Source organism: Aliihoeflea sp. PC F10.4, from assembly GCF_054612275.1.
Genome location: NZ_JBTSWH010000001.1, coordinates 2,932,596 through 2,990,266, shown reverse-complemented (window position 1 = coordinate 2,990,266; position 57,671 = coordinate 2,932,596). Strand labels below are relative to the sequence as shown.

At 63.5% G+C, this 57,671-nt stretch carries 50 protein-coding genes and 1 pseudogene (2 of these 51 cut by a window edge); 31 read left to right on the top strand and 20 right to left on the bottom strand.

Annotated elements, in window-relative coordinates; translation table 11 throughout:
- Positions 1-389 carry the start of an O-antigen ligase family protein gene (locus tag ACX82Z_RS15040; RefSeq protein ID WP_459589886.1) on the bottom strand. It extends 847 nt beyond the left edge of the window, so the window shows 389 of its 1,236 coding nt (coding positions 1-389); it begins with the start codon at positions 387-389; the stop codon falls past the left edge of the window.
- A 264-nt stretch (positions 390-653) separates the two neighbouring features.
- Positions 654-4,301: a hydantoinase B/oxoprolinase family protein gene (locus ACX82Z_RS15035; RefSeq protein WP_459589885.1), complete on the bottom strand. Its 3,648-nt coding sequence runs from the start codon at positions 4,299-4,301 to the stop codon at positions 654-656.
- Positions 4,302-4,467: 166 nt separating this feature from the next.
- On the opposite strand from ACX82Z_RS15035, the gene ACX82Z_RS15030 reads away from it, so the two are divergent.
- The 5 genes from ACX82Z_RS15030 to ACX82Z_RS15010 all read left to right on the top strand — a co-directional run bounded on the left by ACX82Z_RS15030 (position 4,468) and on the right by ACX82Z_RS15010 (position 8,878).
- Positions 4,468-5,448, top strand: coding sequence for a TRAP transporter substrate-binding protein (locus tag ACX82Z_RS15030; RefSeq protein WP_459589883.1), 981 nt, complete (start codon positions 4,468-4,470; stop codon positions 5,446-5,448).
- A gap of 79 nt (positions 5,449-5,527) precedes the next feature.
- Entirely contained in the window at positions 5,528-6,133 is a 606-nt protein-coding gene (locus tag ACX82Z_RS15025; protein WP_459589882.1) for a TRAP transporter small permease, read from the top strand.
- Positions 6,133-7,437, top strand: coding sequence for a TRAP transporter large permease (locus tag ACX82Z_RS15020; protein WP_459589881.1), 1,305 nt, complete (start codon positions 6,133-6,135; stop codon positions 7,435-7,437). Before ACX82Z_RS15025 ends, ACX82Z_RS15020 begins: the two co-directional genes overlap by 1 nt.
- Entirely contained in the window at positions 7,407-7,949 is a 543-nt protein-coding gene (locus ACX82Z_RS15015; RefSeq protein WP_459589879.1) for a winged helix DNA-binding protein, read from the top strand. Before ACX82Z_RS15020 ends, ACX82Z_RS15015 begins: the two co-directional genes overlap by 31 nt.
- On the top strand, positions 7,949-8,878 hold the full coding sequence (locus tag ACX82Z_RS15010; RefSeq protein WP_459589878.1) for a hypothetical protein: 930 nt from the start codon (positions 7,949-7,951) through the stop codon (positions 8,876-8,878). Before ACX82Z_RS15015 ends, ACX82Z_RS15010 begins: the two co-directional genes overlap by 1 nt.
- Before the next feature lie 4 nt (positions 8,879-8,882).
- Here the strand turns inward: ACX82Z_RS15010 and ACX82Z_RS15005 are convergent, their stop codons facing one another.
- The 7 genes from ACX82Z_RS15005 to ACX82Z_RS14975 form a co-directional block, all read right to left on the bottom strand.
- A complete protein-coding gene (locus tag ACX82Z_RS15005) occupies positions 8,883-9,824 on the bottom strand; it encodes an ABC transporter permease (protein WP_459589877.1) in 942 nt (313 codons plus the stop codon).
- Entirely contained in the window at positions 9,824-10,873 is a 1,050-nt protein-coding gene (locus ACX82Z_RS15000) for an ABC transporter permease (protein ID WP_459589876.1), read from the bottom strand. The genes ACX82Z_RS15005 and ACX82Z_RS15000 overlap by 1 nt, the downstream gene beginning before the upstream one ends.
- A complete protein-coding gene (locus ACX82Z_RS14995) occupies positions 10,870-12,405 on the bottom strand; it encodes an ABC transporter ATP-binding protein (RefSeq protein WP_459589875.1) in 1,536 nt (511 codons plus the stop codon). Before ACX82Z_RS14995 ends, ACX82Z_RS15000 begins: the two co-directional genes overlap by 4 nt.
- Position 12,406: 1 nt before the next feature.
- A complete protein-coding gene (locus tag ACX82Z_RS14990) occupies positions 12,407-13,441 on the bottom strand; it encodes a BMP family protein (RefSeq protein ID WP_459589874.1) in 1,035 nt (344 codons plus the stop codon).
- 138 nt (positions 13,442-13,579) lie between these two features.
- Complete coding sequence (locus ACX82Z_RS14985; RefSeq protein ID WP_459589873.1) at positions 13,580-14,647, bottom strand: AI-2E family transporter; 1,068 nt, start codon at positions 14,645-14,647, stop codon at positions 13,580-13,582.
- A gap of 87 nt (positions 14,648-14,734) precedes the next feature.
- Entirely contained in the window at positions 14,735-15,151 is a 417-nt protein-coding gene (locus ACX82Z_RS14980; protein ID WP_459589872.1) for a hypothetical protein, read from the bottom strand.
- Positions 15,152-15,235: 84 nt separating this feature from the next.
- Positions 15,236-16,243: a GlxA family transcriptional regulator gene (locus ACX82Z_RS14975; protein WP_459911811.1), complete on the bottom strand. Its 1,008-nt coding sequence runs from the start codon at positions 16,241-16,243 to the stop codon at positions 15,236-15,238.
- 74 nt (positions 16,244-16,317) lie between these two features.
- Here ACX82Z_RS14975 and ACX82Z_RS14970 point away from each other — a divergent pair, with 74 nt between their 5' ends.
- The 5 genes and pseudogenes from ACX82Z_RS14970 (at position 16,318) to ACX82Z_RS14950 (ending at position 22,269) form a co-directional block, all read left to right on the top strand.
- Positions 16,318-17,235, top strand: a complete 918-nt coding sequence (locus ACX82Z_RS14970; protein WP_459589871.1) for a beta-keto acid cleavage family enzyme — start codon at positions 16,318-16,320, stop codon at positions 17,233-17,235.
- 10 nt (positions 17,236-17,245) lie between these two features.
- Positions 17,246-18,259, top strand: coding sequence for a 3-hydroxyacyl-CoA dehydrogenase NAD-binding domain-containing protein (locus tag ACX82Z_RS14965; RefSeq protein ID WP_459589870.1), 1,014 nt, complete (start codon positions 17,246-17,248; stop codon positions 18,257-18,259).
- On the top strand, positions 18,256-19,419 hold the full coding sequence (locus tag ACX82Z_RS14960) for an acyl-CoA dehydrogenase family protein (protein ID WP_459589869.1): 1,164 nt from the start codon (positions 18,256-18,258) through the stop codon (positions 19,417-19,419). The genes ACX82Z_RS14965 and ACX82Z_RS14960 overlap by 4 nt, the downstream gene beginning before the upstream one ends.
- Positions 19,416-21,490: pseudogene (locus ACX82Z_RS14955) on the top strand (acetate--CoA ligase family protein). The gene ACX82Z_RS14960 and the pseudogene ACX82Z_RS14955 overlap by 4 nt, the downstream one beginning before the upstream one ends.
- On the top strand, positions 21,487-22,269 hold the full coding sequence (locus ACX82Z_RS14950; RefSeq protein WP_459589868.1) for a carnitinyl-CoA dehydratase: 783 nt from the start codon (positions 21,487-21,489) through the stop codon (positions 22,267-22,269). Before ACX82Z_RS14955 ends, ACX82Z_RS14950 begins: the two are co-directional and overlap by 4 nt.
- Positions 22,270-22,291: 22 nt before the next feature.
- Here the strand turns inward: ACX82Z_RS14950 and argE are convergent, their stop codons facing one another.
- Positions 22,292-23,446 (bottom strand): acetylornithine deacetylase, encoded by a 1,155-nt coding sequence (argE, locus tag ACX82Z_RS14945; RefSeq protein ID WP_459589867.1) that lies wholly within the window; start codon positions 23,444-23,446, stop codon positions 22,292-22,294.
- Positions 23,443-24,390 carry a LysR substrate-binding domain-containing protein gene (locus ACX82Z_RS14940; RefSeq protein WP_459589866.1) on the bottom strand — a complete coding sequence of 316 codons (948 nt, stop codon included), beginning with the start codon at positions 24,388-24,390 and terminating at the stop codon, positions 23,443-23,445. Before ACX82Z_RS14940 ends, argE begins: the two co-directional genes overlap by 4 nt.
- A 152-nt stretch (positions 24,391-24,542) precedes the next feature.
- On the opposite strand from ACX82Z_RS14940, the gene ACX82Z_RS14935 reads away from it, so the two are divergent.
- Genes ACX82Z_RS14935 through ACX82Z_RS14910 form a run of 6 tightly spaced genes read left to right on the top strand, consistent with a single transcriptional unit; the run spans position 24,543 to position 31,535 of the window.
- On the top strand, positions 24,543-26,162 hold the full coding sequence (locus tag ACX82Z_RS14935; protein WP_459589864.1) for an ABC transporter substrate-binding protein: 1,620 nt from the start codon (positions 24,543-24,545) through the stop codon (positions 26,160-26,162).
- Positions 26,163-26,216: 54 nt separating this feature from the next.
- A complete protein-coding gene (locus ACX82Z_RS14930) occupies positions 26,217-27,194 on the top strand; it encodes an ABC transporter permease (protein WP_459589863.1) in 978 nt (325 codons plus the stop codon).
- Positions 27,191-28,111 carry an ABC transporter permease gene (locus tag ACX82Z_RS14925; protein WP_459589861.1) on the top strand — a complete coding sequence of 307 codons (921 nt, stop codon included), beginning with the start codon at positions 27,191-27,193 and terminating at the stop codon, positions 28,109-28,111. Before ACX82Z_RS14930 ends, ACX82Z_RS14925 begins: the two co-directional genes overlap by 4 nt.
- Complete coding sequence (locus ACX82Z_RS14920) at positions 28,108-29,091, top strand: ABC transporter ATP-binding protein (RefSeq protein WP_459589859.1); 984 nt, start codon at positions 28,108-28,110, stop codon at positions 29,089-29,091. Before ACX82Z_RS14925 ends, ACX82Z_RS14920 begins: the two co-directional genes overlap by 4 nt.
- Positions 29,092-29,099: 8 nt before the next feature.
- Complete coding sequence (locus tag ACX82Z_RS14915; RefSeq protein ID WP_459911809.1) at positions 29,100-30,086, top strand: ABC transporter ATP-binding protein; 987 nt, start codon at positions 29,100-29,102, stop codon at positions 30,084-30,086.
- A gap of 18 nt (positions 30,087-30,104) precedes the next feature.
- Positions 30,105-31,535, top strand: a complete 1,431-nt coding sequence (locus tag ACX82Z_RS14910; RefSeq protein WP_459589857.1) for a M20 family metallopeptidase — start codon at positions 30,105-30,107, stop codon at positions 31,533-31,535.
- 18 nt (positions 31,536-31,553) lie between these two features.
- Here ACX82Z_RS14910 and tcuB read toward each other — a convergent pair whose 3' ends face one another.
- From tcuB to ACX82Z_RS14895, 3 genes are read right to left on the bottom strand one after another with little or no spacing between them, the layout of a single operon-like run.
- The gene (gene tcuB, locus ACX82Z_RS14905; protein ID WP_459589855.1) at positions 31,554-32,660 is read right to left on the bottom strand and encodes a tricarballylate utilization 4Fe-4S protein TcuB; all 1,107 of its coding nucleotides are present in this window, start codon (positions 32,658-32,660) and stop codon (positions 31,554-31,556) included.
- A complete protein-coding gene (gene tcuA / locus ACX82Z_RS14900) occupies positions 32,650-34,062 on the bottom strand; it encodes an FAD-dependent tricarballylate dehydrogenase TcuA (protein WP_459589853.1) in 1,413 nt (470 codons plus the stop codon). Before tcuA ends, tcuB begins: the two co-directional genes overlap by 11 nt.
- 2 nt (positions 34,063-34,064) lie before the next feature.
- Complete coding sequence (locus ACX82Z_RS14895) at positions 34,065-34,742, bottom strand: GntR family transcriptional regulator (RefSeq protein WP_459589851.1); 678 nt, start codon at positions 34,740-34,742, stop codon at positions 34,065-34,067.
- A 63-nt stretch (positions 34,743-34,805) separates the two neighbouring features.
- Here ACX82Z_RS14895 and ACX82Z_RS14890 point away from each other — a divergent pair, with 63 nt between their 5' ends.
- The 6 genes from ACX82Z_RS14890 (at position 34,806) to rraA (ending at position 39,815) form a co-directional block, all read left to right on the top strand.
- Positions 34,806-35,975 carry an AbrB family transcriptional regulator gene (locus ACX82Z_RS14890; RefSeq protein ID WP_459589849.1) on the top strand — a complete coding sequence of 390 codons (1,170 nt, stop codon included), beginning with the start codon at positions 34,806-34,808 and terminating at the stop codon, positions 35,973-35,975.
- 102 nt (positions 35,976-36,077) lie between these two features.
- Positions 36,078-36,224, top strand: coding sequence for a hypothetical protein (locus ACX82Z_RS14885; protein WP_459589847.1), 147 nt, complete (start codon positions 36,078-36,080; stop codon positions 36,222-36,224).
- Between the two features lie 81 nt (positions 36,225-36,305).
- Positions 36,306-37,226 carry a LysR family transcriptional regulator gene (locus ACX82Z_RS14880; RefSeq protein WP_459589845.1) on the top strand — a complete coding sequence of 307 codons (921 nt, stop codon included), beginning with the start codon at positions 36,306-36,308 and terminating at the stop codon, positions 37,224-37,226.
- A gap of 52 nt (positions 37,227-37,278) precedes the next feature.
- Entirely contained in the window at positions 37,279-38,337 is a 1,059-nt protein-coding gene (locus ACX82Z_RS14875; RefSeq protein ID WP_459589843.1) for an Ldh family oxidoreductase, read from the top strand.
- A gap of 15 nt (positions 38,338-38,352) precedes the next feature.
- Positions 38,353-39,333 carry a D-2-hydroxyacid dehydrogenase family protein gene (locus tag ACX82Z_RS14870; protein ID WP_459589842.1) on the top strand — a complete coding sequence of 327 codons (981 nt, stop codon included), beginning with the start codon at positions 38,353-38,355 and terminating at the stop codon, positions 39,331-39,333.
- Positions 39,330-39,815, top strand: coding sequence for a ribonuclease E activity regulator RraA (gene rraA, locus ACX82Z_RS14865; protein WP_459589840.1), 486 nt, complete (start codon positions 39,330-39,332; stop codon positions 39,813-39,815). Before ACX82Z_RS14870 ends, rraA begins: the two co-directional genes overlap by 4 nt.
- A gap of 50 nt (positions 39,816-39,865) precedes the next feature.
- On the opposite strand, the gene ACX82Z_RS14860 is transcribed toward rraA, so the two are convergent.
- The 6 genes from ACX82Z_RS14860 to ACX82Z_RS14835 form a co-directional block, all read right to left on the bottom strand.
- Positions 39,866-40,921 carry an isocitrate/isopropylmalate dehydrogenase family protein gene (locus ACX82Z_RS14860; RefSeq protein ID WP_459589838.1) on the bottom strand — a complete coding sequence of 352 codons (1,056 nt, stop codon included), beginning with the start codon at positions 40,919-40,921 and terminating at the stop codon, positions 39,866-39,868.
- Between the two features lies 1 nt (position 40,922).
- The gene (locus ACX82Z_RS14855) at positions 40,923-42,020 is read right to left on the bottom strand and encodes a 4-oxalomesaconate tautomerase (RefSeq protein WP_459589836.1); all 1,098 of its coding nucleotides are present in this window, start codon (positions 42,018-42,020) and stop codon (positions 40,923-40,925) included.
- 127 nt (positions 42,021-42,147) lie between these two features.
- Positions 42,148-44,145 carry a tripartite tricarboxylate transporter permease gene (locus tag ACX82Z_RS14850; RefSeq protein ID WP_459589835.1) on the bottom strand — a complete coding sequence of 666 codons (1,998 nt, stop codon included), beginning with the start codon at positions 44,143-44,145 and terminating at the stop codon, positions 42,148-42,150.
- A 106-nt stretch (positions 44,146-44,251) separates the two neighbouring features.
- Positions 44,252-45,349, bottom strand: a complete 1,098-nt coding sequence (locus tag ACX82Z_RS14845) for a Bug family tripartite tricarboxylate transporter substrate binding protein (RefSeq protein WP_459589833.1) — start codon at positions 45,347-45,349, stop codon at positions 44,252-44,254.
- Positions 45,350-45,628: 279 nt separating this feature from the next.
- Positions 45,629-47,014, bottom strand: coding sequence for a sensor histidine kinase N-terminal domain-containing protein (locus ACX82Z_RS14840; RefSeq protein ID WP_459589832.1), 1,386 nt, complete (start codon positions 47,012-47,014; stop codon positions 45,629-45,631).
- A gap of 3 nt (positions 47,015-47,017) precedes the next feature.
- On the bottom strand, positions 47,018-47,683 hold the full coding sequence (locus ACX82Z_RS14835; protein WP_459589831.1) for a response regulator transcription factor: 666 nt from the start codon (positions 47,681-47,683) through the stop codon (positions 47,018-47,020).
- Between the two features lie 220 nt (positions 47,684-47,903).
- On the opposite strand from ACX82Z_RS14835, the gene ACX82Z_RS14830 reads away from it, so the two are divergent.
- From ACX82Z_RS14830 to ACX82Z_RS14790, 9 genes are all read left to right on the top strand, one after another.
- Complete coding sequence (locus ACX82Z_RS14830; protein WP_459589829.1) at positions 47,904-48,971, top strand: Bug family tripartite tricarboxylate transporter substrate binding protein; 1,068 nt, start codon at positions 47,904-47,906, stop codon at positions 48,969-48,971.
- A 184-nt stretch (positions 48,972-49,155) separates the two neighbouring features.
- Positions 49,156-50,460, top strand: a complete 1,305-nt coding sequence (locus ACX82Z_RS14825; protein WP_459589828.1) for an ABC transporter substrate-binding protein — start codon at positions 49,156-49,158, stop codon at positions 50,458-50,460.
- Positions 50,461-50,536: 76 nt separating this feature from the next.
- On the top strand, positions 50,537-51,418 hold the full coding sequence (locus ACX82Z_RS14820) for a branched-chain amino acid ABC transporter permease (RefSeq protein WP_459589826.1): 882 nt from the start codon (positions 50,537-50,539) through the stop codon (positions 51,416-51,418).
- A 2-nt stretch (positions 51,419-51,420) separates the two neighbouring features.
- Positions 51,421-52,380 carry a branched-chain amino acid ABC transporter permease gene (locus tag ACX82Z_RS14815; protein ID WP_459911807.1) on the top strand — a complete coding sequence of 320 codons (960 nt, stop codon included), beginning with the start codon at positions 51,421-51,423 and terminating at the stop codon, positions 52,378-52,380.
- The gene (locus tag ACX82Z_RS14810) at positions 52,368-53,114 is read left to right on the top strand and encodes an ABC transporter ATP-binding protein (protein ID WP_459589824.1); all 747 of its coding nucleotides are present in this window, start codon (positions 52,368-52,370) and stop codon (positions 53,112-53,114) included. Before ACX82Z_RS14815 ends, ACX82Z_RS14810 begins: the two co-directional genes overlap by 13 nt.
- Positions 53,107-53,814: an ABC transporter ATP-binding protein gene (locus ACX82Z_RS14805; RefSeq protein ID WP_459589822.1), complete on the top strand. Its 708-nt coding sequence runs from the start codon at positions 53,107-53,109 to the stop codon at positions 53,812-53,814. The genes ACX82Z_RS14810 and ACX82Z_RS14805 overlap by 8 nt, the downstream gene beginning before the upstream one ends.
- 112 nt (positions 53,815-53,926) lie before the next feature.
- Positions 53,927-54,796 (top strand): FAD binding domain-containing protein, encoded by an 870-nt coding sequence (locus ACX82Z_RS14800; protein WP_459589821.1) that lies wholly within the window; start codon positions 53,927-53,929, stop codon positions 54,794-54,796.
- Positions 54,793-57,540 (top strand): molybdopterin-dependent oxidoreductase, encoded by a 2,748-nt coding sequence (locus ACX82Z_RS14795; RefSeq protein WP_459589819.1) that lies wholly within the window; start codon positions 54,793-54,795, stop codon positions 57,538-57,540. The genes ACX82Z_RS14800 and ACX82Z_RS14795 overlap by 4 nt, the downstream gene beginning before the upstream one ends.
- Before the next feature lie 105 nt (positions 57,541-57,645).
- On the top strand, positions 57,646-57,671 hold the beginning of the coding sequence (locus ACX82Z_RS14790; RefSeq protein ID WP_459589817.1) for a 6-hydroxynicotinate reductase. Its footprint extends 1,507 nt past the window's final position; 26 of the gene's 1,533 nt are visible here — the first part of the coding sequence; the start codon lies at positions 57,646-57,648; its stop codon lies off the right edge, out of view.

Sequence of the window (57,671 nt, the reverse complement as noted above, 5' to 3'; positions counted from 1 at the left end):
GTGACGACGACGGCGAGTACGATGCCGATACGACTTCCAAAAATGAACATGTCCCGGGGATCGCGCACCAGAACCATGCCGATGCCGATAAAGGCGAGGAGACCGATCAGAAAGCTGTATCCCAACTGCCTGTTGTCGATGAACGGATCGCCGCGAAATGCGATCAGAAAAACGGTCCATGCCAGATAGCCGACCGCAAGGAGGAAGAAGAGAGAGGGAACCGCGCGCTTTGATCGATGCCGGACTGCTGCCAGATAGGCGCCGATGATGGCGAACAGGATGGCAACGAGCGGCGAAATGCCGTTGCGAAAGGGAAGACCCGCCGCACCCCCGATCAGAACCAAACGGTCGATCCTGCGCCGAAACAGAAATGCACGTTTGAAATTCATGCGCGGGGTCGTCGGCAGATCGGAATCATCAAGATGCTTTCGACTTTGGAGACAGATGCCGCATTTTCGCTCATCAGGCTTTACAGCCTTTTAATGCGGTCCGATGGCGTGCGCGTCGCAGCCGACGAACGAAAGCCAGTGAAATGCGGCAACGATCAGGCGCGCATCCCACAATAAGCATAATGGATCAAGAAAATTACGCCTCAACGAGGTTCCCCCTGCGTCGCTTGCCATAGGGCGACGCAAGGGGAGGCGTGTGACAATTTATGCCTTACCGTAGCCGCCGGCTGTCGGCGTGATGACCGTCACCGCCTCGCCGGCCTCCAGCGTGGTCTGATCGCAGCCCTTCAACACTTCGATCGAGCCGTCGAGCCGGCGCACTTCGGTGCGGCCGAGCTGGCCTTCGCCGCCGCCCGCCACGCCTTGCGGCTTGACGCTGCGGTGCGATGACAGGATCGCGCAATCCATCTTCTGCCGGAAGCGAAGGGTGCGCGTCGTGCCGTTGCCCGCATCGACCTTGCCCTTGCCGCCCGAACCGTCGCGCAGCGCGAAGTTTTCGAGCACGATCGGAAAGCGCATTTCGAGAATTTCAGGGTCGGTCAGGCGCGAATTCGTCATGTGGACGTGGACGCCCGACGTGCCAGCAAATTGCCGCCCGTCATTCATCCGCCCGGCCGGCGAGCCGGAGCAGATCGTCTCGTAATACTGGTACTCGTTATTGCCGAAAGTCAGGTTGTTCATCGTGCCCTGACTGTTGGCGATCGCGTCCAGCGCGCCGAAAATGGCATTGGTGACATGCTGTGAGGTCTCGACATTGCCGGCCACCACCGCACGCGGGTAGGCGGGCTTGAGCATGCAGCCATCGGGGATGACGATGCGGATCGGGCGAAGGCAACCGGCATTCATCGGGATCGGTGCTTCCACCATGACGCGGAAGCAGTACAGCACCGCCGCGCGCGCGACGGGTTCGGGCGCGTTGAAATTGTTCTCGATGGCGTCCGACGTACCGGTGAAATCGACTGTTGCCGTACGTGCTTCGCGATCGACGGTGATCTTTACCTTGATCGTCTGGCCGGTATCGGTCGGGTACTCGTATTCGCAATCGTCGAGACGGCCGATCAGGCGCGCGACTTCCTCTGCGGCGTTGTCCTGCACATGGCCCATATAGGCCTGCACCACGTCCAGACTGAACTCGTCCACCATGCGGCGAAGCTCAGCCGCGCCGCGCTCGTTGGCGGCGATCTGCGCCTTGAGGTCGGCGATGTTCTGCGCCGGGTTGCGGGCAGGATAGGGGTGATCGGTCAGGAGGTCGTGAAGCTCGGCTTCGCGAAACTCGCCTTGCGCGACGAGGCAGAAATTGTCGATCAGCACGCCTTCTTCATCGACCGTGGTGGCGAGCGGCGTCATCGAGCCGGGAGCCGTTCCGCCGACATCGGCATGGTGACCGCGCGATGCGACCCAGAACAGGATGCCCTTGCCCGCATCGTCGAAGACAGGCGAGACGACCGTGATGTCCGGCAGGTGCGTACCGCCATTATAGGGCGCGTTCAGCGCGAACACGTCGCCGGGCCGCACCTTGCCTTCGTTGAGGCGGATGATCGTCTCGACGGAACGGTCCATCGAGCCGAGATGGACCGGCATGTGCGGCGCGTTGGCGACGAGCGCGCCGGTCTGGTCGAAGACGGCGCAGGAAAAGTCGAGCCGCTCCTTGATGTTGACCGAATGCGCCGTGTTCTGGAGCGCCAGCCCCATCTGCTCGGCGATGTTCATGAAGAGGTTATTGAACACTTCGAGCAGGATCGGGTCGGCCTGCTTCGTACCGATCGCGCGGGCGCGCGCCATCTTTTCGTGGCGGGAAAGCACGATGTGATCGGCGCTCGTAAGACGCGCGGTCCAGCCCGGCTCCACGACGATGGTCTGGTTCGCCTCGATGACGAGGGCCGGGCCGCGCACGCGGTCGCCTGCCGACATGCCCTCGCGGCGGAAAACGCCAGCGTCGTGCCATGTGCCACCAGAAAAGACATTGATCGACTGGTCGCTCGACGCATCGCGCCCCGCGTCATCGGCGCGCGAGCCCTTGGCGGCGGCGTCGCCGCTTTGCCAGCCTTCGATTTCGACGGCCTCGATGGTGACGGGCTTGCCCGGCGTGATGAAGCCGAACTGCGCCTTGTGCATCGCTTCGAATTCGTTGCGCACGGTGTCGAGATCGCCGTCGAAGGTGACATCGAGTGCGGTGTCGGTGCCGTCATAGCGCAGATGCAGCTTGGTGCGTGTCGTCACATCCTCACGGGCGAGGCCCTGTTCGACGAGTTCGGCGAGCACCGCTTCCGACAATTCGCCGGCAAGTGCGTCCATGGCCGCGCGACTGTCTTCCGACAGCGGTTTGACGAGGCCCTGCTGGCGGCTGGCCGTAACGGTGGCAAGCCCCATGCCATAAGCCGAAAGCAGACCCGACAGCGGGTGGATGAGAATGTCCTCCATGCCAAGCGCGTCGGCAACGAGGCACGCATGCTGACCGCCTGCGCCGCCGAAGGAGTTGAGCACGTAGCGCGTCACGTCGTAGCCGCGCTGGACGGAAATCTTTTTGATCGCGTTCGCCATGTTTTCGACGGCGATCTTCAGGAAGCCTTCCGCGATTTCTTCCGCCGAGCGGCCTTCGCCGACGGTGGACGCGATCTCTGCGAACTTCGTCGCGACCGTCTCACGGTCGAGCTTCTGGTCCTGGCCTGGGCCGAAGATCGCAGGGAAGAGGTCGGGATTGAGCTTGCCGAGCATGACGTTGGCGTCGGTCACGGTCAGCGGGCCGCCGCGACGATAGCAGGCGGGGCCCGGATCGGCACCGGCCGAATCGGGGCCGACGCGGAAACGGCCCGGATCGGCATGCAGGATCGAGCCGCCGCCGGCCGCGACGGTGTGGATGCGCATCATCGGCGCGCGGATGCGCACGCCCGCGACTTCCGTGTCGAAGGCGCGTTCGTATTCGCTGGCAGAATGCGCGACGTCGGTGGATGTGCCGCCCATGTCGAAGCCGATGACGCGCTGGAAGCCGGCCTGATCGGCGGTCCGCACCATGCCGACGACGCCGCCGGCGGGGCCGGACAGGATCGCGTCCTTGCCGCGAAAGCGGTCGGCTGCGGTGAGGCCGCCCGACGACATCATGAACTGCAGCGTCGGACCCGTCTCGCCCGCAGGCGTCGCGCCGAGAATGCGTGCGACGCGGCTGACATAGCGCGACAGGATCGGCGACAGATAGGCGTCGACGACCGTGGTGTCGCCACGTCCCACGAGCTTGACCAGCGGCGAGACCTCGTGGCTGACGGAAATCTGGCTGAAGCCCACCGATCTCACCAGTTCGGCAAGTTCGGCCTCATGCGCCGGATTGCGCCAGGAATGCATGAGCACGATGGCGACGGCGTCGATGCCGTCCGCGCGGGCGGCTTCGAGCTTGGCGCGTAGCGCGCTCGTGTCGAGCGGTGTCTCCACTTCGCCATCCGCCAGAAGCCGCTCTTCGACCTCCTCGACGCGCTCGTAAAGTTGTTCGGGCAGGATGATTTCCTTGGCGAAGATGTCCGGCCGCGCCTGATAGGCGATGCGTAGCTGGTCGCGGAACCCCTTGGTGATGAGAAGCAGCGTGCGCTCGCCCTTGCGCTCCAGAAGCGCGTTGGTGGCGACGGTCGTTCCCATACGCACCGTGCCGATCGGCGCGGAGGGCAAATCGTCCATGCTGGCTGCGCCGACGAGGCGTCGGATGCCCTCGATGGCGGCGTCCTCGTAGACGCCGGGATTTTCGGAAAGCAGCTTCATCGGATGAAGCTCGCCTTCAGGGTCGCAGCCGATCACATCAGTGAATGTGCCTCCGCGATCGATCCAGAAGTCCCACTGCCCCGCTGAGGCACCCAAGTGCTGCGACATCGATTATTTCTCCGTTCCACCTCTTTGCGAAACGGTCTTGCGCCGCTCGCTGACAAAATGTTGACAAATTGCCAATGAGCCGTCAACCTCACTTTTGACGCCATGTGAGGCGCCGAGAAACGGACCGACCAAATCAGGTTCGCAACCGACAGAGGGAAATTTGACGATGACGCATTTCGCACGCGCCGGTCTGCTTGGCTCCACGCTCGCCGCGCTGACCACCGCATCCGCCTTCGCCCAGACAAGCTGGGACATGCCGACGCCTTATGCAGACGGCATCTTCCACACGCAGAACATCATCCAGTTCGCGGACGAAGTGCGCGAGGCGACCGGTGGCAGCCTCGATATTACGGTTCATTCGGCCAATTCGCTTTTCGGCCATGCCGAGATCAAGGATTCGGTGCAGGACGGTATCGTCCCGATCGGCGAGTTCCTGTTGTCGCGCCTTGCCAACGAGGACCCGATCTTCGCGCTCGATTCGATTCCCTTCCTCGCTGCATCCTACGAGCAGTCCGAAAAGCTGTGGGAAGTCTCGCGCGAAGCCGTTTCGGCAAAGCTCGCCGAAGAGGGCATGACGGTTCTTTACGCCGTGCCGTGGCCGGGCCAGAGCCTTTACCTGCGCCAGGAAATCACCGATCCTGCGCAGTTTCAGGGGCTGAATTTCCGCGCCTATAACGTGGCGACCGAGCGCCTTGCCGCGCTTTTGGGCGCTACGCCGACGCAGGTCGAGGAAACCGACATCCCGACCGCCTTTTCGACCGGTCGCGTCGAAGCCATGATCACCTCGCCCTCGACCGGCGCGAACGCCAAGGCTTGGGACTTCACGTCCAACTACATCGACACGCAGGCCTGGCTTCCCAAAAACATCGTCGTGGTCAATACGGATGCCTTCGAAGGGCTGAGCGAAGAAGAACAGACGGCGGTTCTCGAAGCGGCTGCTGCCGCCGAAACGCGCGGCTGGCAGATGTCGCGCGAAGAAACCGACGCCAAGATTGCCGAGCTCGAGGCTGGTGGCATGCAGGTTTCGCAGCCTTCCGAAGCGCTCGCCGCAAAGCTTCAGGAAATCGGCGATACGATGACGCAGGAATGGCTCGATCAGGCCGGTCCCGAAGGCGAAGCCGTCATTGAGGCCTATCGCGCCGAGTAATCGCGAAAGCGGGTCGGACGCCGGGGTGGTTTTACGCCGGCGTCGCCCGAACGGTCCGGGCGCATGGTGACATCGAGCCATGACGGCCGGAACCAGTTTTCCGCTTTCCAAGGACAAGCACATGCGCAAGGCTCTCGACGCCCTTTACAGCGCCGCGCTTTTCGTCGCCTGCCTCTCTATGGTGCTCATCGCCAGCCTGGTCTTCATTCAGGTTTTGGCCCGCATCGTCGACAGGGTAGCCGTGACGTTAGGTATGGCGCGCTTCGGTTTCATCATTCCCTCGCTTGCCGAAATCGGCGGCTTTCTGTTCGTTGCCTCCGCGTTTCTGGCGCTGCCGGCAGCTTTGCGCGCGGCGGGCCACGTGCGCGTCACGCTGGTGTTGCGCTTCCTGAGCGAGCGCGGCGACCGCATCGCGACGGCTTTCGTGCTGCTCGTCGCCTTCGGCCTGACGCTCTTCGCCACCTGGGCGATCGGCGGGCAGACATTGGCGTCCTATCAGCGCGGCTCCGTCTCCTACGGCCTCATTGCAATCGCACTATGGATTCCGCAGGCGGTGATGACGAGCGGCCTTGCCATTCTCGCCGTCGCGCTTGCCGATGAACTCGTCACGTTGCTGCGCGGCGGAGAGGCGGCCTTCCGCCTTGCCGAGCGCAATCGCGAAATCGGCGAAGGAGGGGGGCACTGATGGATATCGCGATGATCTCCGTTCTTCTCGTCGTCGTTCTTTTCGGCTTTCTCCTGTCGGGTCTTTGGGTCGGCTTTTCGCTGATGGCCGTCGGCCTCGTTGCCATCGAGCTTGCGACCTCCGCGCCTGCCGCCTCTGTCTTTGCGCGCCGCGTCTGGGGCTCGATGAACTCGTGGGATTTGACAGCCCTGCCGATGTTCATCTGGATGGGCGAAATCCTGTTCAGGTCGAAGCTGTCGTCGAACATGTTCGAGGGCCTTGCGCCGTTCACCCGGCGGCTTCCCGGTCGGCTCCTGCATGTCAACGTGTTCGGCTGTGCACTCTTCGCCGCCGTCTCCGGTTCGTCCGCCGCCACGACGGCGACGGTTGGGCGCATGGCGCTGCCCGAACTGAAAAAGCGCGGCTACGACCCTCGCATGGCCATCGGCACGCTCGCCGGTTCGGGTACGTTCGGCTTCCTCATCCCGCCGTCGATCATCATGATCGTCTATGGCGCGGCGACCGAGCAGTCGATTGCCCGCCTGTTTCTGGCGGGCGTCGTTCCCGGCCTCATGCTGGGCGCGATGTTCTCGGCCTATGTCATGATCTGGGCGGCGATGAACCGCGAGCGCATGCCCGCGCTCGAGCCGAAATCGAGCTGGGGCGAAAAAGGCCGGGCGCTCTTGCTTTTGACGCCTACGGTGCTCCTCATCGTCGCCGTCATCGGCTCCATCTATGGCGGGTTGGCTTCGCCCACGGAGGCCGCAGTCGTCGGCGTCGCTGGCGCTCTCGCGATTGCGTGGTTCACGGGCGGACTCGACTGGCCGGGCTTCCTGACCTCCCTGCGCGGCGCGGCAATCACGTCCTGCATGATCGCCTTCATCCTCGCAGGCGCTTCGTTCCTGACGGTCGCGATGGGCTTTACCGGCATTCCGCGCGCCCTTGCATCGTGGATCGGCGACATGGGGCTTTCGCACTATGCCCTGCTTGCTGCGCTTTTGGTGTTCTTCATCGTCATCGGCTGCTTCCTCGACGGTATCTCCATCGTGGTGCTGACGACATCGGTCATCCTGCCGATGGTGATGGCGGCAGGCATCGATCCGATCTGGTTCGGCATCTTCCTCGTCCTCGTGGTCGAGATGAGCCAGATCACGCCACCGGTCGGCTTCAACCTGTTCGTCATTCAGTCGATAACGGGACGCGGCATCTTCGAGATCGCGCTCTACGCGCTGCCGTTCTTCTTCATTCTCGTGCTGGCGACGGCCATCCTGACGGTTTTCCCGGAGATTGCGCTATGGCTTCCAGGTACGATGATGAGCAACTGACGCGGGCGCTGGTCGGGCCGGTCGTCTCGTCGGCCCACCTCGCAAAATCCAGCCTTCCGGCCTTGTCGGAGCTGGAATTTGCGATGACGATGGCAAGCCATGCCTTTCAGCGCTGGATCGTCCGCTGTACCACGGCGGCGGGCGGGCCGGCGCTCTCGCCGCTCGAGGTGCTGATCGTCCATCTGGTGAACCATCGCGAACGGGCGAAGACGCTTGCCGACATCTGCCTCGTCCTCAATATCGAGGATACGCATCTGGCAAATTACGCCATCAAGAAGCTGGTCGAACACCAGCTGGTGGAAGTAGGCCGCAAGGGCAAGGAAAAGACCGTCGCCATCACCGAGGCCGGCACGAAACTGTGCCTGCGCTACCGTGAAATCCGCGAGGCGCTCGTCGTCGACGCAGCGCGCCAGCTTGGTCATGACCCCGAGGAGATTTCGCGGCTCGCGGGCCTCCTGCGCGCTTTGTCGGGCGCTTACGATCAGGCGGCGCGCGGCGCGGCGTCCCTGTAATGGCGGTTCTCGAATGGATCGCACGCAACGGCCGCGTGATGCTCATTGCGGGGCTTGTCGCCGGCATCGCGCTTCCCGGCCTCGCGGTCGTGCTGCGCCCATGGATCGCGCCGATGATCGTCGCTCTCCTGTTTCTGGCCGTCTTGCGGCTCGGGCCTGACGGGCTCGTCGCCGGATTCAAAGGCATTCATCGCGCAATCGGACTGGCGCTGCTGTTCCAGCTTGCCTTGCCGCTTGCGGCTGCGGGCATCTTCACGCTCGCCGGTATTCTGGCCCATCCGCTCGCCATGGGCGTCGTGCTGGTACTGGCGGCTGCACCCATCACCGGCAGTCCCAACATCACGGCGATGGCCGGCGGCGACCCCGCGCCTTCGCTGCGCCAACTCGTGCTCGGCACGGCGATCCTGCCACTGACGGTCGTGCCGGTCTTTCTCGTCATGCCCGCCTTCGGCAATGCGGGCGACGTCGCGGGCGCGGCGGGATTTCTTCTTTTCCTGATCACCATTGCCGGGGGCATCGCGATCGCGCTTCGCCTGTCGGGCATCGTGAAGGGGACGCAACGTTCGATCGCCGCGATGGACGGCATCGCCGCGCTGCTTCTCGGCCTCGTCGTCATCGGCATGATGTCGGCGATAGGACCGGCATTCACCGCTGATCCCGGCGGTCTTGCCGCAGCGCTCGCCGTCGTCTTCGCGCTCAATATGGGGCTGCAGCTTTCCGTTAGCGTTATTGCCGCGCGGCGCAATCCGTCGGCCGCGCCCGCTATCGGCATTGCCGCGGGAAACCGGAACGTCGCGCTTTTCCTGAGCGTCTTGCCGGTTCAGACGGCTGACATGCTCTTGTTGTTCATCGGCTGCTTCCAGATACCGATGTATCTGACGCCCATTGTCCTGGCGCGATGGTACAAGGGCTTGGCCGGCAGGGCGTGAGCCGTCAGCGTTCGCCCTTTTGATAGGGCACCATCAGCGCCTTGGGGTAGCTCGCCCGCCGCGACATGATGACGAGCGCAAGGATCGACAGAACGTAAGGCATCATCAAAAAGACCTGATAGGGCATGATGCCGCCGGCCACCTGTTGCAGCCGGATCTGGTAAGCGTCGAAGGCGGCGAAGAAGATCGCGCCCAAGAGCGCCTTGCCCGGCCGCCATGAGCCGAAGACGACGAGCGCGATGCAGATCCAGCCGCGTCCGTTGACCATCTCGAAGAAGAAGGAATTGAAGGCTGACATGGTCAAAAACGCGCCGCCGACCGCCATCAGGGCGGAGCCGACCATGACTGCACCCATGCGGATCGCGGTGACGGACATGCCTTGTGCTTCCACCGCCGCCGGGTTTTCGCCCGCCGCGCGCACGGCAAGGCCGAGCGGGGTGCGATAGAGCACCCAGGCGACGACCGCGACGGTGACGAACGCCAGATAGGTCAGCGGCGTCTGGTTGAAGAGCGCAGGACCGAGGATCGGGATATCTGACAGATACGGCACCGCGTAAGCGCGGAACGGCTCGATGCGCGGCGGCGAGGGGACCTGTGGCAGCACCACGCGATAGGTGAAATAGGTCAGGCTCGTCGCCAGAAGCGTGATGCCGATGCCGACGACGTGTTGCGACAGTCCGAGCGGCACCGTCAGCGTGCCGTGGAGGAGGCCGAACATCGCGCCAGCGAGCGCCGCGATCGCGACGCCCATCCATAGATCGCCGCCGGCATAGACCGTGACCCAGCCGGCGAACGCGCCGGCCACCATGATTCCCTCGATGCCCAGATTGAGGACGCCCGCGCGTTCGCAGATGAGTTCGCCCATCGTGGCGAAGATCAGCGGCGAGGCGATCCGGATGGCGGCGACCCAGAACGAGGCGGTGAAGAGAATTTCGAAAGCGTCCATCAGCGCCACCTCACACGATAGCGCGACAGCATGATCGCGGTCACCATTGTCAAAAGGGAGGTCGCGACCATCACGTCTGCGATGTAGCTCGGCACGCCGGCCGAGCGGCTCATCGCGTCAGCCCCGACGAAAATGCCTGCGACGAAGATCGCGGCGGCGACAACGCCGAGCGGATTGAGCATGGCGAGCATGGCGACGACGATGCCCGTGTAGCCGAAGCCCGGCGACAGATCGAGCGTCAGGTTTCCCTTGAGACCGGCGACTTCGGAAAAGCCCGCCAGTGCCGCGAGCCCTCCGGAAATCAGTGCGGTCTTCATCAGAACGCCGTTGACGGGGATGCCCGCGAAGCGCGCCGCCTGCGGATTGTGGCCGACCGCGCGCATCTCGTAGCCGAGCGTTGTCTTCTTCATGATGAACCAGATCGCGAAAGCGGCGACGAGCGCGATGACGAAGCCGTAGTGCAGGCGCCGTCCCTGAAAGATGCGCGGCAGGCGTGCGTCTGCGGCGACCATCTGCGACTGCGGCCAGCCAAGGCCCATCGGGTCTTTCAGGGCGCCTTCAAGAAGCATCGAAACGAAGAGAAGCACGATGAAGTTCAGGAGAAGCGTCGTCACCACCTCGTCGACGCCGAACCGCGTCTTGAGGATGGCGGGGCCGAGCAGCAAAAGGCCGCCCGCGATCATCACGGCGATCATGATGATCGGGATCAGGATCGGTGCGGGAAGTGGCAGCGCGCCGGTGCCTAGAACGATTGTGACCACTCCGCCGATATAAAGCTGCGCTTCCGCGCCGATGTTCCAGAGTTTGGCGCGGAACGCGACGGCGACGGCAAGACCGGTGAAGATCAAAGGCGTTGCGCGCGTCAGCGTTTCGAGGAGCGCGAATTGAGAGCCGGCGGCTCCTTTCGCCACCAGCGCGAAGACGGGCAAAGGCGATGCGCCTGCCGCCAGAACCAGAAGCGACGTGACGAGGAGCGTCACCAAAACCGCTCCGACCGGATAAAGGACGAGCGTCGCCATCGACGGCTTTGGTTTGGCTTCGAGCCTCAAGCGGCTTTCTCCAAGCCGTGACCGGCCATCAGTTCGCCGAGTTCGGCCAGGCTTCGTTCGCCGCGCGCGAAGGCCGGCGTCAGGTGGCCTTTCGAGATGACGTGGATGTTGTCGGAAAGCCGCAGCACCTCGTCGAGGTCTTCGGAGATCAGCAGTACCGCCGCGCCGCGATCGCGCGCCTCGATCAGGCGTTCATGCACGTAGGAAACCGCGCCGATATCGAGACCGCGCGTCGGCTGGTTGGCGAGGATGATGGCGGGTTCGGGATCGAGCGCGCGTCCCAGGATCAGCTTTTGCATGTTGCCGCCGGACAGGAGCCTGATCCGCGTTTCGGGCGAGGGGCATTTCACGTCGTAGTCGCGCACAAGCTTTTCGGCGAAAGCGCGCGCGGCACCCCAGTCGACGAGGCCGCGCCGGCTGAAAGCGGGATCGCGGTAACGCTCGGAAATCACGTTTTCCATGACGTTCATATCGGCGATGGAGCCGACCGCGTGGCGGTCTTCGGGAATGCGCGCGATGCCGTGCGCGAGCGCAGCACGCGGCGACCAGTCGCCGATTTCGCCGTCCGATATCCGCATCTTGCCTGCGGACGGCGCGATCATGCCGGAGAGAAGATCGGCAAGCGCGCCTTGCCCGTTGCCCGACACGCCGGCAAGCCCGGTGATGACACCGGAGCGCAGAGCCAGCGAAACATCCGCGAGCCGCGTTCCCTCGCCATTGGTGGAAACGCCGGTAAGTTCCAGAAGCACTGGGCCGGGAGTGCGTGGCTCGGCGTGCGGCAGTTCGATCTCGCGGCCCACCATCAGCGCGGCGAGTTCCTGACGTGTCGTCTCTTTCGTCACCCGCTCGCCCGCGACCTTGCCACCGCGCAGCACCACGACACGGTCGGAAGCGGCCATCACCTCGTTCAGCTTGTGCGAGATGAAGATGATCGACAGTCCCTTGGCGACGAGCAGTTTCAGCGTGGCGAAAAGCGCCTCGGTTTCGCCCGGCGTCAGAACGGCGGTCGGCTCGTCGAGGATCAGGACGCGTGCTTCACGGTAGAGCGCCTTGAGGATTTCCACACGCTGGCGCTCGCCCACAGCCAGCGCCGAAACGGGTTTGTCCGGATCGACCGCAAGGCCAAAATCGCGCGCGAGTTCGGATATGCGTGCGCGTGCGCTTTTCCTGTCGAAGCGCCACGACCACGCGCTTTGCGTGCCGAGCGCGATATTGTCGAGCACGGTCATGTTGTCGGCCAACGTGAAGTGCTGATGCACCATGCCGATGCCCGCGTCGAGCGCGGCGCGCGGATCGCCCGGCGGCAACGCCTTTCCGAACGCAACGACCTCACCCTCGTCGGCCACATAGTGACCGAACAGGATGTTCATCAGCGTTGTCTTGCCGGCACCGTTTTCGCCCAGAAGCGCGACGACTTCGCCGCGCTTCTGGGCGAGGTCGATGGCGTCGTTGGCGACGAGCGCCCCGAACCGTTTCGTGATGCCGGACAGGCGCAGCGCCAGCTGCGCCTCGTCCGATTGTGCGTCGTTCATGTCAGCTCGAGGTCGGCTCGCTGTCGTCGATCTCGACGGTGTAGGAGCCGTCCTTGATCGCCGCTTCGCGCTCGGTGACGAGCGCCTTGATCTCGGCCGGGACCTTGTCCTCGAACGTGCCGAGCGGGGCAAGCGAGCATCCGCCTTCCTTCATGAAGGAGTAGACGCCGTAATCGGCGGCCGTGAAGGTGCCGGCCCGCACTTCCTCGATGGCTTTGTCGAGCGTCGGCTCGAAGTGCCAAAGCGCCGAGGCGACGACCGTTTCGGGATAGTCTTCCTGCGTGTCGATGACGTTGCCGATGGCGAGGATACTGCGTTCCTGCGCCGCGTCGGAAACGCCGAAGCGCTCGGCATAGAGCACGTCCGCACCCGCATCGATTTGCGCGAAGGCGGTTTCCTTGGCTTTCGGCGGATCGAACCAGGAGCCGATGAAGGCGACCTGGAACTTCACATCCGGCTTGGTTTCGCGCGCGCCGGCCATGAAGGCGTGCATCAGCCGGTTGACCTCGGGGATCGGATAACCGCCAACCATGCCGATATTGCCGGTTTCACTCATCGCGCCGGCAATCAGGCCGGTGAGATAGGACGCGTCCTGAATGTAATTGTCGAACGGCGCGAAATTCGGCACCGCCGGATCTTCCTTGAGGCTCGATCCCATAAGGAACGAGACGTCGGGATAGTCCGCTGCGACCTGGCGCGCGGCCTGCTCGACGCCGAACACCTCGCCGAGGATCAGCTGGTTTCCGGTCTCGCAATATTCGCGCATGACGCGCTCATAATCCGAGTTGGAGACGTTTTCGGAATAGACATATTCGATGTCGCCGCGTTCCATTGCCGCCAGCGCGGCAAGATGGATGCGGCTGACCCATTGCTGCTCGGTCGGCACCGTATAGACGGCGGCGACTTTCAGCGGCTCTTGCGCGATGGCGCGGAGCGGCAGCCCCAGCGCGGCGGCAGCGGCGGTGAAGCCAATGCCCTGAACGATCTGGCGGCGGTTGGGACGGAAACCTTGATTGGCAGTTCTAGAGACAGTCATGTGTCGACCTCTGGCAGGCAGCGTTAATCGGCTGTATCCCGTCTTTTTAGGCGACGCTATTCCAGAAAGATGTGCTCCACAACTGGCTATGCAATCGTTATGCCGGTTACGCGGCGAAAGCTGTTGAAGCGCCGAAATTCACGATCGGATTTCGTGCCGCCGGTCGTCCGTGAAAAGCGACCATACGGCGATGAAGAGCGCCGCGATCAGCGGCCCGACGACGAACCCGTTCAATCCGAAAAGCGCGATCCCGCCGAGCGTCGATACCAGCACGACGTAATCGGGCATGCGCGTTCCCGCTCCGACGAGCGGAGGGCGCAGCAGATTGTCGATCAGGCCGATGACAAAGGTGCCTATGAGGATCAGGAGAATGCCATTCAGATAATCGCCCGAGATGATGAGGAACGCCGCGACCGGCCCCCAGACGATAAACGACCCGACAGCCGGCAACAGAGACAGGATGGCCATCAGCACACCCCATAGCAGCGCCGCCGGTATGCCCATGAACCAGAAGGTGACGCCTCCAATGGCGCCTTGAAGCGCCGCGATGATGACGTTGCCCTTGACGGTCGCTTTCACGACCGAGCTGAATTTTTCCAGGATGTAATCGGTATGATGCTGCGTGAGCGGGCTTGCTGTACGGATTTTCGCGGCGAGGGTTGCGCCGTCCCTGAACAGGAAGAACAGCACATAGAGCATGATGCCGAGGCTGATGAAGAGCTGTGCCGTTCCCTGGCCGATGGAGACCAGTCGCGCTGCGATGAACTGCGCCGTTTCGCCGAGAAACGACGTCAGGCGATCCTGTATGTCTGCAATGCTGCCGAGGTTGAACTGCGCCAGCGCGTCCAGAATGAATTGCGGCATCGCGTCGTGGACCTGCGCCATGGCCGCTTCCGCGTCGAACTCGCTCGACGTCACGCGGTCGTAAAGGCCGGTTGCCTGCTGCGCGACCGATGACAGGATCAGCACGCCGGGAATGACGACGATGCAGATGCACGAAAGCAGGCTGATGCCGGCGGCCAGTCCCTTTCGCCCGCCAAGTGCGCGCTCGAGCCGCCGCTGAAGCGGGTTGAACAGGATCGCCAGGATGACCGCCCACAGGACGGCACCGTAGAAGGGCAAAAGGAGCCAGACGAATGCTGCGGTCACCACCAAAATGACGACGATGAAGCTCAGATCTTCTATCGACGGCTTCGATATGGGCAAGGCGATGTCTCCGCTCGACTGATGGCGAGGACTGTAATGGCAAGCCATACGCCGTCAACCTGAAGTCAGGGTTTCGGGATCGAAGGCTTATGTGCCGCCGCGTTTGCGACCGCGAGGCGGCTGAAGCGGTCGAATGCCCGTATCGGTGTCGGTCGTCTGTCCAAGCCACTCCCGCATGAGACCCATGGCGCCGTCGGCATGTGCCGTCCGTTCGCCGACGATGCAGTTTTCCTGATCGAGTGCCGCCCGGACCGCATCGATCCTGTACTGCGCCGTTCCCTCTTCGATCGCCAGAAGGGCAGCTTCCGCCGCCGCGTTCGTCAGCATCCGGGCAATCATCTTCTTGACGAGGGTCGCCTGCTGGCCGGTCGATGGCCGACGCGAATGTGCGCCGGCAGGGCTTGGCCAGCGCACATACATGCCGACAACTTCTTCACCCGAAGCCGACACTGGCTTGAGAGCGTAGGTAAGTCCGGTGGGCGTGATCTGAAGCGCGATATCCATGCGCCAGAACTGGCTGTTCCGCGGCTGCGATCAACGCCCGACTTCGCAACATCGTTAATACCCACAGGTCACGATCGCCATCCGTCAAGCGGATCGGGTCGGCGGTCGCCGGGTCTGTCGCCTCACTGCGGCCGGCGACATCGCGAACGTTCGGGCAAAGGCGCGCGAGAATACGGCCGGGCTCGAAAAGCCGGTACGAGCGGCGATATCCGCCATTTTCTCGCTGGTATCGAGCACAAGGCGATGGGCGGCGTTGAGGCGCAATCTCAGATAATAGGCGCCCGGACTTTCGCCGATCGCCCGGCTGAACAGAAGCTCCAGCGTTCGCGGCGCGACGTTAACTTTACGGGCAATCTCACTGGCAGACAGCGGCCGGTCGATGTGCGATTCCATGAGTCGGATGGCCCCGACGATCCTTCGGTCGTAGACATCGAGTTGCCCGAGCGAGACGAGCGGCTGCGCATCGGTTGGCGCGCGCGCCTGATCGTAAACGAAGACACTGGCGACATCGAGCGCGACCGCCATGCCGAGCCGGGTCGCCACGAGATGCAGCATCAGATCGAAGCCGGGCGACGCACCGCCCGCTGTTACGACCTTGCCGTCGATCACGTAGCGGTCGGGGCGTACGTCGATTTCAGGAAAGGCGGTCGCGAAATCCTCAAGGTCTTCCCAGTGGGTTGTGGCCGAGCGGCAGTCGAGCAGACCGGCGCGGGCGAGTACCCAGGTGCCGGCCTCGATGCCGGCGACGGCGCGCGCCACGCCTGCGGCGCGTTTGAAAGCGGCGATATCCGTTGCGGCAAGCGCTGAGCGGGAGCCGAAGCCGCCGATGATGACGAGAAGATCGCCCGCATCCGAAGCGTCGAAACGTTCGGCGGTGAAGACCGGTAACCCGCTGGTCGTCAGGGGCGGTTTGCCGTCGAGCGATACGATCTTCCAGTCGAAGGCGACGCGCCCGCATATGCGGTTGGCCGCGCGCAGCGGATCGATCGTGGAGGCAACGCACATCAGCGAACATCCCGACAGAACGAGAAACGTCACGCGCAACGTCGCTGTCTCGGATTTAAAGATTGAAAGATTTTCGGTTTTCATCAACATGAATGCGTAAAGCGCAAAGCAATGGCTGACAAGCGGCGCATACTCTCTCCAACGAAATACGGGAGAGCTATATGCCTTTGGAAATGAACCGCGAGGTTTTTATCACCTGCGCCGTGACGGGTTCGGGCGCGACGCAGGACCGCAGCCCGCACGTTCCCCGCTCGCCCAAGCAGATCGCTGATTCCGCGATCGAGGCGGCGAAGGCGGGCGCGGCGATCGTTCACTGCCATGTGCGCGATCCCGAAACGGGCAAGCCGCGCCGCGATATCGCGCTCTACCGCGAAGTGACCGAGCGCATCCGAGATGCGGACGTCGATGTCGTCTTGAATCTGACCGCCGGCATGGGCGGCGACATGGTGTTCGGCTCGACCGAAAAGCCGCTACCTTTGAACGAGGCGGGAACGGACATGGCGGGCGCCGCCGAGCGCGTCGAGCATGTGCGCCAATGCCTGCCGGAGCTGTGCACGCTCGATTGCGGCACGATGAATTTCGCCGAGGCCGACTATGTGATGACCAACACGCCCGGCATGCTGCGCGCCATGGGCGGGATGATGACCGGGATGGGTGTGAAGCCGGAGGTCGAGGCGTTCGACACCGGCCATCTGTGGTTCGCGAAGGAACTGGTGAAGGAAGGTGTGCTCGCTCCTGACGCGCTCGTTCAGCTTTGTATGGGCGTGCCATGGGGCGCACCGGACGATCTCAATACCTTCATGGCCATGGTCAACAATGTGCCGAAGGACTGGAACTGGTCCGCCTTCGCGCTTGGCCGCAACCAGATGGCCTATGTCGCGGCGACCGTTCTGGCGGGCGGCAATGTGCGCGTCGGGCTGGAGGACAATCTGTGGCTCGGCAAGGGCGAACTCGCCACCAACGCGCAACTCGTCGAGCGCGCCGTGACGATCGTCGAGAACATGGGAGCGCGCGTCATCGGGCCGGACGAGGTACGCAAACGCCTCAATTTGACGAAACGCGCGCCGGTCGCAGCGTGAGGAGGATCGGATGAACAAAATCCAGAAAGCCGCCTGCATCGGCGGGGGCGTCATCGGCGCGGGCTGGGCAGCGCGCCTTCTTCTCAACGGCATCGACGTGGCGCTCTACGACCCTGACCCGCAGGCCAGCCGCAAGGTCGGCGAGGTGATGGATGGCGCACGCCGTGCATATGAAAGCATGTCTCCGGACGGCCTGCCGAAGGAAGGCCGGATCACCTATCCAGCGACGATTGCCGACGCGGTGGCCGATGCCGATCTCGTTCAGGAAAGCGTGCCGGAAAGGCTCGACCTGAAGCACAAGGTTCTGGCGGAAATCGACGCGCATACCGCGCCGGATATTCCGATCGGCTCGTCCACCTCCGGCATCAAGCCGACCGATATGGCGACGGCGCTGACGCGACCCGAACGCCTGATCGTCGCGCATCCCTTCAATCCAGTCTATCTCCTGCCACTGGTCGAGATCGTCGGCGGCGAACAGACCGATGCCGCCTTTATCGACAAGGCGAAGGACCTCTACGGCTCTGTCGGCATGAAGCCGGTCGTCATCCGCAAGGAGATCGAGGCGTTCGTCGGGGATCGTCTGCTCGAAGCGGTCTGGCGCGAGTCTCTGTGGCTGATCAAGGACGGCGTGACGACGGTCGAGGAACTCGACGATATCATGCGCTATTCCTTTGGCCTGCGCTGGGCGCAGATGGGCCTGTTCCAGACCTACCGCGTCGCAGGCGGCGAGGCGGGGATGCGTCATTTCATGGAGCAGTTCGGCCCATGCCTGAAATGGCCCTGGACGAAGCTGATGGACGTGCCGGAGTTCAATGACGAACTCGTGGACTTGATCGTCACGCAGTCCGACGAACAGACGGGCGATCTTTCGATCCGCGATCTGGAACGCATCCGCGACGACAATCTCGTCGCCATGATGGCGGCACTGTCGCACCAGAATGGCGGTGCGGGATGGGGCGCAGGCGCACTCCAGAAGGACTATGTCGAAAAGCTCGCGGCGCGCGCGAAGGAAAAATCGTTGTGAATTTCGGGCTGGAGGAGGAGCAAAGGCTCATCGTTGAGACGACGCGCGCCTTCGTCGAAAACGAGCTTTACCCGCACGAACTCGAAATCGAACGCACCGGCCATCTGCCGATGGAACTCGTGAAGGAATTGCAGGCGAAAGCGATGGCGGCGGGGCTTTACGCCGCCAACATGCCCGAGAACGTCGGTGGGGCAGGTCTCGATACCCTCTCGTGGCTTCTCTACGAAAAGGAGCTTGGCCGCGCCAACTACGCGTTGCACTGGACTTGCGTGGCGCGGCCGTCGAACATTCTTCTCGCTGGCACCGACGAGCAAAAAGAGCGCTACCTTTATCCCTGCATGCGCGGCGAGACATGGGACTGCCTCGCCATGACCGAGCCGGGGGCAGGCTCGGATTTGCGCGGCATGAAGGCGACGGCCCGGCAGGACGGTTCGGACTTCGTGCTGAACGGCACCAAACACTTCATCTCCCATGCCGATATTGCAGGCTTTGCCATCGTCTTCATGGCGACGGGCGAAGAAGAAACGCCACGTGGCAAACGCAAGAAGATCACGGCGTTCTTCGTTGACAAGGGAACGCCGGGGTTCACCGTGCGCGACGGATATCGCAACGTCTCGCATCGCGGCTACACAAATTCCGTCCTCGAATTCGACGATTGTCGCATTCCGGCCGAACAGGTGCTCGGCGAGGTTCACAAGGGCTTCGAGGTCGCCAATTCATGGCTCGGCGCAACGCGGCTTCAGGTCGCAGCAACGTGTCTCGGCCGCGCCGAACGCGCACTTTCCCATGCCGTCGATTATGCCGCGCAGCGCGAGCAGTTCGGCCAGCAGATCGGCAAGTTCCAAGGCGTCTCCTTCAAACTCGCCGACATGGCGACGGAACTGAAGGCGGCCGAACTTCTGACGCTGGAAGCCGCTTGGAAATACGATCAGGGCACGGTCACCGATGCCGATATGGCGATGGCCAAGTTGAAGGCCACCGAAATGCTCGCCTTCGTCGCCGATGAGGCGATCCAGATTCATGGCGGTATGGGCCTGATGGACGAATTGCCATTGGAGCGCATCTGGCGCGACGCCCGCGTCGAGCGCATCTGGGAGGGCACGTCGGAAATCCAGCGCCACATCATTTCGCGCGCCATGCTGCGCGCTGTCGGCGGATGATGCGTCTGGAGCGCCTTTTGCGACCGCATTCCATCGCCGTCATCGGCGGCGGCTTCTTCGGCACCAATGTCGTTCGACAATGCCTGAAGGCCGGCTTTGCCGGCGAGATCTGGCCGGTCCATCCGACGAAGGACGAGATCGAGGGTGTCGAGGCGTTCCGCACGGTAGCCGACCTGCCGAACGCACCCGACGCAACCTTCATCGGCGTCAATCGCGACCTGACGGTCGAAATGGTGCGCGAACTGGCCGCGATGGGCAGCGGCGGGGCGGTGTGCTTCGCCTCGGGCTTTCTGGAAGCCGATGACGGGGAGGGGGCAGACTCAACGCGGCGCTGATCGAGGCGGCGGGGTCGATGCCGATCATCGGGCCGAACTGCTATGGCCTCATCAATTATGCTGACGGCGCGCTTTTATGGCCCGATCAGCATGGCGGGCGGCGGCTGGCTGATGGCGAACGCGGCGCGGCGATCGTTACGCAATCCTCCAACATCGCCATCAACATGACGATGCAGCAGCGCGGCCTGCCGCTCGCTTATGTCATGACGGCGGGAAACCAGTCGCAGACCGGCCTGTCGGAAATCGCCCTCGGGCTGATCGAGGATGAACGCGTCAGCGTTCTCGGCTTGCATATCGAAGGCTTCGATAGCGTCGCCGGCTTCGAACGGCTTGCCGCGCGAGCGCGTGAACTCAAAAAACCGATCGTCGCGATGAAGGTCGGCCGCTCCGAACAGGCGCGCAAGGCCACGATCTCGCACACGGCCTCGCTGGCCGGTTCGGACGCGGCTTCCGACGCTTTCCTGAAGCGCCTCGGCATCGCGCGTGTCGATACGATTCCCACCTTTCTCGAAACGCTGAAACTTCTCCATGCGGTCGGGCCACTTGACGGCGCGCGCCTCTCCTCGATGAGTTGTTCGGGCGGCGAGGCGTCTGTCATCGCGGATGCCGCGGTTGGCCGGGAGATCGTCTTTCCACCGCTGACTGCGGACCATTCGGGCCAAGTCGGTGAAACGCTGGGCCCGCTGGTGGCGATATCCAATCCGCTCGACTATCACACCTTTATCTGGAACGACGGCCCGGCGATGACGGCAACGTTTTCGGCGATGGTGTCCGTCGGGTTCGATCTCAATTTGCTGGTGCTCGACTTCCCGCGCCGGGACCGGTGCTCGGATGCCGACTGGCAGCCGACCGTCGAGGCTTTCGCCACGGCGTTGTCTGGCGGCGCCAAGGGTGCCGTCGTCGCGTCGATGCCAGAAAATCTACACGAGCGGCATTGCGAAGACCTTCTCGAACGCGGAATTGCGCCCTTGTGCGGGATAGCCGAGGCGATGGACGCCATCGCGGCGGCGGCGTTCGTGGGAAGAGCCTGGGCCCGGATACCTCCCGCTGAACTCCCGACCATCGGCGTCCCAGAGGGAGGCGTGCCGCACAAAACCATCGACGAGGCCGATGCAAAATCCTTGCTGGCTTCCTTCGGCCTTTCAGTCCCCGAGGGGCATCGGGCGGCGACGGCGATCGAAGCCGTCGAGGTCGCAAGACGTATCGGCTTTCCGGTGGCACTCAAAGCGCTCGGGCTGGCGCATAAGAGCGAACAGGGTGCCGTCAGGCTGGGCCTTGATGACGCCGAAGGGGTCGAGACAGCCGCGCGTGAAATGGCGGCTCTCGGCAAGGACTTCTATGTCGAGCGTATGGTGACGGGCGGCGTCGGCGAACTGATCGTCGGCGTCACGCACGATCCGCTGTTCGGTCCCGTCATGACCATCGGTACCGGCGGCGTCCTCGTCGAGCTTCTTGCCGATACGGCGACATTGCTTTTGCCGTCAGCCCGCGCGGATGTCGAGGTGGCACTGCGAAGCCTGAAGCTGTTCCCGCTGCTCGACGGCTATCGCGGCCGCCCGCGCGGCGATATCGATGCCGCCGTGGACGCGATCGTCGCCATTGGTGATTTTGCGCTGGCGCATGCCGACCGGCTGGAAGAACTCGACATCAACCCACTGATCGTGTGCAAAAGCGGCGCTTTCGTCGCCGACGCGCTGATGGTGATGCGAACCGGAAACATGGAGGATTTACGATGAGCGAAGTGGTGAAGACGCGCCGGGATGGTGCGATTTTGGAGGTCACGCTCGACCGGCCGAAGGCGAACGCGATCGATCTCGAAACATCCCGCATTCTCGGCCAGACATTCAAATCGTTCCGTGACGATTCTGACCTGCGCGTGGCGATCGTCCGTACCGCCGGCGACAAGTTCTTTTCCGCCGGGTGGGATTTGAAGGCCGCCGCCGATGGCGACGCGGTCGATGGCGATTACGGTGTCGGCGGTTTCGGCGGGTTGCAGGAATTGCGCGATATGGACAAGCCTGTGATCGCCTGCGTCCACGGCATGGCGGTTGGTGGCGGCTTCGAACTGGCGCTGTCCTGCGACCTGATCTACGCGTCGGAAAATTCGTCTTTCGCGCTGCCGGAAATCAAGGCCGGCACGCTCGCCGATGCCGCGACGATCAAGCTTCCGCGCCGCATTCCCTATCACGTCGCGATGGACATGCTTCTAACGGGCCGCTGGATGAACGCCGACGAAGCGCATCGCTGGGGTTTGGTCAACGAAATTCACCCCGCCGACCAGCTCGAAGAGCGGGTATGGGACGTCGCGCGGCTGCTCGCTTCGGGGCCGCCGCTCGTCTTCGCGGCAATCAAGGAAGTCGCGCGCGAAGCCGAGGGCCAGACCTTCCAGTCGGCCATGAACCGGATCACCAAGCGCCAGTTCCGCACGGTAGACGAGCTTTACGATTCCGAGGACGGTCTCGAAGGCTTCAAGGCCTTTGCCGAAAAACGCGAGCCGGTCTGGAAGGGCCGCTGACCGTCCTTATTCGGACCTCGTTCTAGCGGTTCCACTCGATCAGCCGGCCAAGGAATTCGTCGCAGCGTTGGAGCTGCGCGCGCTCCACATATTCGTCGGGCCGGTGCGCGACCGCGATAGCTCCGGGGCCGCAGATGATCGTCTCGGTGCCGAGATATTGTGCGAAAAGGCCCGCCTCGGTGCCGTAGGCGACTTTCGCGTGGCCGTTCGTGCCGGCAAAGCGCTTCGCAAGGGCGGTGATTTCGGCGTCGGGTGCCGTGTCGAGGCCGGGGAACTGCGCCATCAGTTCGACTGTGATCGAAGCCTCCGGCGCGACCTTGCGCATGTCCCGTTCGAGTTCGGCGGCATGGGCGCGCAAATCGTTGACGAACACATCCGGGTCGTCGCCCGGAAGGACGCGGAACTCGCTCAGGAAGACGCATTCGTCCGGCACGATGTTGAGCGCCGTTCCGCCGGTCACGAGGCCCGTATGAGCGGTCGTGTGGGCGATGTCGAAAGCCTCGTCGCGGCGTCCGTTCGCGGTCAGATCGTCGGCGACATCGCGAATATAGGTGATCAGTTTTGCAGCATAATCGACGGCGTTGACGCCGAGCGGGGCCAGCGACGAGTGGCAGGCGCGGCCGCGAACTGTGATGCGCAGCGATCGCTTGGCCTTGTGCGCGGTCACTACTTCCATCAGCGTTGGCTCTCCGACGATGCAATAGGCTGGTCGCACGCCTTCGCCGGCCAGCGTCTCGACCATCCGTCGCGCACCGATGCAGCCGACCTCCTCGTCATAGGAAAAGGCAAGATGGAACGGCCGCGCCAGATCCGCACGGACCATGTCGGGAACGGCGGCGAGGACGCAGGCGATGAAGCCTTTCATGTCGCACGCGCCGCGTCCGTAAAGGCGTCCTTCGCGCTCGCTTAAGCTGAAAGGATCGCTCGTCCAGGGCTGCCCGTCGACGGGCACGACATCCGTATGTCCAGAAAGAACGATGCCCGGCTGGTCAGCCGGCCCGATCGTCGCCCACAGATTGGCCTTCGTGCCCGTCTCGTCGAAAATGCGGCGGCTTTCGATGCCGAACCCTAAAAGATAGTCGTCGATGAAATCGATGAGTGCCAGATTGGAATTGCGGCTCGTCGTGTCGAAGGCGACGAGGTCTGCGAGCAGTTGTTCGCTCGTTCTGGCGGTCATCGAAGGCTCCTCAGAAATTGCGTCTTGCCGGTCCCCTCGCGCACCATTTCCATGAAGTCGAGAACGACGCCCGAAGCGGGCTGGCTCATAGGCAGAAGAAACGATGCGCGATAGGTGATCGCGGGCAGAAAGGGGCGCGCGACGAGCGCACGCGTCAGGTGTTTCTGGATCGGAAACGGATTGAAGATCGAAACGCCGAGACCTTCCCCGACGAATTGCAGCGCGGCGATGGAGGTGGCGGCCTCGATCGCCACGCGCGGCTTGATGTTTGCCCGCGCGAATATGCGGTCGATAGCAGCACGGCCGGAGTGGCGATGTGTGAGCGCGACGAAAGGTTCGCCGTCGATGTCGGCCGGTGAGATCGTCTCGCGCGCGGCAAGCCGATGATGGGCCGGAACGACGCAGATCGCCTGCGTTTCGAGAAGGGGTTCCGACCGGACGCCCTGATGCGAGGTGGCATGGTCCGTCAGCGCGATATCGAAGCGCGCCTCGGCAACGCCCGTGACCAGAACGTCGCTCGACACCACCTCGAAACCGACGAAGAGGCGGGGATTGGCCTTGGCGAAACTCGCCACGAAAGGCGGGAGAAACCGGTGGGCGATGGTCGGCGGCGCGGCAATCCTCAGGCTTCCCTTGTGCCTGTTCGCATGTTTGTCGCCGCCGCCGATCCGGGCGAGAGCGGCGAAGATCGGCGCCGCGTCCTCATGGACGGCAAGCCCGTCGGGCGTGGGAATGAGGCGTCCGCCCGATCGCTCGAAGAGCGGCTTTTGCAACTGGTCCTCGAGTTGCGCAATGGCGCGGCTAACCGCCGATTGCGAGACGCCGAGGCGTGCGGCGGCATTGGTCGCGGTGCCCGTTTCGATCAGCGCGCTCAGGACTTCGAGTTCGCGAACAGTGATGGCCGTTCGTCGTTCGCGTTGCGCCCTGTTTTCTGAAATTGGCATCCGGTTCTAATCTATGAGCACAATGCATACATTTTCTGCTTTGAAATTCGGATAACGCATACTAGCCTTCATGCCAATAGCGTTGATCGCTTACCCGCAGGGAACCGGGGCGGCAGATGACAGCCAACGCTTTTTGACAGAGGGAGACTGACATGAAGTGGCAAAAGACAGGACTTGCGGCTGCCGGCGTCATGGCGCTGGCAGCACTTTCCGGAGCGGCGCAGGCCCAGCAATTGCGCGTCGGGCTGGCGTCGGAAGCGACGTCGATGGACCCGCAGTTCCACAACCTCGCGACCAATACGCAGATACGCTTCAACATCTTCGAATCGCTGATCCAGCAGGACGCGCAGCAGATGCTGGAGCCTTCGCTCGCGACCGAATGGGAAGCGCTCGACGACACGACCTGGCGCTACACGCTGCGCGACGACGTGACCTTTCACGACGGCTCGCCCTTCACCGCGCGTGACGTGATCTACAGCGTCTGCCGCATTCCGCTGGTGGAAAACTCGCCGTCCTCCTTCAGCCTCTATACGCAGTCGGTGACCGATATGCGTGCCGAAGACGATCACACGCTCATCATCGAGACCGATGGGCCGAACCCGCTCCTTCCGGTCGAAAGCTCGACATGGGCAATCCTGTCGGCAACCGCGCTTGGCGCGGACGAGGAAGTCACCTTCGGCCCCGGCAATACTTGCGAGGGGTTGGGCGAGGTGCCACAGCAGGGCGCTTTCAACGACCCGGCCGCCTCTTCAGGCACCGGGCCCTATACGCTGGGCGAATACACGCGCGGCAGCCAGATCGTGCTCAACCGCAACGACGATTATTGGGGTGACGCGCCCGAATGGGAAACCATCGTCCTGCGCCCGATCACCAGCGCCGGGCCGCGCGTCGCCGCGCTTCTGGCCGGCGATGTCGACCTGATCGAATCCCCGCCGATCCAGGACTTGCCGCGTCTTGAGGAAGCCGGTTTCAACGTGGTGGATTCGCTGTCCAACCGCGTCATCTATCTGGCCCTTTTCCAGCAGGAAGACGCGCCGGGTCTGACCGGGACGAATGGCGAGAACCCGCTGCTCGACCAGCGCGTGCGTGAAGCCATTTCGCTTGCGGTCAACCGCGAGGCAATCGTCGAACGCATCATGGGCGGTTATGCTGAACCGGCTGGCGAACTTCTTCCGCCGCCGATGTTCGGAACGTCGGGACGCGCTGTCGACGCCTTCGATCCCGATCGCGCCCGCGAACTCCTCGCTGAGGCCGGCTATGAAGACGGCTTCAGCATCGTGCTCGGCACGCCGAACGATCGCTATATCAATGACGAGCAAGTCTCGCAGGCTGTCGCGCAGATGCTGGCGCGCGTCGGAATCCAGGTCAATGTCGACGCGTCGACGGCGAGCCAGTTCTTCTCGCGCCGGAACAACTTGGAATTCCCGATGTTCCTCGCCGGCTGGGGCGCTGCCTCGGGCGAAATGTCGTCCCCGCTGCGCTCGCTGGTCGCGACCTTCGATCCGGATGCCGGTATGGGCGTGACCAATGCGGGCCGCTATTCCAACCCGCAAATGGATGAGATTATCGAACGGGCGGCGATCACGATCGACGACGACGAGCGCTCGTCTCTCCTGCAGGAAGCCGAGACGATCGTGCTGGACGATCACGGCATCATCCCGCTCCACTATGAGCGTTCCGTGTGGGCATTGGCGCCCGGCTTCACCTACGAGCCGCGTGTCGACCAGTATACGCTGGCCTACACCGTGCGCAGCGCCGAAAGCGCGGAATAACCGGCAACGCCGGCCGGGTTTGCCCGGCCGGTCGCATCTGGTGCTGGAGTTCGCATGATCGTCTTTCTGCTACGCCGCGTGGGGCAGAGCCTGATCGCCGTCGCCGTCATGGCTACACTCGTCTTTCTCGGCGTCTACGCAATAGGCAACCCGGTCGACGTGCTCGTCGCGCCGGACGCCACCCAGGCCGAGCGTGCCGCGACCATTGCGCGTCTCGGTCTGGACCAGCCGCTCTGGCAGCAATTCCTCACCTTCGTCACCAATGCGCTGCGCGGTGATCTTGGCACGTCCTTCGTCTATGGCCGGCCTGCTCTTGAGGTCATTCTGGAACGTCTGCCGGCGACCATGGAACTCGCCCTGACGGCGCTCGTCATCGCGGTCGTCTTCGGAGTGCCACTCGGCGTCTATGCCGGGCTGCGACCCGAAACGATCGGTGGACGCTCGGTGATGGCAGGGTCGATCCTCGGCTTTTCGCTGCCCAATTTCTGGCAGGGCCTGATCCTGATCCTCATCTTCGCCGTGTTCCTGGGCTGGCTGCCCGCTGGTGGGCGCGGCGAGACCGTGCAGATATTGGGCGCGCGGCTCTCCTTCTTCACATCGGATGGCCTTTCGCATCTTCTCCTCCCGGCGCTGAACCTTGCGCTTTTCAAGATGGCGCTCGTCATCCGCCTTGCCCGCGCCAATACGCGTGAGGCCGCGCTGCAGGACTATGTGAAATTTGCCCGCGCCAAGGGACTTTCTGGACGGCGCATCGTGCTCGTCCACATTCTGAAGAACATCATGATCCCGGTCGTCACCATTTTGGGGCTGGAACTGGGATCGATGCTCGCCTTCGCTGTCGTGACGGAAACCGTCTTCGCATGGCCGGGAATGGGCAAGCTCCTGATCGATTCCATCAATCTCCTCGACCGTCCGGTGATCGTCGCCTACCTCATGCTGACCGTCGTGCTGATCATCGCCATCAACCTCGTCGTCGACATCTTCTATTCGTTGCTCGACCCGCGCGTGCGACTTTCGGGGCGCGCGGCATGAGCGACCAGACGATCCAGACCCCGGCCGTCGCAAAACCGGTCAAGCCCGATACGCCGCTCGTCCGGCTCATCAAGGCATTTTTCGAGGACAAGCTGGCCGTTTTCGGCCTTCTCGTCTTCGTTGTCATCGTGGTTTTGGCCTTCGCCGCGCCGGTTTTGATGCCGCAAAATCCGTATGATCTCGCTTCGCTCGACATTCTGGACGGTGGCCTTCCGCCCGGCTCGGAAAGCTATTCGGGCATGACCTATTGGCTGGGCACGGACCCGCAGGGCCGTGATATGCTCTCCGCCATCTTCTACGGGCTGCGCATTTCGCTCATCGTCGCCTTCGTCTCGCTGGCACTGGCGATCACGATCGGCGTCGTGGCGGGCACCACGGCGGCCTATTTCGGCGGTCGGCTCGACGCCATTATCATGCGGATCGTCGATCTGCAGCTTTCCTTTCCCTCGATCCTGATCGCGCTGATCCTGCTGGCGCTGTTTGGGCGCGGCGTCGACAAGGTCATCATCGCGCTCGTTATCGTCCAGTGGGCCTATTACGCGCGCACCGTGCGCTCCTCGGCATTGGTCGAGACGCAAAAGGACTATATCGCCGCCGCTCGCTGCCTTGCCATCTCGCACCGGCGGATCATGTTCCGGCATCTTCTGCCCAATTGCGTGCCGTCGCTAATTGTGGTGGCGACGGTGCAGATCGCCAACGCGATCGCGCTGGAGGCGACGCTCTCCTTTCTGGGCGTCGGCGTACCGGTCACGCAGCCCTCGCTCGGTCTTCTGATCGCAAACGGCTACGACTATCTGCTCTCCGGTCGCTATTGGGTCAGCGTCTTTCCCGGCGTCGCGCTTCTCGTAACCATCATTGCCATCAATCTGATGGGAGACCGCCTGCGCGACATTCTCAATCCGAGGCTGCAGCGATGACCGCTCTTCTCGATGTGCGCGATCTGAAGACGCATTTCTTCACCCGCGACGGCGTGGCGAAGGCCGTCGACGGCGTCAGCTTCAATCTGCGCAAGGGCGAGATTCTCGGCCTTGTCGGCGAATCCGGATCGGGCAAGTCAGTGACGGGGTTCTCGCTGCTCGGTCTCGTCGATCCGCCGGGGCGCGTCGTCGGCGGGCAGATTGTCTTTAATGGTGACGACATCGTCGCGGCAGGCGAGCCGACCATGCGCCATTTGCGCGGCAAGCGCATCGCGATGATCTTCCAGGACCCGATGATGACGCTCAATCCGGTCCTGCGCATCGACACGCAGATGGTCGAAACGGTGCTCGCGCATGACAAGGTCAGCCGTGCAACGGCGCTGGAGCGCGCTCGCGCGGCGCTCGTGCAGGTTGGCATTTCCTCGCCCGACGAACGGCTCAAAAGCTATCCGCACCAATTTTCCGGCGGCATGCGCCAGCGCGTGGCAATTGCGATTGCGCTTTTGCACAAGCCGGACCTTATCATCGCGGACGAACCGACGACCGCTCTCGACGTGACGATCCAGGCGCAGATACTGGCCGAGGTGCAGAAACTGTGCGCCGAGACGGGAACGGCGCTGATCTGGATCACGCACGACCTCGCCGTGGTCTCCGGCCTCGCCGACCGGCTGGCGGTCATGTATGCGGGGCGGATCGTCGAGGAAGGCGCGACGGCCGACATCATCACGCGGCCGCTCCATCCCTATACGCGCGGGCTGATCGAATCCGTGCCGCACGGCAAGACGCGGGGAGCGCCGCTCGACCAGATCAAGGGCATGACGCCGTCGCTCCTCAACCTGCCGCAAGGCTGCGCCTTTCGCCCGCGCTGCCCGCGCGCTGACGATTCATGTCTTGCCGAACCGGCGTTGCACGAGCATCGACAGGGTCAGTTCGCGCGCTGTTTCCATCCTCTCTTGAACTTCGGGGAGGGCGCGTCGTGAGCGATCCGATGCTTGAGATCGAGCGCGTTTCGAAGCGCTTCACGCAGGAACTCGACATCGCGGAACGGACCGCGCGGCTTTTGGGCGCGCGCGTCGAAGCGCCCACGGTTCATGCGGTGGATGGCGTGGACCTCGCCGTCTCGAAGGGCGAGGTCGTCGGCCTCGTCGGTGAATCGGGTTGCGGCAAGTCGACGCTCGGCCGCATCGTAGCAGGTCTTTTAAAGCCCAGCGACGGGGCCGTCCGCTTTCGGGGGAAGGATGTCGCGACCCTGAAGGGGCGTGAGGCGCACGAGGCGGCGCTGAAGGTCCAGCTCATCTTTCAGGACGCGATGTCGGCGCTCAATCCGCGCCATCGCGTCTCCGAAATCATTTCCGAAGCGCCGCGCGTTCATGGGCTGGTGCCGCGTGCGAAGGCGCGGGAATTCGTCGCCGACATGCTGGAACGGGTCGGCCTCGATCCGACGATGGCGGCACGCTATCCGCACCAGTTTTCTGGCGGGCAGCGCGCCCGCATCGGCATTGCAAGGGCGCTCGCCGTCGATCCCGATTTCATCGTCTGCGATGAATCGGTGGCCGCGCTGGACGTCTCGATCCAGGCGCAGATCCTCAATCTTTTCATGCGCCTTCGCGAGGAACTCGACCTCACCTATCTGTTCATCAGCCACGATCTCGGCGTGGTCGAGCACATCTCCGACCGCATCGCCGTCATGTATCTGGGGCGGATCGTCGAAACGGGGGAGGCGGGCGATCTCTTCGCTCGACCGAACCATCCCTATACGCAGGCGTTGATCGCGGAAATTCCGCGCTTCGAGACCGGTCGCAAGACGTACCATCCGATCAGGGGCGAGATTCCTTCGCCTCTGTCTCCGCCCACCGGCTGCCACTTCCATCCGCGCTGTCCGCACGCCTTCGAGCGTTGTTCGGACGAACGGCCGGCCCTGAAACAGGTTGCGCCCGGACGTTTTTCCGCCTGCCATCTCAATGACCACGCCTGACCGAACTGGACGAGACCCATGACCACCAACACCGCCCGCATCTGGAACCTCGTGGACGAAAAGCGCGCCGACTATGTCGCTTTGTCCGACCGTGTCTGGGAGATGCCCGAACTTGCCTATACCGAGTATCGCTCGGTTGCGGAGCATCGCGCCGTGCTGGAAGCGGAAGGCTTCGCCGTCACGGACGAACCGGCAGGCATCCCGACGGCCGTCATCGGCGAGGCGGGGAGCGGCGGTCCCGTCTTCGCGTTTCTGGGCGAATACGACGCGCTTCCGGGGCTGAGCCAGGAAGCCGGAATCGCCGAGCCGAAGCCCTTGCCCGGCGCGGGCTACGGCCATGGCTGCGGCCATAACATGTTGGGTTCGGCGGCCTTGCTCGCGGCCACCGCCTTCAAGAACTATCTTGCCGAAAACAACCTGCCGGGCACTGTGCGCTATTATGGCTGTCCCGCCGAAGAAGGCGGCGCGGCCAAGGCGTTCATGGTGCGCGGCGGGCTTTTTGAAGATGTCGATGCGGCGATCACCTGGCATCCCGCCGCGATCACCCGCGTCGACGATGCGAAGAGCCTTGCGAACACGCGCATCGACTTCACGTTCGAGGGCCGCGCCTCCCATGCCGCCGCCTCGCCGCATCTCGGTCGCAGCGCGCTCGACGCCATCGAACTCATGAATGTCGGCGTCAACTATCTGCGTGAGCACGTTCCTTCGGATTCGCGCATCCACTACGCCTATATCGACGCTGGCGGCATCGCGCCGAACGTCGTGCAGGCAAAGGCGAAAATCCGCTATGCCGTGCGTGCGCGGGACATCCACGCGATGAAGGCGCTCAACGAGCGCGTCATCAACGTCGCGAAAGGCGCGGCGATGATGACCGACACGACGGTTTCCGTTCGGGTGCTGTCGGCTGTCTCGAACCTCCTTGGCAACACGCCGATGGAGGAGACGATGTTCGCCAACATGGAGCGGCTCGGCCCTGTCGACTTCGATGAGGACGATCGTTTCTATGCGCGTCAAATCCAGGGCACGCTCAGCGACGAGGACATTGCCAACGACTATGCGCGCTCGGGCGTCCGGGTGCGTCAGGACACGCCCTTGTGCGATTTCATCGTGCCGCTGGAGGCCGTCGGCGTTCCGATGATCGGCTCGACCGATGTCGGCGACGTCTCATGGGTGGTCCCGACGGTTCAGGCGCGCGTTGCGACCCACGCCATCGGCACGCCCGGCCATTCCTGGCAGATCACCGCGCAGGGCAAGTCGCCTGCCGCGCATAAGGGGCTGGCCTATGCGGCGAAGGTCATGGCCGGAACGGCGGTCGACCTCCTGCATGACCCGGCGCTTCTCGAAGCGGCCAAGGCGGATCATCACGCACGCGTGTCGATCCTCCCCTATGAAAGCCCCATTCCCGCCGATGTCTCAGCACCGATCCAGCCAAGGCCGGCGGCAAGCTGACTCTGGCTTCTCGTTCCGTTATTTCTTCGTCTGGCTGTCGCGAACGAGCGCGGCCAGACGAAAGGCGGCATGCACCATCTTGGTGAAGGGAAGCGTCAGGAACAGCACCAGAACGGCAGCCAGGTGCACCACGAGGAGCGGCTGCACCGCGCCCGTTCCGGTCGCCCAGTAGAGAGCAAGACCGGTCGCCGCCGTCGCCGTCAGCAGCAGGACGAAGGCCATCTCGCCGCCCCAGACGGCGGGGGCTGACAGATTGCGCTCGGCGCGCAGCTTCAGCGCGATGAGGCCAAGTCCGCCCAGCGTCATCAGGATGCCGCCGGGAACGCCGAGGAGTTTCGGCGGCGAGAACGGCCCATAGGGCGCTTCCATGCCGAAGAGATAATGCATGAGCGTCGCGACGCTGGTCGAGGCGAAGCAGAGAAGGAAGCCCCACATCACGCCTTGATGCGCCCAGCGACGGGTCATGGTGAAGCGGTCTTCCCTTTCGTAGTTGCAGCCATCGGCTGCGCCACCCGAAAGGTTCTTCATGCGCCCTGCGTCGAGAAAGGCTTTCGACAGGTGCGCGAGCGTCACCCGCTCCCCGCCCACCGCGCGCCAGTAGTCGCGCACGCCAAGTGCGATGATGACCATCGGCAGTAGGAACGCGGGAAGGAAGATCGAGACCATCAGCGTGTGCGACAGATACGCATAGAACCCTTCGCCGTTTTCGGGGCGCAGGGAAAGCGCGATGCCCATCATCAGCGCGACGCCGGCGATCAGCGCCGTGACCAGCGCGACACCGTTAGCCTGGAACACGCGCCCGATCCCGCTTGGACGGATGAAGCGCTCCCAGCTTTCCACGCGCACTTCGGCGAGCGTCTTCGGCAGGTTGAGCGCGAATTCGTGCGGCTCGGTATATTGGCAGGCATAGTAGCAGCCGCGGCAGTTGTGACACAGATTGGCAAGCTGGGTCACGTCGCCGTCGCTAAACGAACGGTGCTGCGTCATCGACGGAAAGACCGAGCAGAAGCCCTCGCAATAACGGCAGGCGTTGCAGATTTCGAGCTGGCGGCGCGCCTCGTCGATGGTCGTCGAGAGATCGGGCACGGCGTTCGCGCCGTCGAAAGTGAGCGTATCAGTTGACATGGGCGGCGGCCTCCCTGCCGGCAGTGCGTCCGAAAACGGTTCCGATTGTCATGCCGAAGCCGGCGAGATAGCCCTGTCCGAGGATCGACCCGGCCATGATCTCACCTGCGGCCCAGACATTGCGGTAGCGGGTTTGCGGCCCGCTGGCGCGTGCGGTGCCGTCGACCTTGAGGCCGAGATAGGTGAAGGTGACGCCGGGCCGCAGCGAATAGCCGTAATAGGGACCGGTATCGAGCGGCCGCGCCCAGTTGGTCTTGGCCGGTTCGATGCCCTTCGTCGCCACCCCGTCGAGTTCGGTCGGATGAAAATTGCCGGGCTGGCACGCGGCGTTGAAGTCCGCCACGGTCTTAGCGACGGTATCCGCCGGCAGGCCCAGCTTTTCGGCAAGTTCAGGTATGGAATTGGCCGTGACGGCAGGAAATACGGACGGCATGAACAGGTTCGCGCTCTTGGCGTCGATCAGCGCATAGGCGACCTGATCGGGCTGGGCAGCGACCAGACGACCCCAGATTGCGTAGCGCTTGGGCCAGACATCCTCGCCCTCATTGTAAAAGCGATGGCCGTCCTTGTTGACGACGACCGAGAATGGCACGCAGTCGAGACGCGTGACGATGCCGCCGTCATATTTAGGGGCGCGTCCGTCGATGGCGACGCAATGGCATTGCGTTGGGTCGCCCACCGTCTGCGCGCCGGCATCCAGCATGTCACGCAGCACTTCGCCGCGATTATAGGGCGTGCCCCGGATGAGGAAGTTGCGTGCGGCCGGACCCCAGGCGCGCGCCAGCCACTCGATATCGGCCTGGAAGCCGCCGGAAGCGAGCACGGCAGCCTTGCCTTCGATGACGAGTTCCTCGCCGTCGATTGTGACGTGAACCGCGTGGAACGAATCGTCCTCGATCTCGACATGGCTCACCTTCGCCTCGTAGACGACGGTGACACCGAGATCTTCGGCGGTGTTGTAGTAGGCGTTGACGAGCGCCTTGCCGCCGCCGAGGAAGAAGGCGTTGGTGCGCGACAGCGACAGCGTGCCCGACAGTGACGGCTGAAACCGCACGCCGTGCTTTTCCATCCACGGCAGGCAGTCCTCGGACGTGCGGATTGCCATGCGCGCCAGGTGTTCGTCCGTCTGGCCCTTGGTGACGAGCATCAGGTCGTGGAAATATTCGTCTTCCTCGTAGGCGCCGGTCAGCACCGACATGGGGCCTTGATGCATGCAGCGGAAATTGCGCGTGTGGCGCGAATTGCCACCGCGATAAGGCTTCGGCGCGCCTTCCAGCAAAAGCACGCGCGCGCCAGCTTCGCTCGCCTCGATCGCGGCGCACAAAGCGGCGTTGCCGCCACCCACCACGATCACGTCCCAGTTCGTCTTTTCCAGCGTGGCCTTCTGTGTCGCCTCGCTCATGCTCATTCCCCTTCCTCGTGGGTCGGTCTTTCCCGCAATTGACGCAGGCGCGAACGATGCGCGGCCGTCATGTGTCTGCGCATCGCGTTTTCGGCCGCTTCGCCGTCGCGCATTTTGAAGGCCTCGATCAGTTCGCCATGTTCAGCGATGGCTTCGGCGGCGCGTCCGGATTCTTCCATGGTGGACGGGCCGAGGATCAGCATCGTCTTTTGCAGCGCCCGCATCGATTGGCCGAGATAGCGGTTGCGTGACGCTTCGAAGATGACCCGGTGGAACTGGCGGTTCAGTTCGTAAAGCCGCCCCCCATCGCCCTGTGCGGTTTCCATCTCGGCATTGAGCGATGCCATCTCCTGAAGTTCGACGTCCGAGGCCGCGCGCGCTGCGAACCGCGCCGCCGTCGCCTCGAGCACCAGCCGCATTTCGTAAAGTTCGGCCACCTCGGCATAATCGAGCCTGCGGATCGCCGCACCGGCATGGGGCACATGCGTGACGATGCCGTCCGCCTCAAGCCTTCGGATCGCCTCGCGGACCGGCGTGCGCGAAATGCCGAGGCGGGCCGCGAGGTCCGTTTCCAAAAGCCGGTCGCCCGGCTTCAGCGAGCCGCCGCGTATCTGCGCGATCAGGCGCTGATAAGCATCTTGTCCCTGCGGGATTTCGCTGCGTCGGTCGGCCTTTGCCATTGGGGCTCCAATATTGTATCCAGTCGCATACAATATGCTGACTAGCGTTTGCAAGAGTGAATTATGTGGCATTCGCTTCTCGCGATGGGCGCTTCGCGGTTCGGCAATTGCCACGTCTCGCCGCGCTGCTACGCAACGACGGTTGCCGCCCACGGACTCGTTCGGGAGAACCGCTTTTCGATGCTTTCGCCGCTGCTTTACGCCCGCACCCTCCTTATCGGCGCAGCCGGCGGGCTGGTCGGTTATCTGCTGAATCTGCCCTTGGGATGGTTGGTGGGCGCGATGCTGGCGACGATCCCATGCGCGATGGCAGGCGTGCGGATGCCGACCTCGTGGCGCTGGCGCTCCAACATGAGCGGCGTGATCGGCCTGATGGCGGGCGCTGCCTTCACGCCGAGCATTCTCCAGCACATGAACGAGTGGGCATATTCGCTCGCAGGTGTCGCTCTCTACTGCCTCATCATCACCGCGATCGGTCTTTTCTTCTGCCGCAAGATCGGTGGACAGGACCGCGTGACCGCTGCCTTTTCAGCCGCACCGGGCGGATTGTCGGAAATCGTCGTGCTCGGCCCGAGCTACGGGGCGGATATGCGCACCTTGTCGCTCGTCCACAGCATGCGCCTGACCGTCATTTTGGTCATGATGCCGCTCATCCTCGTCTGGTTCGTCATCGGGCAGGACACGCCGGCGACCGCCGGACGCAGTATCGACTTCACCGTTTCGATGCCGCTTGCAGATTTCGCGATACTGGCGGCGTGTCTGGTGCTGGGCATCATGGGCGGGCGCAAGATAAGGCTTCCCGCCGCGCCGCTCACCGGCCCGCTTATCCTGTCCGCCATCGCCCATTACACCGGACTGACGGCGGTCGCACCGCCGCAGCTTCTGCTGATCGCAGCACAGATCGTCATCGGCTCGTCCGTCGCGCAGTTCTTTGCGGCAACGTCGTTGCGCACCATCGCGGGTGGGCTGGCCGTTGGTGGAGGGCTCACCGTGGTCAATCTGGCGGTGGCTGCGCTGTTCGCGTTCGGCTTCGAAACCTGGCTCGGCATTCCTTTCGCAACGGGACTGATCGCACTCGTGCCGGGCGGCCTGCCGGAAATGAGCCTGATTTCCATCGCGCTCGGCGCCCATGTTCCGTTCGTGACGGTCCACCACATGTTCCGCGTGGTGCTTGTACTGTTTCTTTTGCCGATCCTCGCGCCGATGTGGGCCGGTTCGCCCAAAAGCGCATGAGCCTTGCCGGGACGCGACCTCCCCTCTCGCCAATGGGAGATGGGCCGCAGCGGACCGAACGCCTATTTTAAGGGCAGATGAATTTCATCACGGAGATGAACGATGACTGCCTTCCCAACCTTCAGATCGGCCCTTGCTGGTCTCGATATTTCCATTGAGCGCGTTCGGCTCTACCGCTCCCTTTCGTCCTATCCGGACACGCGCAATCTTCCCGCGCATGTTCGCCGCAAGCTCGGCCTTCAGGACTGACGGACGCAACATTCGCGAGACTTGGTCACATGGAGAGCGAAGTTGCTATAAAGGCTCCCGACTTGAACCCGTGGGGAGCCCGTGAACCATTTCGATCCTGTCACCGCCCGTCTCGTTCTCGCGCTCGCCCGCGATGGCTCGATCGCGAAAACGTCCGAACGCGAGAACATAGCGCCGTCTGCGGTCAGCCGCCGCATCGCGGATATTGAGGCGCGCATGGGCATCGTGCTCTTCGACCGTTCCGCGACCGGCGTCGCGCTGACATCGGCCGGTGTCACCTATGCCGAGGGCTGCCGGCGAATTTTTCGGGAGATCGCCGATCTTCATACATCGATGGCAGGCTTTGCGGCTGGTTCCAAGGGGCAGTTGCGCATTGCATCCTCAAGCTCGGCGCTTTCGGGTCGCCTGCCGGAGCTGCTGGCGCATTACACGCGCCTCAATCCTGACGTCGAACTCGACATCCGTGAGATGCCGGGGCAGGCGACTCTCACCGCGCTCGCCGACGCGCAGGTTGATCTCGCGATCTTCGCCGACAATTACGATTTCTCCGCCTTCGATGCGGAAATTTTCGAGGATGACGACGTGTGGGTCATCACCTCGCCCGACCATCCGCTCGCAGCACGCATCATGTGCGGCGAACCCGTAACCTTCGAGGAAGCGGTGGTGCATGAGGTCGTCGGCGTACATCACACCGGCGCGCTCGACCGGCTCATCAACGATGCCGCTCGCAAGGTCGGCCAGACGCTCGGCGAACGCGTCAATGTCGAGAGCTTCCCCTCGCTGGTACGCATGGTGGAGGCCGGGTTCGGCATCGGCTTCATCCGCAACTCGTCGATCCACCTTCTGGCCGGCACCGACCTCGTTCACGCCGCGCTGACCGAGAAATGGGCCGAGCGCAAGCTTTTGATCGCGCGGCGCAAGCGCACAAGCGTCGCCGCATCGGTCACCGCCTTCATCGAACTCGCCCGCGCGACCTACCAGCCACGAAAGGAAGCCGCCTGAAGAGATCGGGCGGCTGTAACGAGACCCGGATGCATCCGGGCATGGAGGAAGAATGAACGCCCCGACCGTTTCCCGGGCCATCGACGCAACAAGGCTGGAGGCGCTCGTCTCGGCGCTATTCGCCAATCTTGGCGTTCCGCAGGCCGATGCCGGGCGCATCGCGCAATGCCTCGTTCTGGCTGATCTGCGGGGCGTCTCCTCGCACGGCATTTCGCGATTGCCGATCTATCTGAAACGCTTGCGCGAGGGGCTCGTCGAGGCTGTCCCAAAGATGACCGCCCATGAGGCAAGCCCGGTCGCCGCGCAACTCGACGGCGGCAACGGCTACGGCTTCGTGGTTGCTGCCCGTGCAATGGACATGGCCATCGAGCGCGCCGAACGTTTCGGTATCGGCATGGTCGGCGTCAAAAACTCCAATCATTTCGGCATGGCCGCCTGTTATCTGCTTCAGGCTGCCGAAGCAGGGTATGCCGCACTCGTTTTGACCAACGCCTCGCCGGCTATGCCCGTATGGGGCGGCAAGGAGCCGTTGCTCGGCACCAGCCCATTCGCATTCGGTGCGCCGGGCAATCCGCCCATCATTCTCGACATGGCGACCTCCGTGGTCGCGCGTGGCAAGATCAGGCGCGCGGCAGCCGCCAAAGAGCCGATCCCGGAAGGCTGGGCGCTCGACAAGGAAGGTCGTCCGACCACGGATGCGCAGGCCGCCTATGAAGGGCTGATCCTGCCGCTCGGCGGCCCGAAAGGCTCCGGCCTGTCGCTGATGATGGAAGTGCTCGCAGGCGTCATGACCGGGGCGGCCTTCGGCGGCGATGTCGGCAACCAGTATACGAAATTCGACGGGCCGCAGAATGTCGGCCACATGATGATCGCGTTCCGTCCCGGCGTGTTCGTTGGCGATGACTACCGGTCGCGTATGGCGGAGCTTGCCGCTCGCGCGAAAGGTTCTACGCCAGTCGATCCGGAACGGCCCGTGCTGTTGCCAGGCGAACCGGAAGCGCAGCTTGAAGCCGAGCGCCGCCGGACGGGCATTCCGGTCAATCCGGCCGATTTCGCTATGCTGGAGGCCGAGGCCGCGACGGTCGGCATCTCCATCGACGACTACATCTAGGACCGGGGAACCCATTTGACACTCAGGATCGCCTTTCTCGACGACTATCAGAACGTCGCGCTCAAGCTGGCCGACTGGAGCCAGTTAGGCAGCGAGGCCGAAATCGTCGTTTTCGACCGCAACCTTGCAAGCGAGGACGAGGCGGCCGCAGCGCTCGCCGATTTCGATGTGATCTGCATGATGCGCGAGCGCATGCCGCTGCCCGCATCGCTGATCGACCGGCTACCGCGCCTCAAACTGGTCAACGTCACCGGGGCGCGGGTGCGCGTGATCGACTTCGACCGTGCCATCGAAAAAGGCATCACCGTTTGCCACACCTATGCAGGGGATTCGAAATTCGCCACGCCGGAGATGGCCTGGGCGCTGCTCCTGTCCTGCGCACGTCATCTTCCTGTCGAACATGCCAATGTCGCCCAAGGTCGCTGGCAGGAAACCATCGGCACCGTTCTGGGCGGCAAGACGCTTGGCGTCGTCGGGCTCGGAAAGCTCGGCAGCCGCGTCGCGAAGATCGCGCAGGCCTTCGAAATGGAGGTGGTCGCCTGGAGCCAGAACCTGACGGAGGAGCGCGCGCGCGAATGCGGTGTGCGCCGCGTCGACAAGGAGACGTTGTTCAGGCAAGCCGATGCGATATCGCTCCATCTCATCTTGTCGGAGCGCTCGCGTCACATCGTCGGAGCGCAGGAGATCGGCCTGATGAAGCAAGGTGCGATCCTCGTCAACACCTCGCGCGGGCCGCTTGTCGACGAGACCGCACTGGTCGAAGCGCTCTATGAGGGGCGCATTCGTGCCGGTCTCGACGTCTTCGACATCGAACCTTTGCCGGCGGATCATCCGCTTCGCAGTGCACCGAATTGCGTTTTGAGCCCGCATCTCGGCTACGTCACGCAGGAAGCCTACGAGAACTTCTACCGCGACACGGTAGACAACATCATCGCATGGCAAAAGGGCGCGCCTCTGCGCGTCCTCGCCGCGCCGCAACAAGGGGGAAGCCGATGACCATTCGCAAGACCGCAGACCTCGTCGATCACTTCGACGACCAACTGACGTTCTGTGACCACCCGCTCAGGAAATTCGGTTCCGCAGATGGGTTCGAGGGCGAGATCGTCACGCTGAAATGTTTTGAGGACAACGCCCTGCTGCGCGAAATCCTGGAAGAGCCGGGCAAAGGGCGTGTGCTGGTGGTGGACGGCGGAGCCTCCTCGCGCTGCGCCATCGTCGGCGATCAGATCGCCGCGCTCGGTCAGAAGAACGGCTGGGCCGGGCTTGTGCTGAATGGTTCGATCCGCGACCGCGTGGACATCGATGCGATGGATTTCGCGGTTTTCGCGCTCGGAACCTCACCCAAGAAAAGCAGCAAGACGCGGGCCGGATCGCGCGACGTGCCGGTGACATTCGGCTACGTGACCTTCGTGCCGGGCCAGTATCTGTACGCCGACGCCGACGGCATTCTCATTTCGGACACGCCCGTCGCTGCATGATATGAAAAAGGGCCGGAAATCTGGCCCTTTTTATTTTCGACGACGGTTTCTTAAAGTACGCCGACGACGGCTTTCGTGAAGGCCTTCGTGCCGAGCGCGCCGCCGAGATCGGCGGTGCGGGTCGCCGGATTGTCCAGAACGGCGTCGATCGCCTTCTCGATTGCCGTCGCCGCATCCCTGAAGCGCTGATCGTCCTTGCGGCGACCGTGCCAGTCGAGCAGCATCGCGCACGACAGGATCATCGAGGTCGGGTTCGCCTTGTCCTGACCGGCGATGTCGGGTGCCGAGCCATGCTGCGCCTGCGCCGCTGCGTGGTCGTCGCCGGCATTGAGCGAGCCTGCCAATCCGAGGCTTCCCGAAAGTTCCGATGCCAGATCCGACAGCGTGTCGCCGTAGAAATTGGTGGTGCAGATCACGTCGTAGCGCGAGGCGTCGCGCACCAGAAGCGCGGCCATTGCGTCGATCAGAACGTCATCGAGCGTTACGTCCGGGAAGTCCTTCGCAACCTCGCGCACTGTCTTCAGGAACAACCCGTCGGTGAGCTGGAACGCGTTGGCCTTGTGTACGGCCGTCACCTTGCTGCCGCGTTGGCGCGCAAGTTCGAACGACCGCCGCGCGATGCGCTCGATGGCGAAGGCCGTGACCTTTCGCATCGAGATCGCAACGCCCTCGACCGGCATGAACTCGCCGGGGCCGCTGACCATGTTTCGGTCGGGATACATGCCCTCGGTGTTCTCGCGCATGATGACGAGATCCATGTCGGTGCCGCGATGAGGAATGCTGGGGCGCGTGCGCGCCGGGCGCACATTTGCGTAAAGATCGAGCCCGATGCGGAACGCGGCAGAGAAATTGATTCCGCCCTTGTCGCGCGGCGGATAGTCAAGGTTCGACATCGGCCCGAGCAGGATGCCGTCCAGCGTGCGCGCCAGCGGCAGAATGTCGTCCGGCAGGCTGGTGCCGTGCGTCTTCAGCGCCGCAAGGCCAACGTCGCGATGCGTGTAATCGAGGCCGAGGGAGAATTTCGCATCGACCGCAGCAAGCACGTCGAGGCTGGACGCCATGATTTCGGGGCCGATTCCGTCGCCGGCGAGAACCAAAAGCTTCATCTCAAGCCTCCCCGTTCCAGACGGATGCGGGGACGTGAACCTCGCCGGTCATCAGCTTGCGCGCCGTGCGGATCGCGCCGCCACTGACGACTGCCAGCTCGGGGCCGCTGCCGCTGGTCTTGAGCGCAACGTCGATCTCGCCGGTCGGATGTTCGATCAGGATCACGCGGTCGTCGCCTTCCGGGCGGTCGGCAAGACCATCCGATACGGAGCCTTCCAGCGTGGCGCAGGTGGAGACGCAAAGCGCGCCTGTCACCGCGAAGGCGGCATGCGCCTTGTGCGGCACGAAATAGCGGGCGGCGATATGGCCGCCATTCTTCGGGGCGGCCAGCATGGCCACCTTGGGAATCACCTTGCCGGTGACGTCGCCGAGACCCATGCGCTCGCCAGCGATTTTTCGCATCGCTTCCATGCGGGCGAAGAAGGCGGTGTCGGCGTCCAGTTCGGCAGGCGTCTCGTAGCCCGTCTTGCCGAGGTCGGCAGCGCGGAAGATCATCATCGGCACGGCGACATCAATCAGCGTAACGTCGATGCCGTCGATTTCCTCGCGCAACGCGCCGGTCGGCAGGAGCTTGCCGGTCTTCGAGCCGACAATGTCCATGAAGTTGAGGCGCACGGGAGCAGCCGTCCCCGGGACGCCTGCGATCTCGGTTTCGCCGGCATAGACGACGCCGTTTTCGTCGGTCCGGACGACGGCCTCGATGCGGCTGCTGGTGTTGATGTTGAAGATGGTCACGGCCGTTTCGCCATTCTTCGGCGCGACCATGCCGCGCTCGATGGCGAAGGGACCGACACCGGCCAGAATATTGCCGCAGGAGGGCGCAGTGTCGACGAGCGCGTCCGTAACCGAAACCTGTGCGAACAGATAGTCGACGTCCACGCCCTCGCGGGCCGAAGGGCTGACCATCGCGACCTTCGAGGTGAGCGTATCCGCACCGCCGAGGCCATCGATCTGGCGGCTGTCGGGCGAGCCCATGGCGGCGAGCAGAACCCTGTCGCGAGCGGCTTCATCGGCGGGCAGGTCGGTGGTGACGAAGTAGGGGCCCTTCGAGGTGCCGCCGCGCATCAGGATGCAGGGTATGGAAATCTGGTTGGTCATGTCCGTCCGGATTTTTCTGGCCCGGCTTGCGGGCGTGGGAAATCGGGCCGCAAGGGGCTGGTGAATTCAGCAGGCGACCATCGGAAAAAGGGGAACCGCGCCGGTCGGCGCGATTCCCACCAAGGTCCTAGCGCAGCGGCCAGACCAGATGCTGCCAGTAATATTGCTGCAGCAGGCCTTCGGGCATCTGCATGTTCAGCGCCGAGACGAGAACCATGATCAGCCCTGCCGCGGCCGCCGTGAGGAGGATCGTCGTCAGCCAGTTCGCTTTCGCCACCACCTTCAGGAAGATCACGAAGAAGGCGATCACCGCGAGGAAGTACCCGACGAGGCTGATCAGACCGACGAAGCCGGCGAGCCAGGCGACATATTTGAGCGGACCGACAGGACCGTCGTCACCGACCTTACGCTCGTCCTCTCCATCGAAGACCTCCGGGCTGGCCCGATTGCCGCGAAGCTGCGGCCACAGCACCCACAACGCGGCTGCCAGACCGAAGATCGCGATGCCCGCCGGAAACACCTTCGCCAGGAAGGATAGGTCGAGCGACTCGTAGCCGGTGAAGAGGAACAGCGCCAGGATCAGGCCCGTGAACGCGATCTGCGGCCACATCTGGGTGGTGTCGGCGATCTTGCCGCCGCCCTCGGTCTGGATCTGTCCGCCGCCAGCCTTGTTCGAACGCGCGCCAAGCCACACCGACAGGATGATGATCAGTGCGATCGCGATCACGATCGGGCGACCGAAGAAGCTCCAACCGGAGAACTGCACGGCCTGATAGAGGTAGCGCTCGCCCTGCGTTGCCAGCACGAAGCCGATCAGGAAGGCCGGACGTGGCCAGCCGAAGCGGCGCAGAAAGATGCCGAACACGCCGAGAACCAGAAGCGCGACCAGATCCATCAGGGAGCGGCTCGGCTGGAAGGCGGCAAAGGAGATGATCAGCAACATGAATGGTGCGATCAGCGCGTAGCGGACTGTCGTGATGCGGGCGATGCCCGGTGCCAGAACGATACACAGGATCGTGCCGACGACGTTGGCGATCGCGAGCGACCAAACGATCGTGTAGGTGATGTCGAGGTTGTCGCTGACCATTGAAGGCCCGGGTTGCAGGCCGATCAGGATCATACCCGCAAGCAGGATCGCCATCGAACCGGAGCCCGGAATGCCGAAGAGAAGGGTCGGGACGAGGCCACCGCCTTCCTTGGCGCTGGTGGTCGATTCGGGCGCGATGACGCCGCGAATGTCGCCCTTGCCGAACTGGCTCCGGTCCTTCGAGGTCTGCACGACATGGCCGTAGGCGATCCAGTCGACGACCGATCCGCCGAGGCCGGGGATCATGCCGAGGATGGCGCCGAGACCCGCGCAGCGAAGCGTCAGCCAGCGATACATCCAGCTATCCTTGATGCCCTGAAGCCAGCCGGAGCCGAGGCTCGAGGTCTTTTCCGCGATGGTGCTGTTCTTGCGCAAGAGGTCGCCGATCTCCGGTATCGCGAACAGCGCGAGGCCGACGACGACGAGCGGCACGCCATCCATCAGGTAGAGCGTGTCGAAATCCATACGGTATTCGCCGGTGGCGGGCGCGGCACCGACCGAGCCGAGCGCGAGGCCCGCGGCACACGCCGCAACGCCCTTTGCAAGGCTCTGGCCCGAAAGGACGCCGACCATCGACAGGCCGAACAGGGTCAGCATGAAGAGTTCGGCCGCGCCGAACGACAAGATGAGCGGACGGGCGATCAAAACGCAGACCGTCAGCACCAGAGCGCCGAAAAGGCCGCCGACGAGAGAGGCGGTGAAAGCGGCTGATAGCGCGCGTGCTGCCTGCCCCTTCTTGGCGAGCGGGAAGCCGTCGAGAATGGTCGCCTGCGATGCACTCGAACCGGGAATGCCCATCAGCACCGAAGCGAAGGTGTCGGATGTGGCGAGAACCGGCAGGATGCCGACCAGCATCGCGAGAGCCGCCGTCGGCTCCATCCCGTAGACGAACGGGAGCAGCAGCGACATGCCGACGATTCCGCCCAGTCCCGGCAAGACGCCGACCACGAGACCGACGAGAACGCCGATCATGAGATACATGAAGTGATTAAGCGTCAGCACATTGCCGAGCGCCTGGGTTAAGGCCTCAACGATCATGACATTGTCCTGTGAAATGGCTCAGCGGTGCCGTGGGCGATCATTCGCATCCACCCGCACGAAACGAAAAAGGCACCGCCCTTGAGGCGGTGCCTTGCTCTGCGTTCTAATCCAGCATGACCTGGAAGTTTTGCGACAGGTACTCGCGCACCCATTCGCGTGCTTCCGGATCGATCGTGGTCGCTACGGAGTAGAGACCGGCGACATCGCCACCGACGGCCTGCTCATACTCGCCGAGGATTTCGCCCTTTGCGGCCTGAAGATCAGGGTCGTTCACCGCATCGATGAAGGCCTGACGATAGGCTTCGACGATTTCCGGCGGCGTGCCGTTGGGCAGCATGGCCGGTTTTTGCGCCGCGAAGCCCGAGCCGAAGAACGCCATGTAGGCGTCGAAGGCAACGCCCGAAGGCGCTTCGCCATGCATCATCTCGTAGGCTTCGACGAAGTGCGGAACATCCGGGAAGGTCGGATCGCGCTGAACGTTGCCTTCGGCGTCGAGGACGCCCCAAGAGAACAGCGGGACCACATTGCCGGCCTCGACCATCGGCTGGACATTGGTCAGGTACGCCGACGAGGTCTGGTAGTCGATGGTGGCTTCACCGCGCTCGAAAGCAAGGCGGCCGTCGCCGCGGCCGGTCATGCCGAAGACATGGCGGACGTTGAGCCCCAGCACCTCGAAGGCCAGAAGCGGCACGAGGTCGAGCGAGGTTGCGCCCTGGCTCGCATAGACGAGTTCACGGTCGGTGATCTTGCCGAGTTCGGACGCGTCCGCGACCTCGAAGCTTGCCGGGATATAGACCACGCCGCCGGTGGGCGACACGATGACCGGTTCGAGGTCGGCATATTCGTAACGCACGCGGCGGTCGCCGAGCAGGTAGGGGAACTGGGTCGATCCGGACGTTCCGATCAGCGCAAGACCGTCGGGACGGGCACGGGCGACGAATTCATTGGTGCCGGTGATCGATCCGCCGCCGGGCACGTTGCGCACGATGACGTTCGGATTGCCGGGAAGGTGCTTGGAAAGGTAAGGCGCATAAAAGCGCGCCCAAACGTCCGAGCCGCCGCCTTCGGAGAAGGGCATCCACCATTCGATGGTGCGTCCGGAGAAATCCACATCGGCGAAAGCAGGCGCCGAAGTCACGATCGAAATCGCGGCGATTGCAGATGCGGCAAGTCCTCGCGCGAAGCGAAGTGCATTTTTCATAAGGAACCTCCCTCAGGTCTTTTTTTGGCCAAGCCAAAGGCACTGCCCGCGTCCCTTGCGCCCCGTGGCTGATCGGTTCGACGGTGGTGGAGACAGGGCGCGCAGACCTGAACAGGAAAGACGCTTGCGGCTCCTCCCCAAGCTTGGAACGCGTATCATGCATCATGAAGCTGTCGAAAAGCTGTCGGGTTTCCCGGTCAGGTTTTCCGTATGAAATACAAGGCGCTAGAATGAAGTCGCCTTGCTTTCGATGATCTTTCGCCACGCTAGGCGAGTGGATCAGGCAGCGCGCGGAAGCGTCAAGCGGATGGTGCATCCTGAAGGATTCGGCAAGATGACGGCGTCGCCGCCGGCTCCCGTTGCGATCGCGCGCACGATGGAAAGGCCAAGCCCGCAACCGTCGCCCTGAATGTCTGAAAGCCGCACGAAACGCTCGAACACCTTGTCCGATGCCTCCGGTGGTATGCCCGGCCCGTCGTCAGCGACGGTGATGGTCGCGAAATCACCGTCCAGTCGCGTCGACAGATGCAGTTTTCCGCCATTGCTACAGCCATATTTCAGCGCGTTGTCGATGAGGTTGTCGACCGCTTCCTCCAGCATGACGCGGTTTACCCGAACCGGTAAAGGCGTTTCGGTCGCGTCCAGTTCGATGTCGACGCCTGCCTTGAGGGCGCGCGGTACGTGGCGGCGAGCAACATCCGCGACCAGAGCGGAGACCTCCACCGGAGGGCCGTCCGTCTCGCCGCCCTTATGATTGGCGACGTCCAGCTTGAGCAATTGCTGGCTCATGCGCGAAAGCTGCCGCGCGGCGAGCGACAAATCTTCCAATCGTGCCAGACGGCTGATCTCGTTGCTCGAGGAGAGCGCCGCATCCGCCTGAGCCTGAATGGACGCGACCGGGTTGCGCAACTGATGAGCGGCGTTGCCGATGAAAGCGTTGCGCCGTTCAAGCTCGGCCTGAAGGCGGGCGAAAAGCGTATTAATGGTCGTGACCAGCGGTGAGACTTCGGCTGGGACGGCGCGCTTGATCGGGCTCAGATCGCTTTCGGAGCGCAGCCCCACCGCGTCGCGAAGCCCGCGCAGAGGTGCCAGACCGCGATTGATGCCGAACCATACCAGCAGCGCGGCCGACCCGATGACGAGCACGAGGTTGAGCACGGACTGTGTGAGCAAGGTCAGGCTCAGCGCCTGTCGCTGTGTGACCGTCTGCCAGACCTGCACATTAGTCCATCCGGAAAAATCGGGATCGGCTATATATTCGCGCAACATCACCGCGCGGACGGGATTTCCCTGATAGACCGCGTCGAAGAAAAACGGATCGCCATTCGCTTCATCGAAATTGCGCGGCGGCGGGGGCGCGTCCGAATGTCCGGTCACGAAACGGCCATCTGCCGCACGGACCTGATAGTAGATCGGGTCGCCCAGCGCGCCGACGAGCGAAGCGCGCAGCGAATCCGCTACCAGATCGCCTTTCGTCAGGACGACCTCGCGGGCGACCGCATGGGCGACGAGCCTCAACGTGTCGTCGTAAAGGGCGCGCGACGTCGCCTGTGAGGACACATAGGTGACGATGCTCGACACCAGTGCGACCAGAACCAGCGGCGCAATGATGAACCTGAAAAGGCGCTTTCGAAGACTTGGCGGGCGGCGGGCGGCGACGTTCAACGGTCAGGTCTTCTGCAAAACGTAGCCGAGGCCGCGGATGGAACGGATCGTCACTCCGTCGCCTTCGATCTTGCGGCGCAGCCGCGACACCAGAAGCTCGACGGCGTTCACCTCGACATCGGCACCGGTCCCGTAGATCGTGTCGCAGAGCGCATCCTTCGACACAACCCGCTCGACATTGTCGAACAGCGCTTCCCAGAGCGCATGTTCGCGCCGGGGCAGAGGGATTGCGCCTTTTGGGCCTGAAAGCTGCCGCGCAAGGCGGTCGTAGGACAAGAGCCCATAGACCTCGATCGCCTGAAGGCGTTTTCCGCGCCTGCGGCCCAGTGCGCGAACGCGGGCCGAAAGCTCCGCCATCTCGAAAGGCTTTGTCAGATAGTCGTCGGCTCCCGCGTCCAGCCCCATGACGCGATCCTCAAGCCCGTCCCGCGCCGTCAGGATCAGGAACGGAACGTCGTCGCGCTCGGCGCCGATCGCGCGGATCACCTCGAGCCCGCTCCGGTTGGGCAGGTTGATGTCGACGATCGCCAAATCCGCCCCGTTCGCCGACAAGAACGCTGCGCCGTCGTCGCCGGCCGCCAGCCAGTCGACGGCATGACCCTCGTCCTCCATCGCCTGAATGACGGCGCGTGCCAAAATGGCGTTGTCTTCGATCAATACGATGCGCAAGCGCGTGCCTCTATCTGCATCACTTGTGTACTTGTCCCGGCAGCGAGACTAAAAGCGATGGCAGCGAAAATCGTATTCTTGCCCGTGGCTGGCAAGTCTTTTCGATTGGACATCGGCGGGAGGTCCATTCAGCCGCTTTAGGAACCGAAGGTCAACGTCAGAGTGACTCGGCCGCACTTGGAGGAAGGCAATGCCTGGAGGTTGGAGATGGCCGGCGTGCATGCTGGCAGCAGCGACGGGGCTTGCGATGCAGGCGTCCGGTGCGGCTGCCGAGGTCAGCTTCGAAGGCAAGACGGTCGACTGGATCGTGCCCTTCACTGAAGGCGGCGGCTCCGATACCTGGGCGCGGTTCAACGCGCCCTTCCTGCAACGGCATCTGCCGGGAAACCCTGAAGTCCGCATCGTCAACGAGCCGGGTGGCGGAGGCACACGCGGTCCGAACACGTTCGTCAGCCGTGCGCGGCCGGATGGGCTGACCATACTCGGCACGTCGGGATCGACGCAGTTTCCCTATCTGCTTGGCGATCTGCGCGTCCGCTACGATTACAGCGGTTGGAACCCGGTGATGGTCGCCCCCACCGGCGGCGTGGTCTATGTTTCATCCGAAACCGGACTACAAAGTTATGAAGATGTCGGCGAACTCGCCGACCAGCGACTGACATTCGCCAGCCAGGGACCGACGTCGCTCGACCTTGTGCCGATGTTGGCGTTCCGGCTTCTCGGTTTCGATGTCAGCTACGTGTTCGGCTATACCGGTCGCGGCGACGGGCTGGAGGCCATGCGCCATGGCGAGGTCAGCATCGACTACCAGACTACCGCCTCTTACCTGCGCAATGTCGTTCCGATGATCGAGAACGGGGAGGCGGTGCCGCTGATGTCGTGGGGCGTCATGAACGCACAGGGCGAGATGGAGCGTGATCCGACATTTCCCGATTTGCCGATCGTCGAGGAAATCTACGAGATGATCCACGGCACTCCACCGTCCGGTCCCGACTACGAAGCCTATCGCGCCTTCAACATCGCCGGTTTCTCGGCACAGAAGATGGTGATCTTGCCGCAAGGTACGCCGGAAGACATCGTCGAGACGTGGCGGCAGGCGTGGCGCGATGTCTTCAAAGACCCTGAATATCAAGCGACGGTCGGAGCGGTGCTGGGTGCCTACGAACAGGTGACCGACGAAGCGGCGGTCGAGCTTTTCAAGGCAGGAATCTTCATCGATCCGGACGTGCGGGCAAATGTGCTCAAGCTGCTTTCCGAGGAATACTCGGTCACGCTGTCGGGCCAATAAATACTGAGCATCCGAGCCGCCGCAACGGGAAAATGCCCTAACGTCAGATTGTTTCGCGCGGCGATATTGCCACGTACGAACTTTGATGATTTAGTTCGTACACATGCAATTATCCGGTGCTGGGAGGCGTCGGGAAAAAGCGTCCGGCGCACCGTCGTCAGGGCCGTAAAAATGGGGAACCGGCATGACTGATACGACCAGGAAATTCCTTCTTCCCGAAAAGAAACTGACGCGCCGCGCAGCGCTCACCGGACTTGCCGCGACGGCTGCCGTTGCAGCCGGTCCGGGCTTCGTGCGCTACTCGCAGGCGCAGTCCTCCGAGCCGATCCGCATCGGTTTCCAGGCGCACCGCACCGGCATCGGCGCAGCTTACGGTCGCTGGTATGAGCGCACGACGATGGCCGCGCTCAAGCACATCAACGACAATGGCGGTATCAACGGCCGGCCGGTCGAGATCATCACCGAAGATGACGGCACGGACGCGCGCCGCGGCGCGGAAGTCGTCGAGCGCTTCGCCAACCAGCATCGCACCGACGTCGTTTTCGGCACATTGTTCTCCAACGTCGTCATTGGCTCGGCGCCGACGGCGGGCGAACTGAAAATCCCCTATTATGTCGTCTCGGAGGGCTATCACGTCGCCTCGGGCCGAATGAACCGCTGGGTGGTGCAGCCGGGCATTTCCGACACGCGCGCGCAGATGACCGCCGTCGCGCCATGGGTGTCGGAAAATGTCGGCAAGCGCATCACCATGATCTATCCGGACTATGCGCTCGGCCACGATCACTGGAACTATTTCCGCCCGGCCTTCGAGGCGGCTGGCGGCGAGGTGATCGCCGGCATCGCGATCCCGCCGACCGAGACCTCCTTCACGCGCTATCTGCCGCAGATTCCATCCGACACGGATGCGATCTATCACATCATGATCGGCCCGGCCGTCCTGACTTTCGTACGCGAATTGGGCGAGTTCTTCGGCACCGGCGGACCCGCTCTGTTCGGCTTCATCGATTCGCTCGAAGGCGTCGACATCAACTCCCCCGGCCTCGAATTCCTCGAGGGCAGCCACTTCTGGGAGGGCATGCCGCGCTATCTGCAGGAGGGCGCGCCGGACTACGAGGTAGCCTATCGCGAGGCGGTCGGGATCGACGAGAACGGCGCCAGCGCCGCCGACCCGCGCGATGTGTCGACCGCCGCGCATATGTTCGGCTGCTGGGAGACGCTGCACGTCATCAAGCAGGCGATGGAAGCGGCGGACTATCAGAGCATCGACGACCGTGCGGCTCTGATCGAGGCGACCGAGGCGATCTCCGAAATGCCGGCCGGCATAGAACATCCGCAGGGCGACAAGCTGTTCATCCCGCAGATCCACCAGACCTTCGCCCGGCAGAACGTGTCCGTTCTTCAGAACGGGCGGCTGGACGTCGTCCACACGACCTCGATCGAGGACAGCATGTACGAGCCGGAAGCCGATTACACGACGCAGCCGCTCTGATCTCAAGGTCAGTCTCACGCCGCCGGATCGCCTGACAGCGATCCGGTAGCCGACCCACCTAAATGGCCGGTATCGGATGGCTTTCGGACCCTTTTTATTTCTCGCGACCCTCGAAGGGCTCGTCACTGCCGCGGTGCTGACGCTGACTGCGCTCGGCCTGTCGCTGGTCTTCGGTGTGATGCGTGTCGTCAACGTCGCCCACGGCGAGTTCTTCATGCTCGGCGCGGTCATCGCCTGGGCGGTGACGACCATGCTGACCGGTCATCCGGCGATCGGCTTCGTCGCGGCTCTCGTCATCAGCCCGCTGATCGTCGGAGCCATCGCGCTCCTGTCCGAGCGCCTCGTCCTGAAGCGTCTCAACTACGATCCCGAAGCCACGATCGTCGCGACGATCGGCATGCTCTACATCATTCAGCAACTGGCGCTGATCTTCTTCGGGCCAGACGCGCGGGCGGTCGCGCCGCCATTCAATCACCGCCTGCAACTGCCCTGGTTCGGCTATTCGAGCTACAAGCTGGCGGTCATCGGCTTTTCGATCCTCGTCCTGATCGGCACCTGGTACGTCCTGACGCGCACACGCATCGGCCTGATCATGCGCGCAACACAGTATGACAGCGAAACGGCGCAGGCCTTCGGCATCCCGGTCGACCGCGTCTATGCCGGCGTCTTCGCGCTCGGCGCGATGCTCGCCGCCGTCGCGGCCGTCCTCGTGGTGCCGACCAGCCAGGCGCATTACCTCATGGGCCACGATCCGCTTTTGATGTCCTTCATCGTCGTCATCATCGGTGGGCTGGGCTCGCTGCGCGGCACGGTTATCGCCGCCGTGCTGATCGGGGTCAGCAACGGCATCATCTCGGTCTTTTTCACGCCGACGCTGGCGACGATGATCGCCACGCTCGCCGTGGCGCTGGTGCTCGTGTTTCGCCCGCAGGGCCTGTTCGGAGCGGCGCCGCGATGAATATGGCAAGCCTCAATTCGCGCATCGTCATCCTGCATCTGGCGGTCGTCGCCGTGCTGTTCGCCCTGCAATATGTGCTGCCGGTCTATCACCATGGCGTTCTGTCGCGCATCATGGTGCTGGCCGTTTTCGCCATGGGCTACAACATCCTGTTCGGCTATGGCGGGCTGCTCTCGCTCGGCCACGCCATGTTCTTCTGCGCCGGTCTCTACGGTGCCGCGCTGCCGGTCTACCACTATGGGTGGGGCGTGATCGAAGCCTTCGCGCTCGGCATCGCCTGCGGCGCGGTTTTGGCGCTCGTCGTCGGCTATCTGGCATTGAAGACCACCGGCCCCGCCTTCCTGATCGTCACCTTGATGTTCGGGCAGGTCTTCTATCTCGTCACCCTTTATTTCGCCAACTGGACCTATGGCGACGACGGGCTCGTTCTCAGCCAGGCCATGCGCTCGCTCCAGATCGGCGACACCACGATCCAGCTTTCCAATCCCGACACGCGTTTTATCATCGCGTGGCTTTTGTTCTCGACCGCGCTTTTCGTCACACTTTTCGTGGTGCGCGCGCCGTTGGGACGCGTCCTCGTCGCTATTCGCGAGAACGAGGAGCGAACGCGTATGCTCGGCTATGATACGTTCCGCGCCAAACTGATGGCGATGGTCGTTTCGGGCGCGATCTGCGCGGCATCGGGCGCGGCCTATGCGCTTCTCTTCGGCTATGCCGGATCGGGCTTCGCCGAGGTGCATTATTCGATCCTGCCGCTTTTGTGGGTGCTGACAGGAGGCGCGGCGACAACGCTCGGGCCGCTGCTCGGCACCGTCTTCATGTTCTACGTGGTCGATATCACCTCGCTCTACACCCATGCCTATATGCTGGTAGTCGGTGCGGCGCTGATCTTCCTCATCCTGTTCTTTCCGCGCGGCCTTCTGGGCACCGTGCGCGAGAGGTGGTTCCCATGGCTGCCTTGAGCCCGCTCATCGAGACAAAGGCGCTGAGCCGTCATTTCGGCGGGCTGAAAGCCGTGCAGGAAGTCGATTTCAGCCTTTCGTCCGGCGAAATTCGTGCCATTATCGGGCCGAACGGGGCGGGTAAGACGACTTTCGTCAGCCTGCTTTGCGGGCGCATCCTGCCGACATCGGGCACCATCACTTTCGACGGGCGCGACATCACGAAAATGCCCGCCCATGCCCGCGTCCTCGCCGGCATCGCCTATACGTTCCAGATCACCAGCGTCTATCCCAAGCTGACGGCGCGCGAGAACGTCGCGCTCGCCGTCCAGCGCCGGCTGACGCAGGCTGGCACCTTCTCGCCAGCCGCGCTGTCAACCGGCGTCGAGGACGCGCTCACGCGCGTCGGCCTGTTGAGCCGGGCGGGCGAACTTGCCGGCAACCTGTCTTATGGCCATCAACGTCTTCTGGAAGTGGCGATGGGGCTGGGCCTGAGCCCGCGCCTTCTCATCCTCGACGAGCCGACGCAGGGACTGTCGGACGGCGAGATCGCCGGCTTCAACGACCTGATCCGCGACATCGCGAAGGAGGCGACGGTCCTGCTCATCGAGCACAACATGGCTGTCGTCATGGAACTGGCCGAGCGCATCACGGTAATGAACATGGGCCGCATCCTCGCCGAGGGCACGCCCGAGGAAATCCGCGCGAACGAGGCCGTGCAGCGCGCTTATCTGGGGAGCGAGAGCGATGGCTGACGCGCTCGTCATGAAGAACGTCGACTGCTTTTACGGCAACGTGCAGGTGCTGCGTGGCTTCTCGCTCGAATTGAAGCGCAACGAGGTTCTGTGCCTGCTCGGCCGCAACGGCGCGGGCAAGACGACCGCGTTGAAGACCATCATGGGGCTTGTGCGCGTTCGCGCAGGCTCCATCCATCTTGGCGCAACCGAGATCAGCCGGCTTGCTCCGCATGAGGTGCCGCGCACCGGTGTCGCTTATGTTCCGCAGGGCAGGCGGCTTTTCTCCGAACTCACCGTCGACGAAAACATCCAGATCGGCCTGATGGCACGCGGCAAGGGCAAGGCGACACGCGAGAGCGTGCTTGATCTTTTTCCGCTCCTGCGCGAGCGCCTGTCGCAGGTTTCCGGCACGCTTTCGGGCGGAGAGCAGCAGATGCTTGCGATGGCCCGCGCGCTCTGCCTCGAACCGGAAGTTCTGCTTCTCGACGAGCCGACCGAGGGTCTGATGCCGTCGATGATCGCGCGCATCCGCGACACGGTCGCCAAATTGCGCGAACGCGGCGTCTCGACCATCCTCGTCGAACAGCGCGTCGATGCGGTCCTGTCGCTGGCAGACCGCATTTCCTTCGTCGAAAACGGTCAGAACCGCGAGACCGTTTCCGTCGAGGCGGTGCGCGCCGATCATGACCTCGTCAACCGGTATGTCGGGGTAAGCTGACGATGACGAGCCGCGGAACGAGGCCTGTCCTCGAACGGGAAAGTAGGCTCAAAATCGTTTGCAAGCGAATGAAAATGAGCGCATGCTCGCGGCAGACGATGGAGGTGACCTGATGCGTTATGCACGGCCGAGATCGATCGATGAGGCACTGCATCTCATGGCCGAGCGGCCATGGCGGGTGCTTGCCGGCGGCACCGATTTCTATCCCTCGCAGGGCACGCGTCCGGTTCGCGACGACGTGCTCGACATCGGCGCGCTGGACGGCTTGTGCGGATTGTCCAGGACGGACGGCCATCTGGTGATCGGCGCGCGCACCACCTGGTCCGACATCGCGCGGGCCGACCTCCATTCGGCGCTCGATGCGTTCAGACTTGCAGCGCGGGAAGTGGGATCGGTGCAGATCCAGAATGCGGGGACGGTCGCGGGCAATCTGTGCAATGCCTCGCCGGCGGCCGACGGAGTGCCGCCCTTGCTGGCTGTGGACGCAGAGGTGGAACTATCCAGCTTGCGCGGCGTCCGTTATCTCGGGCTGGCCGATTTCCTGCAAGGCAACCGCAAGACGGCGCGCGGCGTGGATGAACTCGTCACCGCGATCCGAATACCGGACGCGGCGCTGCAAGGCCGTTCGTATTTCGCCAAATTGGGCGCGCGACGCTACCTCGTCATCTCGATCGCCATGGTTTCGGCACGGCTGACCTTCGACGATGCCGGACGTATTGCGCAGGCGGCCGTCGCCGTGGGGGCGTGTTCCGCCGTCGCGCAAAGGCTGGGCGATCTGGAAAGTGCACTGATCGGCGCGGCTGGAGAAGCTGAAATCGACGCCATCGTCCGCAATGCAGACCTTGCGACCTTGTCGCCCATCGATGACGTGCGTGCATCGGCCGATTATCGCCGCACCGCCGCGCGTGAGACCGTCAGGCGCGCTTTGCGCGAAATCTATCAGGCCCGTCACTTCCGCAACGATCGGAGCGCCGCGGCATGAACATGGTCACGCAAGGCAGCGTCGAAGTCACCGTCAACGGCCGGCCGGAATTCGTCAACGCGTCCCCGATCGCGCGGCTTTCTACCGTTCTGCGCGATCATCTCGGCCTGACGGGAACGAAGGTCGGCTGCGACGCGGGCGATTGCGGGGCTTGCACTGTGCTGGTCGACGGCAATCCGGAATGCGCCTGCCTCGTTCCGATGGCGCATGCGGCCGGTCGGCGGATCACTACGGTCGAAGGACTGTCCAACGGCGCGATGTCGGCGTTGCAGGCGTCGTTCCTCCGGCACGGCGCGGCGCAGTGCGGCATCTGCACGCCCGGACTGCTGGTGAGCGCAACGGCGCTCCTCGAAAAAGTGCCCCGGCCGAGCGAAGCCGAGGTGCAGGACGCACTTGGCGGCGTGCTTTGCCGTTGCACCGGTTATCGCAAGATCGTCCGCGCGGTGATGGACGCGAACATCCCTGTGCAGCTGCTGGCGGGCGAGGTTCCTTGCGGCGTTGGAAGCGCGATCCCGCGACTCGATGGCGCGCCGAAAGTGCTCGGAACTGATGTTTTCGGTGCCGATGAGCGGCCCGACGACGCCTTGTCTGTGCTCGTTATCCGTTCGCCCCACTGGCAAGCCGACTTCGAGTTCGGCGATCTCGATGCGTTCGTCGCGGCCAATCCTGGGATCGTCGGGGCCTATACGGCGCGCGATCTGGCCGGGCGCAACAGTTTCGGCGTGATCCCGCCCTTCGCCGACCAGCCGGCGCTTGCCGAAACGCGCGCCCGGTTCCGGGGTGAGGCCGTGGCGGTGGTCGCGGGCGAGCGAGATGCGATCGCCGCGCTCGACATCTCTGATTTCCCGATTGAATGGCAGCCCGTGCCGCATGCGCTCAGCGTGTCGGAGGCGCGCGCTGAAGGCTTTGCGCCGCTTCATCCGTCGCGGCCGGACAATGTCCTGACGCAGGGGCGCGTCGTGCGCGGCGATCCGGAAACCGCCCTTGCCGGCGCGGCAATAACGGTTAGCGGCGTCTTCGAAACCTCTTATGTCGAGCATGCCTATATCGAGCCGGAGGCCGGCCATGCCTTCCTCGATGGTGATACGCTGGTCATCAAGGCATGCACGCAGGCTCCGGTGATGGATCGCGACGACGTCGCGCTGGTGCTTGGCCTGCCGCCTGAAAAGGTGCGGATCGTCCCGACCGCGACGGGTGGCGGGTTCGGTTCCAAGCTCGATTTGTCGGTCCAGCCGCTGATCGGCCTCGTCGCACTCAAGACCGGCCGTCCGGCCGCGCTGACCTACACCCGAGCCGAATCGATGGCCTCCACCACCAAGCGTCACCCCGCATCCATGACGGCGACGATCGGCGCGAACGCCGATGGCAAAATCGTCGGCATGATCTTCGAAGGCGACTTCAACACCGGGGCCTATGCCAGTTGGGGGCCGACAGTGGCGAGCCGTGTGCCCGTCCACGCTTCCGGCCCTTATTTCACGCCGAACTATCGCGCGCTCGGTACTGCCGTTCATACGAACGGGCCGATCGCAGGCGCGTTTCGCGGCTTCGGCGTGCCTCAGGCGGCGCTGATGCAGGAAACGCTTTATGACGAGCTTGCCGAAAAGCTTAAGATCGACCGCCTTGAATTCCGGCTCGACAACGCGATCCGCGACGGTCAGGCGACCGTCAGCGGGCATGTTCTGGAAAGTGGCGTGGGCATCGCGGCCTGTCTGGAGGCGCTACGCCCGCACTGGGAACGCGCACTCGCAGATACCGAACGTTTCAACGCAAAGGCCGGTGAGCGTCGTCGCGGTGTCGGTGTGGCGTCCTGCTGGTATGGCTGCGGCAACACCGGTATCCCAAACCCCTCCACCATGAAGATCGGCATCACGCCGAAGGGGCGCGTCGTCATGCACCAGGGCGCGGTGGATATCGGGCAAGGCTCCAACACGGTGATCCCGCAAATCTGCTCCGAAGCGCTTGGCCTGCCTCTGTCGGCGTTCGATTTCGTCCATGGCGATACCGGCGTTACGCCGGATGCGGGCAAGACGTCGGCCTCGCGGCAGACATACATTTCCGGTAAGGCGGCCGAAAAGGCCGGACGCGCCTTGCGCGAACGCATCCTGCGCCACGCCAACGTCTCCGACGACGCCGTTGTCGGCATTGGGGAGGGGGAAATCATCGTGCGGCAGGGCGAGGCGAAACGCGTCATCGCGCTCGGCGAGATTGCGCCCGATGACGACGGTTTCGTATTCGCGGCGATCGAAAGTTACGACCCGCCGACCGTGGCGCTCGACGCCGACGGGCAGGGCAAACCCTATGCCGTCTATGGTTGGGGCGCGCAAATCGCGGAGCTTGAAGTGGACATGCTTTTAGGCACCGTGCGCGTGGTCAAGATCACTGCGGCACATGATGTCGGCCGCGCGATCAATCCTCTTCTGGTGGAGGGGCAGATCGAGGGCGGCATCGCGCAAGGCCTCGGCATGGCGCTGATGGAAGAATATGTGCCGGGCCGGACCGAGAATTTGCACGACTATCTCATTCCGACAATCGGCGACGTGCCCGAGATCGAGTCGATCCTGATCGAGGTGCCGGACCCGGAAGGACCTTACGGTGCCAAGGGGCTCGGTGAGCATGTGCTGATCCCGACGGCGCCGGCTATCGTGAACGCCATCCGTCATGCGAGCGGCGCGCGCATCACCCGCACGCCCGCCACGCCGGAGCGGGTTCTGGCAGCCATCCAGCGTGCGATGGACGCCGGCTGAGCGTTTTGGCGCACGTGCATATTTGACAGTTCGTGAGACTTGATTATCATTCGCATACGAATGAATATCGGCAGTAGATGCCACCCTGTTTTGGAACCGCAGTCCATGAATGAAATGTCCGAACGCTTCGA

Excerpts from the sequence above, each read along its gene's own strand:
- ACX82Z_RS15005 (WP_459589877.1), bottom strand. The coding sequence starts at position 9,824 with ATGGACGCTTTCGAAATTCTCTTCACCGCCTCGTTCTGGGTCGCCGCC.
- ACX82Z_RS14850 (WP_459589835.1), bottom strand. The coding sequence starts at position 44,145 with ATGATCGTTGAGGCCTTAACCCAGGCGCTCGGCAATGTGCTGACGCTT.
- ACX82Z_RS14920 (WP_459589859.1), top strand. The coding sequence starts at position 28,108 with ATGACCGCTCTTCTCGATGTGCGCGATCTGAAGACGCATTTCTTCACC.
- argE (WP_459589867.1), bottom strand. The coding sequence starts at position 23,446 with ATGACCGCCAGAACGAGCGAACAACTGCTCGCAGACCTCGTCGCCTTC.
- ACX82Z_RS14875 (WP_459589843.1), top strand. The coding sequence starts at position 37,279 with ATGAACGCCCCGACCGTTTCCCGGGCCATCGACGCAACAAGGCTGGAG.
- ACX82Z_RS14800 (WP_459589821.1), top strand. The coding sequence starts at position 53,927 with ATGCGTTATGCACGGCCGAGATCGATCGATGAGGCACTGCATCTCATG.
- ACX82Z_RS14930 (WP_459589863.1), top strand. The coding sequence starts at position 26,217 with ATGATCGTCTTTCTGCTACGCCGCGTGGGGCAGAGCCTGATCGCCGTC.
- ACX82Z_RS14990 (WP_459589874.1), bottom strand. The coding sequence starts at position 13,441 with ATGACTGTCTCTAGAACTGCCAATCAAGGTTTCCGTCCCAACCGCCGC.
- ACX82Z_RS14925 (WP_459589861.1), top strand. The coding sequence starts at position 27,191 with ATGAGCGACCAGACGATCCAGACCCCGGCCGTCGCAAAACCGGTCAAG.
- tcuB (WP_459589855.1), bottom strand. The coding sequence starts at position 32,660 with ATGTCAACTGATACGCTCACTTTCGACGGCGCGAACGCCGTGCCCGAT.
- rraA (WP_459589840.1), top strand. The coding sequence starts at position 39,330 with ATGACCATTCGCAAGACCGCAGACCTCGTCGATCACTTCGACGACCAA.
- ACX82Z_RS14815 (WP_459911807.1), top strand. The coding sequence starts at position 51,421 with ATGGCAAGCCTCAATTCGCGCATCGTCATCCTGCATCTGGCGGTCGTC.
- ACX82Z_RS14895 (WP_459589851.1), bottom strand. The coding sequence starts at position 34,742 with ATGGCAAAGGCCGACCGACGCAGCGAAATCCCGCAGGGACAAGATGCT.
- ACX82Z_RS14825 (WP_459589828.1), top strand. The coding sequence starts at position 49,156 with ATGACTGATACGACCAGGAAATTCCTTCTTCCCGAAAAGAAACTGACG.
- ACX82Z_RS15025 (WP_459589882.1), top strand. The coding sequence starts at position 5,528 with ATGACGGCCGGAACCAGTTTTCCGCTTTCCAAGGACAAGCACATGCGC.
- ACX82Z_RS14845 (WP_459589833.1), bottom strand. The coding sequence starts at position 45,349 with ATGAAAAATGCACTTCGCTTCGCGCGAGGACTTGCCGCATCTGCAATC.
- ACX82Z_RS14970 (WP_459589871.1), top strand. The coding sequence starts at position 16,318 with ATGCCTTTGGAAATGAACCGCGAGGTTTTTATCACCTGCGCCGTGACG.
- ACX82Z_RS14820 (WP_459589826.1), top strand. The coding sequence starts at position 50,537 with ATGGCTTTCGGACCCTTTTTATTTCTCGCGACCCTCGAAGGGCTCGTC.
- ACX82Z_RS15020 (WP_459589881.1), top strand. The coding sequence starts at position 6,133 with ATGGATATCGCGATGATCTCCGTTCTTCTCGTCGTCGTTCTTTTCGGC.
- ACX82Z_RS15035 (WP_459589885.1), bottom strand. The coding sequence starts at position 4,301 with ATGTCGCAGCACTTGGGTGCCTCAGCGGGGCAGTGGGACTTCTGGATC.
- ACX82Z_RS15030 (WP_459589883.1), top strand. The coding sequence starts at position 4,468 with ATGACGCATTTCGCACGCGCCGGTCTGCTTGGCTCCACGCTCGCCGCG.
- ACX82Z_RS14995 (WP_459589875.1), bottom strand. The coding sequence starts at position 12,405 with ATGAACGACGCACAATCGGACGAGGCGCAGCTGGCGCTGCGCCTGTCC.
- ACX82Z_RS14810 (WP_459589824.1), top strand. The coding sequence starts at position 52,368 with ATGGCTGCCTTGAGCCCGCTCATCGAGACAAAGGCGCTGAGCCGTCAT.
- ACX82Z_RS14950 (WP_459589868.1), top strand. The coding sequence starts at position 21,487 with ATGAGCGAAGTGGTGAAGACGCGCCGGGATGGTGCGATTTTGGAGGTC.
- ACX82Z_RS15010 (WP_459589878.1), top strand. The coding sequence starts at position 7,949 with ATGGCGGTTCTCGAATGGATCGCACGCAACGGCCGCGTGATGCTCATT.
- ACX82Z_RS14855 (WP_459589836.1), bottom strand. The coding sequence starts at position 42,020 with ATGACCAACCAGATTTCCATACCCTGCATCCTGATGCGCGGCGGCACC.
- ACX82Z_RS14860 (WP_459589838.1), bottom strand. The coding sequence starts at position 40,921 with ATGAAGCTTTTGGTTCTCGCCGGCGACGGAATCGGCCCCGAAATCATG.
- ACX82Z_RS14890 (WP_459589849.1), top strand. The coding sequence starts at position 34,806 with ATGTGGCATTCGCTTCTCGCGATGGGCGCTTCGCGGTTCGGCAATTGC.
- ACX82Z_RS14915 (WP_459911809.1), top strand. The coding sequence starts at position 29,100 with ATGCTTGAGATCGAGCGCGTTTCGAAGCGCTTCACGCAGGAACTCGAC.
- ACX82Z_RS15015 (WP_459589879.1), top strand. The coding sequence starts at position 7,407 with ATGGCTTCCAGGTACGATGATGAGCAACTGACGCGGGCGCTGGTCGGG.
- ACX82Z_RS14885 (WP_459589847.1), top strand. The coding sequence starts at position 36,078 with ATGACTGCCTTCCCAACCTTCAGATCGGCCCTTGCTGGTCTCGATATT.
- ACX82Z_RS14910 (WP_459589857.1), top strand. The coding sequence starts at position 30,105 with ATGACCACCAACACCGCCCGCATCTGGAACCTCGTGGACGAAAAGCGC.
- ACX82Z_RS14830 (WP_459589829.1), top strand. The coding sequence starts at position 47,904 with ATGCTGGCAGCAGCGACGGGGCTTGCGATGCAGGCGTCCGGTGCGGCT.
- ACX82Z_RS14940 (WP_459589866.1), bottom strand. The coding sequence starts at position 24,390 with ATGCCAATTTCAGAAAACAGGGCGCAACGCGAACGACGAACGGCCATC.
- ACX82Z_RS14935 (WP_459589864.1), top strand. The coding sequence starts at position 24,543 with ATGAAGTGGCAAAAGACAGGACTTGCGGCTGCCGGCGTCATGGCGCTG.
- ACX82Z_RS14795 (WP_459589819.1), top strand. The coding sequence starts at position 54,793 with ATGAACATGGTCACGCAAGGCAGCGTCGAAGTCACCGTCAACGGCCGG.
- ACX82Z_RS14980 (WP_459589872.1), bottom strand. The coding sequence starts at position 15,151 with ATGGATATCGCGCTTCAGATCACGCCCACCGGACTTACCTACGCTCTC.
- tcuA (WP_459589853.1), bottom strand. The coding sequence starts at position 34,062 with ATGAGCGAGGCGACACAGAAGGCCACGCTGGAAAAGACGAACTGGGAC.
- ACX82Z_RS14965 (WP_459589870.1), top strand. The coding sequence starts at position 17,246 with ATGAACAAAATCCAGAAAGCCGCCTGCATCGGCGGGGGCGTCATCGGC.
- ACX82Z_RS14805 (WP_459589822.1), top strand. The coding sequence starts at position 53,107 with ATGGCTGACGCGCTCGTCATGAAGAACGTCGACTGCTTTTACGGCAAC.